Consider the following 57671-nt stretch of genomic DNA (forward strand, 5'->3'; position numbering starts at 1 on the left):
TCAATTAAGAGATTTTCTTTTTAATATTCATTACTAAAAAACTCACAATCTATCCTTTTTTTGTATATTCCTGGGTCATTTACAACAAAAAGGAGAAAAATAATGAAATGACATTCTATTTACTGATGCTATGAAATAGAAAAATGCGCAATATATCGTAAACATATGTACGCGCAAAAAAAAACACAAAAAATGACTCCTATTCATTATTTTTTACGTACACGATGTCCTTCACAAATATATGATAGAAATTTTCATCTTTACATTGCATCGTAAAAATAGGTGATTCTTCATCGAAATACGCAATCGTACCTTTAACTTTTTGAATAGAATTTTGAAGTTTAGCTGCTACAAGTACAGTTTGTTCTTGTTCATATGCTGTTCTTAATTGTTGAATGATCTCCTTCATTCGCTTTCGCTTTTCAGGAAACATAACCATCCCAACAAATTTCCTTCCTTTCTCATCTTTCCAAAAATAATCCCAATGCGGAAGTATTCCTTGCTTAAACTCTCCCATATAAACTTCCCTCCTTATCTTTATCTCACCCTTTTTGGCAGTTATCGCATACCTATCTTCTTTAGGTAGACAATAACTTTCAAAAAAAGAATTTACTTGTTTTAATTAGCAAACAAATACATTAACGTTTAAGTAGCAGGTAATTGACTTACGAACGAGGCAGTTCCATATATGTATAGATAATTTCTCCCCCGCCCTGTGCGTTACCGCGAAAATGTTTAAAATCTTGGCGTTCTACTAAAACTTCACGAAACGTATAAAAGACTTCTTTTGTTACAACATATTCTTCTATTTCTTTATTTTTAAGTTGATCTAAGATCATATTTACTTGTTGTTTATCCATGCTAATCACCTCTCTGTAGTATTTTTATCCCGCATTAACGGGCACAGTAAGACCCCCACCTCAAGATTTAGAGAGAAGCGAGGAAGATACTGCCCGTAAAAGCCCGATTGGTTCAACTAGCCTCAGTGGGGCTGAAAAAACCCACTGATGGAAGTTTCACTTTATCTCACGACTACTTCTGAATATATCTTTCTAATATAGCAAATCATTTCTTATCATGCTAACTCTTATGATACAATAAAACGGACAACCAGGAGGGATAACATGATTCGGAAAGCAAAACAAACAGATACTAAAGCAATATCTCCTTTATTGTACAACGCACTGCATGAAGTTGCTGAAAAATTAACAGGTGGTACAACTGAAACCGAAGTTCTAGAAGGTTTAGAGTATTGGTTTACAAAAAAACAAAATCGACTCAGTTATGAAAATTGTTTCGTTGAAGAGCGTAATGGAAATGCAGTTGGTGTTATTGTAACCTACCACGGAAGTGAAGCAACAAAGCTAGATGCCCCAATTGTAAAACGATTACGAAAAGTGAAACAAGATTCTTCTATTATATTAGAAAAAGAAGCCGAAGAAGATGAATATTATATTGATACCTTGTCTGTTTCATCTACACATGGCGGAAAAGGTATCGGTTCAAATTTAATCCTTGCAGCTGAAACACACGCTCAAGAAAAAGGGCATAAAAAAATTTCATTGTTAGTAAACTTAGAAAATAAGCCTGCATTTTCTCTCTATAAAAAGCTTGGTTATAAACAAGATAACACAATTATGCTCGTAGGCGAACCATATGCTCATTTAATTAAGCGTGTATAACACAAAGGCACAATCATTATTTTATGATTGTGCCTTTGTATTATACACGAAGCATTACGCCTATTTTGCTTTATCGGAAAATGGGCAAGAAACATCCTTCCACTTTTACGGGCAGACCTCGTATTCCAAAATATATCAAATCATCTATGAAAGAAATTGTTTTCACGAATCAAGTGTGTAAACTCCAAGATAAATACATTCGTTTTCCAAAAACAAGCATAAAATTAAATATTGGTAAACTGTTTGGGCGGATTGGCAATCTGAAAGAGGTACGTGTTTCTCCTGTTTATGGGAAGTTTAAAGTGGAAATTGTGACAGAACAGTCCGAACTAGCACCTGGGCATGTTGACAACAATCGTTATATGAGTATTGACTTAGGGATCAATAACATTGCAACTATCACAACGAATACAGGGGCTACTCATGTGTTAGTAAAGGGCAATGTCATCAAAAGCATCAATCAATACTACAACAAGCAAAAGGCACATTTGCTTGGGATTCTTCGTCATGGAAAAGAACCAAAAGAAGGACCACACACATCCAAGCGTTTAGAGAGGCTTCATGAGAAACGGTTTCTCATGATAAAAGATTTCTTTCACAAAATCAGTTATCATATTGTTCATGTCGCAATTCAACATGAGATCTCTATGATTGTGATTGGGAAAAATACATCATAGAAGCAAAACAGTGAGATGGGGAAACGACAGAATCAATCCTTTTGCCATATTCCACATAATCTACTCATTGAAATGATCACATATAAGGCGAATCGACAGGGTATTACTGTACAAGTCGTGGAAGAATCGTATACAAGCAAGGCATCCTTTCTAGACAATGATGATATCCCCACTTACGGTGAGGAAGACATCCCTGTATTCAGTGGAAAACGTATCAAACGTGGCTTGTATCGTACGAAAGAGAATAAACTACTGAACGCAGATGTGAATGGTTCCTATAACATCTTAAAAAAGCAGTTCCAAAGGCATTTGCCGATGGAATAGAGGGGTTGTGCCATCAAGCAGCTGTGTCAACTCCACTCGTGTTAAGCATCTCTTGAAGGTGATACACGAGAAACCCCCACTTCAAGATCCGAAGGAGATAAGTGGCGGGAGTTTTCATGTATACGTTACAAATACATTTCCTTCTCTTACTTCGTGAAAAGTATAAATTGTACACCCCCACGGTTTCGTCTGAAACAGCAGCGGTCCATGCCATCCTCGAGCACGCAGCTCCTTACCAATCATCGTATTAAAATAACTATGTCCAATAAGAGCAACTCGCTGATATACATTTGCATATCCGATCAATACATCCGCTGCTTGCTTCGCTCTTTTTTGTACTTCTAAGTATGATTCAACATCCTTCGAATAACCGACCATCCAAAATGCGCGACCTAAAAACATCCATACATTCGGTTTATATTTCATCCATCTTGGTACAGGTAAAATAGAAGGAATAGCAGCTTCGCGAAAAAGTGGATTCTGAATAAAAGTAATATTGTTAGTCAACATTGTTGCTGATTGAACAGCGCTTTTTTGATCACTTGCCACTATAAACTTGGAGGCTTCAATCACTTCGAGCGTTTTACTTGGAATGTCTGTGTCTCTCATAATATCTTCATCTTCATATCTTTGCAGCCATTCTTGAAATTCTCGTACTGTAATCGCTTTTTTGTGAACACTAGAGCGTCCATGACTTATGAAAGAAATTTGCATCTTTCTCACTCTCCGTTCAACATGCTTCACATTATATTATTACAAATCCATACAGGTCTCATTCAGTGCTCCCATCTTCATGACTAGAAAAAGAAGATACACTATCAACTCCCTCATAGTATATGTATGTTTCATGTTCTCGAATCATTTTTAATTTCGTATATGCAAACAGAAATAAAAGAATAGCTATCAAGCTCCCCACAATCTCAAGTGCCATTTTATCGCCCCCCCGTTTCATTATACTCCCATATACTCATGTTACAATTATGAATATGAGTTTCTTACATACATGTTACAATTATGAATATGAGTTTCCTACTATGAATTTCTTGTGAAAAATTAGTATTTTTTTCAAAAAATTTTCATGGAAACATTTACAAAAGATGAAATATCGTTCAAAATAAAGAAAAATACAAAAAGAACGAATCTTGTTCTCTTTTTCGTAAAAATGTAACAAGGAGAGTTGCTTATGAAAATCGCAGAAGCTGGAGATATCATTGAATTCAAAGACGGTTTACAAGGGCGCGTTCAAAAAGTAAATAAAAACTCTGTTATTGTAGATATAACAATTATGGATAATTTTAGAGAGTTAGATATGGAACCGCTTACTGTTGTCAATCATAAAAACTATACAATTATTACGCAACATGCATAGAATACTAGAAAAAAGAGGCAGCCTACAAAGCTGCCTCTTCTTTCTTTAGCGATTATCTACTGTTTCTGGATATAGATCATGATTCATTAAACGATATTCAGCCATTTTTTCATATTTTGTACCAGGACGTCCGTAGTTACAATATGGATCAATAGAAATACCACCACGGGGTGTAAATTTACCCCATACTTCAATGTAGCGAGGGTCCATTAGTTTAATTAAGTCATTCATAATTACATTCATACAATCTTCATGAAAATCTCCATGATTGCGGAAACTAAATAAATATAACTTTAACGATTTACTCTCCACCATTTTTTGCTCTGGAATGTAGCTAATGTAAATTGTCGCAAAATCTGGTTGTCCCGTTTTCGGGCATAAGCTTGTAAACTCCGGACAATTAAATTTTACAAAATAATCACGGTTCGGGTGATTATTATCAAACGTTTCTAAAATTTCCGGGCTATATTCAAATAAATATTTTGTATTTTGATTTCCCAGTAATGTTACATCTTTCAAATCTTCATCTTGTCTTCCAGCCATCTTAAAATCTCCCTTCATTCATACAGTAATTATACACCGCGTTTATTGCCCCACACTAAAGCGTGAAGTTGCGGCAATACTTTCGCGTCATTCATTTCCTTACATTGTACTGCTTTATCAATGAGCCATTCATATTTTGTAAGCAGACGTTGAATTAACGATGCATCGTCTGTCGTCTGCGTATCATCATTTCCAACTTGTAAGAAGAACGGAACGTGCGGATAACGTTCATGCACCTCTTTTGCATATACAAAATCTTGATCGTCAAATACAACCACTTTTAAACTAAATTCCTTTCCTTCTAGCTTATCAATGATTGAATCCAACATAACAAAATCCGTTGTCATCTTTGAACTCGGTGGCTTTGGTGAAATTGTTACCTCATCTATATGAAGTAACCAATCTTGCCATTTACTTCCTTGCGTTTCAATTGCTGTACGAATCCCTTTCTTTTTTAGTAAAGAAATCAATTCTCCTAAATGTTTCAACAACGCTGGATTCCCACCTGAAATCGTTACATGCGAGAAATTTTCACCACCAATTTGCACCAGCTCAGAAAAAATTTCTTCTGGCGACATTTGACGAATTTGCTCTTTCGCAGAACCGTCCCATGTAAACGCAGAATCACACCATGCACAGCTATAATCACAACCTGCCGTGCGAACAAACATTGTTTTTTGTCCAACAACCATTCCTTCTCCTTGAATTGTCGGCCCGAAAATCTCTAACACAGGAATGTTACTCACCCATCATCCACTCCCGTCTTACTTCTGCATAACTTGTTGGTGTTTCAAATAAGCGCACAAACTCAACACGCGCTCCTTTATATTCACTTTGTCGATCACCTTTTGTTAGCGCCTCTTCCATTTTCTCAAAAATCCATACAACCATATTTTCAGCAGTTGTATTCATTGCTGGAAGTGTTTCATTTAAGTAACGATGATCTAAATATATTTCAATTTCATTTTTCCAAATTTCTTTTATATCACCAAAATCAATCGCTAGGCCAATTTCATTGACATAACCACTAATTCCGAAAATTACTTTATACGTATGTCCATGAAGGTTTTTACATTTCCCTTCATAACAGTGTAGATGATGTGCAGCATCAAACGTAAATTCTTTACTAACCATAACGCGCTTATTATGATACTTTAGTTGCTTACGATCAATGTCTTGATCGATTTTTTGTAGATTTTCAACAATGCGAAATCCAAAGAAGTCTTGTGTCATTATGCTTTCGCTCCTTTACGCTCTTGTACATATTTATCAAGTCCTGCTTTACGAAGCTGACACGCTGGACATTCACCGCAACCATCACCAATAATCCCGTTATAACACGTTAACGTTTTTTCACGGACAAACTCAAATGCCCCAAGTTCATCTGCCAATTTCCACGTTTCTGCTTTATCAATCCACATAAGCGGTGTATGAATAACGAATGGATAATCCATTGATAAATTCAATGTAACATTTAACGATTTCACAAACACATCACGGCAATCTGGATACCCGCTAAAATCTGTTTCACACACGCCTGTTACGATATGACGCGCTCCTACTTGTTTAGCTAACACAGCTGCAAACGATAAGAACAATAAGTTACGTCCATCCACAAATGTCGACGGCAGCTCACCATCTTCATGTGTAATTTCCATATCTGTACGCGTTAACGCATTAGGAGCAAGCTGATTTAACAAGCTCATATCAAGTACGGTATGCTTCACACCTAGTTCTTTTGCGATTTCAGCCGCACAGTCAATTTCAAGTTTATGGCGCTGATTATAATTAAACGTCACTGTTTCTACTTCTTCAAACTGTTCAAGCGCCCAAAATAAACATGTTGTACTATCTTGACCGCCACTAAAAACAACAACTGCTTTTTCCTTCTTCATTTCACTCATTCTCCTCTTTTTTCGATTACAAGAAGAAAGAGCGTTCTTGAACTGTCATACTAAAAAACAAAACAATATATAAAGAATATTGTTCTCTCCTTAGTTTTTTATAGAGGGAGTTCGCGAACCTCTCCCATGCTATGCATGGACTGTCTTCTTCAATTTGCATCTTTCATTGTAACATAGCGTGTGTATGAGTGGGAAACGTCTGTTTTTTCTATTTTTTCTAAAAATAACATTTCATTTTCTTTCATATTAATAGTATGATAATTTTAGATGTCGCATCTTTCACTTCTCACAACAAGGAGGTTTTATAGCTGAAGGTTTTTATTATGTACCTCTTCTTAAATATATTGTTTATTCTAGTTACAATGTTAATTTATCATTTATTTTGGAGCGAAAAAGGAAATCACTCTCCGAAGCTCAATTCATTTGTGTTTGTCCTCTCTTGCAGCATTACCACTATTCTCTGTATGTCATTTGCTGCAAAAGTTGACTTTGGATTTCAATTCGACTTCCGGCATATCGTGCTAATTGTCGGAACATTATCTGGTGGCCCAGTAGCAGGTGGTATAATTTTTAGTGTTATGAATCTTTATCGTTTTTTTATTGGCGGGAGCGGTGCCCTGCCTTCTTTCATAGCATCTATCGCTTTGTACATTTCTCTTATTGCAACATACAAAACATATATAAAAGGAAAAATAAGACCAAAAATGTATTTAGCTTTTTTTACTGCCTGATTTTTGGCATAGTTTGGATTCCTTATTTTCTATCTATGGCTCCAAATCCAACGAACTATATACCTTATATCATTACATACGAATTATGCGCAATCATAGGAACTATTTTAATTTTATACTTAATGGACGTATTACAATCGCAAGTTCGTCTTGCAAAAGAACTTGTAAATGCTGAGAAATTTCAATTGATTGGTGAGATGGCTGCTTCAATCTCACATGAAATCCGAAACCCTCTTACATCAACGAGAGGATTTCTTCAATTGCTACAATCAAAAAACTATTCAGAACAAGACAAACTGTTGTACTTAGACATCGCTATACACGGTATTGATCAAGCCAACCATGTATTAACAGACTATTTAACATTCGCAAAACCAAGTATTGAAAAAATACAAACGTTACAGTTAGAAGAAGAATTACTTCATGCTCTTATGCTCATGACACCATTAGCGAACCTTTCTAACGTTCGTATTCATTATACGAAACAAAGTAAAATATTTTACATAACGGGAGAAAAACAAAAGCTTAATCAATGTCTTTTAAACATTGTAAAAAATTGCATTGAAGCGATGCCAAACGGCGGAGACCTTACATTTACCTTAACACCCGCTCATAAACACATCCAATTACATATTCAAGATACCGGAATTGGTATGAACAACGAACAAGTAAAACGCCTCGGTTCTCCTTTTTACTCTACAAAAGAAAAGGGTACAGGTCTTGGAATGATGGTTGTGTTTAGCGTTATAAAAGCAATGAACGGAAAAATTGATATCTCTAGCAAGAAAAATGTTGGAACATCTTTCCTTCTTACATTTCCTTTAACAGAAAAACCGTGATGCAACTGCATCACGGTTTTTTCGTTTCATCCACAAGCTCTGCAAAAGTCTTCACTTTCCCATGTGGCTGCTGATGTTCTTTTCGCGCTTTCCATTGTCGTTCTTGCTCCTTCTTTTTATTTCCCATTATCTCAACTCCTTTTAAGATGTCCTTATATATGTTCCAACATATAAAGTAGGAATATACATACGTGAAGTGATAGAAAATTCATGGCAATTGAAACAACAGTGGTGCATGTCGCCTGCAAGTACTCTGAATCATTCATAAAAAAACTTCCATCAGCTATTGAATCTACTGATGGAAGTTTCACTTTATCTTTGCAAAATTGAATGTTTCGCTTCTTTTAACTGTGTAAGATGACGTTGTTCATGTAAATCTAAAAATTGTACCCATTGATATAAATTAAGCTCATCAAATATAGGGTGTTTGAGCGATTTTTCAAATAGTTCTTTTTCATTAACAATACTATGAAGAACATGCAAAAGCTTTTCTCTTGAACTTTGCAGCAATTGAATCATTTGTGCTTTTTTCATTAACGTTTCTGTTGGTTGCATTTGCTGAGGGGCTTCTCTCTTTCTTGTTCGATCGAGTGTAACTTGAAGGTCTTGTAGTGGAACAACTTTTCTTTCGTTTTTATGAAGTGCATATACAATTGCGGATGTAACAGATTGTTCACTAAGGTGAAGGTGATGTAAAACTTGCATAATGCTCCATTTATCACGGCGCGGTTTCGTATTAATTTCTGTATCTGTTAACATTTCGATTTCTGATAAAAGCATCTGTCTTGTAGACGACATTCCTCGTAATAACGTCTCCATGTTCATATTTGCATAAGATTGCACCATATTTCTCCCTCCTATTTGGTTAAAAAGAGGCGCTTCTTCTAAAGAAACACCTCTTTTTAAATTATTCTAAATTTTCTTTTATTATCTCATTTTTCCAAACATGTGTCGATTGCAAATTCATAAAAAACAGTGTATATTTTTTACAATTTTGTGTCATCTACTCCATCTAACCACGCATGAATTTCATCGATAACACCCTTCACACATCCATCAGCAAATGGAGAAGTTAAATTTGCCGTTTCAACTAATTGTAAGAATGATTTACTTCCGCCTTGACGGCAAAGATGAACATAATCTCCCCATGCTTCTTGACGATTCTCTCTAGAGCGTTTCCAAAATTGAAGCGCACAAATTTGCGCTAACGTATAATCAATATAATAAAATGGCGAATTATAAATATGCGCTTGACGTTGCCAAAAGCCTCCGCGCTCTAAATAATCATTTTCTTCATAGTCACGGTGCGGTAAGTACTTTCTTTCAATCTCACGCCAAGCTACTTTACGCTCAGCTGGTGATGCTTCTGGATGTTCATATACAAAATGCTGGAATTCATCAACAGATACACCATATGGTAAAAATAGTAAAGCCGAACTTAAGTGTGAGAAGTAATATTTCTCCGTATCTTCTTCAAAGAATAATTTCATCCACGGCCATGTGAAAAACTCCATGCTCATCGAATGAATTTCACATGCCTCATATGTCGGCCAATTATACTCTGGAATTTCATAATGGCGGCTTTCATATACTTGGAAAGCATGTCCTGCTTCGTGCGTTAACACATCAATGTCACCAGACGTTCCGTTAAAATTTGAGAAAATAAAAGGTGCTTTATAGTTTTCAATATATGTACAATAGCCTCCGCCAGCTTTTCCTTTTTTCGCTACAAGATCAAGTAAATTATTTTCTAACATAAAGTTAAAAAATTCATTTGTTTCTTCTGATAGTTCTCTATACATTGTTTTGCCGTGGTTCACAATCCAATCCGCATCACCTTTTGGTACAGCGTTACCAGATGCGTATTCAAAATTCTCATCATAATACGCAAGTTTCTCTACCCCAATGCGCGCCTGTTGCCTTTGTCTAAGTTCTGTTGCAACAGGAACAATGTAATCAAGCACTTGCTTACGGAAATTTGCAACCATCTCTGCATTATAGTCAGTACGATACATTCTTGCATATCCAAGCTCTACAAAATTGTTAAAGCCCAGTTTCTTCGCAATTGCCGTTCTTACTTTTACAAGTTCATCATAAATACGGTCTAACTCTTCCTCATGCCCTGCTAAAAAACCATAATATGCCTCACTTGCTTGTTTACGCATATTACGATCTGTGTGCTCCATAAACGGAACAAGTTGTGATAATGTTCGCTCTTCTCCTTCAAACAAAATTTTAGCTGCCGCTAATAACTGTGTATATTGAGAAGATAATTTATTTTCTAACTGTAAATCTGCTACCACGTCATCAGAATATGTCTTCATTTCAGCCTCTGCAAGTGCAAAAAGCTGCGTACCATAATATTCTTCTAATTGTTTTCGAAATGGGGATTGTGTTAATGCCTCGTAATACTTTGTCACATACCCTTTCACAATTGGAGAATACTCATCAAAGAAATCTTGTTCTTCTTTATAGAATTCATCTGTCGTATCTATACTGTGACGAATATAACATACGTTATACATAGTGCTGAAATCATTGCGAATTGCATTAATATGTGCAATCACTACCTTTTGTTCTGCCGCTGTTTTTGCATTCTTGAATTGCTGCAAAGTTTCGGTAAATCTTTCTTTCACTTCGTCCATATTTGGACGTTTGTATTCATAACTCTCAAATGACATACAAATAGCTCCTTTCTCTTCTTAAAAGCATTCTCGTACTATTATTCCATATATTTTGCAAATCACCTTTATTCATCAGCAAAATTCATCCTACACGCATTTTAAAATTCATACATTTTAATTTCAAACTTGAGATACATTGAAAATTCCATAATACTGTCCATTAAGTAAGAAATAATGTTCAACTAACCATCAGCGGAGGGCTTACTGTCCGCAAAATAAAAAAACTTTGAACTGTGCATTCAAAGCTTACAAAAACTTTTATTATTCCTCATATTTCCCTATCTTCTTTAACAACGTTAATAGTTGATCTTTCTCATCCTTTTTTAACATATGAAATGATTCATGTATGACTTTTTCATGATTCGGAAAAATATTGGAAATCAATTGTATCCCTGATTCTGTTAAATGAGCATAAATTACACGCCGATCATTTGGACAAGGCTTTCGCTCTACAAGTCCTTTTTTCTCTAATTTATCAACAACATACGTAATACTACCGCTTGCAATTAAAATTCTTTCTCCAATTTGTTGCAACGGTTGATCTCCCTTATGATATAACAGTTCTAGCACTGCAAACTCTGTTGGATTTAGCCCGTTACTTTGAATAGATTTATTGGCAATATCCATAACCGAACGGTGTACGCGCGATAAAGCGATAAATACTTTCAATGATTTGGAAATATCTTCTTTTTCATACTGAGACGTCATAGCTCTTCAATCCTTTACTAAATTTCTTTTCAAATAATGATATTATATCGAATTTCAAAAACACCGTCTGGTTTAAATACATTACAGTAAAAAATAATAAAAAGAATATAAAAACACTGCATATTAAAGAATGTTTATATATAATGAAAATAAAAAAAGGAGTTAGCAATTTTGAACGTAAAACTACGCACCACTTTTTTATATATTTTATTTGTTATATTGCCAACCCTTTGTATTAGCGCTCTCTTTTTTTATATCACAAATATACAATGCAGCGCGAAAATGAACAGGCAGCTCATACAGTCGTATTTTTATATAGAGACCATTTAGATCGTTATCTAGGAGAAGCAACATCTGCATTAGAAATGCTTGCCATGGTTATTAGCGCAAATGCGAACGATAATAATCAAATACAACAAGTCCTACAGAATGCAGATGAAAGAGACCCTCGCTTTTCTGGTCTGTATTATGCGAATACAGATTTTAAAATTACAGTAGCATCATCCAGTTTAAAAACAAATATTGATATCGCCGATCGTTCTTATGCACAAGAAACTTTGAAAAATAAACAGACAACGGTTTCACCTGCACTTACTGATCGTGTTTCTGGACATCAAGTCATTGTGATTGCTACTCCTGTTCTCTATAAGAACAAAGATGTTTCTGGACTCCTCGTAGCAAGTTTACGATTTGACTATATTGCAGCATCTTTAAATGCAATCAAACCAAAATACCATTTTGAAGTACTTGATAAGCAGGGAATTTCATTTTTACAAGATGATGATCACAAATTTGCTCAAAAAAACACAAAAAAAATTACTGTTCCATTAACAAGATTACCGTGGAGCGTCTCTATTTATCCGTTACCTATTCAACAAACCGTTCTATATCGGAACGTCTTTACGGAATTTTTAATAACATTATTTCTTATGAATATTTTATTTTTAGTTATAAAGTATATGCTTCTGAAAAGACAAACAAAATTGGAAAGAAAACAAAATGAAGTACAAAAACTGGAATTAGTTGGCTCTTTTGCTGCAAGTACAGCTCACGAAATCCGCAATCCTCTTACAGGCATTAAAGGACTTGTTGCTCTTTTAAAAGAAAAACATACAAATGAACAAGACCAGTTTTATTTCTCAGTTATTGAACAAGAAATTGAGAGGATTAATGAAATTGCCAGTGAATTCCTTATCCTTGGAAAACCAACCGCTATTATTGAAAAAACATATGATTTAAGAGACATTGTAAAAGAAGTTTCGTTAATTATTCAATCTGAGGCAAATTTACATAATGTTCAAATTTCCATACATATGCCAGAAAATCCAATTCTTATTCGTTGCTCAAATGATCATATCAAACAAGTTATTTTAAATATTACAAAAAATGCTTTTGAGGCAATGTCATTAGGTGATACATTGACAATTACAGCCGAAGCAAGTGGAAATATAGCTCAATTACGTATTATAGACACAGGGAAAGGAATTCCAGAACACATCCAAAAACATATTTTCCATCCATTTTTTACAAACAAAGATACAGGAACAGGACTAGGACTTGTCGTATGTAAAAGAATCGTTGAAATGTATAATGGTCAAATTACGATTAAAAGTAAAGAACATACAGGAACAACTGTATGCATTATACTCCCGCTCCATTCACCGTAATCATCCCTTTTTTATACGGGGATGATTATTTCATAAATGCTGTAATAAACATTCTCCAAAACACATTCGATTTCACATTATATGACGTTTTTAAAAATGGCGTTTTTAACATTAAAAGCCATTTCGATACTTTACTCTCTTTGTAACGTTGATATTTCATAATAAGCATGTCCAATTCCTGACTTACTTGAATTGTCTCTATGCTATTAAGTCCATTTGTAAGCCCTAAATGAATCATTTCTTCTCGCTTCACATTAATATCGCACAAAAGCTTGTCCATTGTAGATTTCCGTTTTGCTACAAACATACGTATCCTCCTCGATATTCTTCCGTAATCTGTATTCCCTTCTTATTTAAAATGGAATTTTTTGTTTCTCCGCCCATCAAATGCGAACATTCAGAAAATTAAACATTTTATCCCTGTTATTTACAAATCTTTATCCTCACCTTGAGAATTATTACAAATTATTCTATCTTTGTAAATACATTCGCAATAATAGACATTTTTTTTGTTTTATTTTAGCTAAAATCTCTCTTAATTATAGTTTTTCCTCTTTTTTACAATTACATTTTCGACATTTTGTGCGATTAAATTACTTCAAAACGCAAACGATAACCGTAGATTATCATTTTATCTCGCATTAACAAACAATCACCCCATCTCAAGATTATGAGGAATTAAAGAATATAGATGGGTCTACCATCTACTAATGGTAGTTTCATCCTATTCATTTAAACCGAAAATGGACAATCTCTCGTCTATTGATGGGTGTTTTGTATTATTAAGAAGGGAGAATCTTACATGCGAAAATATGTTGTTATCTTTTTACTTACGGCACTACTGCCAATCATAACTTTTTCTGTACCGACCTACGCTCATACAAATAAAGTAGCGATTGTCATTGATGACTTTGGAAATAATATGAAGGGAACAGAAAAAATGTTAGCTCTTCCTATCCCGTTAACCGTTGCAGTTATGCCATTTCTTCCATCTACAAAACAAGATGCAACGTCAGCTCATCAAAAAGGACACGAAATTATTATCCATATGCCAATGGAGCCTGTAAAAGGAAAAAAGAGTGGCTTGGTCCAAAAGCTATTACAACAGACTTAAGTGATGATGAAATTAGAAGTCGTGTCAAACAAGCAATTGAAGAAGTTCCATTTGCAATTGGAATGAATAATCATATGGGGTCAAAAGCAACTGCTGATGAAAGGGTCATGCGTATTATACTATCAGTTTGTAAAGAACATGGTCTCTTTTATTTAGATAGTAAGACAAGTCCGAACAGCGTTGTAAAAAAATTGCTGAAGAAATTGGTGTACCAACTGTAGAAAACAAACTATTTTTTGATGATGTATATACTTCTGCTCACGTAACAAAACAAGCAAATTCTCTATTGAAAAAAGTGGAAAAAGAACCTATTATGATAGCTATTGGTCATGTTGGACCACCAGGTGAAATTACCTCTTCCGTCATCCGATCTTATATTCCAAAAATTCAAGAAAAGGCTGATTTCATCTTCTTATCTGATCTTGTATCACCAGCACCACCTGTTTCTTCACAAAAATAGAGAGAGGCTTCTGCCTCTCTCTATTTCTAAATACGGTCTACATGACTAACTCGAAAACCTTTTTTTCTAATCTCGCCACTAATGTTTCTAGCTCTTTTTCATCCAAATCCTCTGTAAGATTAACAATAACACGCCTTATATATTGATCACCATTATCTAACGTAAATAAACCACCGATATTATAAGACTTTAATAATGTGCCAAGCTCTTTAATGATTCCTTTAGATTCATGCGTCGCTAACGTTAATATATACCCACCCGTATTCATTCCAAATGAGTCTTCGATCACATCAAAAATATTAGAATGTGTTAAAATACCAACAAACTCATGGTAATCATTTAGTACAGCTAGAAATGGCAGTCTACGAATTGTATAAAAAGCTCGAAAGAACGAATCACGTTCAAAAATAAATGCTTGCTCATTTTCCATTAGCTCAGAAATACTTTCTTTTCTTCCCTCTTTCTCCCTACATTTATTCTCTAGCATATCTACTTTATAAACAATACCCTTGAAAGTCTTACTATCTTCTGTTAAAACAGGAATCGCTCTATATCCGCTACAATCCATTATCTCTAACGCCCGCTCCGCATCTTCACTCTCAGAGCAAGTCACAACTTGTTGCTTCGGAAGAAAATGATATTTAACTCGCAAAATACGTTCCTCCCCACATGACGACATGTAATCTATATATAATAAGGAGAGCCGTATTTTATGAGTAAAACTTCATTTATAAAAACGCTTTCATTTTTAAAGTTACTTTGTACCTTATCCCACTGCTCTTTAGGCATTTCTACCTAAAGAGGACTTTCAATTAAATAACTGAGCTTTTTGTTCCTTTAATCATTAACAGTTTCACATGATAATTCATTAAATACTCTAATCCTTCTAACCATTTTTTCGTTTCTTCTGGCGTTGTTCCCCATACAATTAATCCGTAATTATGAACAAGCACAGCTCCTCCACCCTCGGTAAAGCAAGGCACACTCTCTTCTAGCAAATTTGCAAATTTACTTTCATTTTCTACAATTGGAATTGTAATACCCGTAATACCTTCCTTACCAAAAACACGTTCTACATTTCTTTGTTCAAATGTTACTTCTCCTTCTTTTCCATATAACTCAGACATTAAATGGCTATCAACTGTTTGTACTTGTAAAATGCATTCTGCCTGACTTTTCTTATAAATATCTGCGTGCATAAATGATTCAGAAGCTGGTTTCTCATCGATTGCAAATACTGGTTCACACGTACTATTGACTACAATAAAATCATCTTCCACAAATAGTCCTTTATCTTTTCCTTCTATATTAACTAAAAACGTAAGCGGATCTTTAGACGTACGCATTGATAAGCTAATTTTTGTCCCATAAAACCAATCACGAAGAGCTAATTCCATCTTAATATCCCGTAGTTCTTTCCATTTCTTTAAAAATAATAACATATTGTCACCCCCGTATTGTTATCTTCTGTTTCTATGTAAAAGGCAATATTTTTTGATAATTCACAAAATTTAATTGAATTATCACATGAGAAACCCTTTTTGTCAATACGCTTTTGCCATGTTCCATAAACTTTATCAAAATGAAAAGAGCCCTTTATAAGGCTCTTTTGTTCATTATAATTTGCAACATTGCATTCTTCTCTTGTTCATTAATAATGCGTAGTTTTTGTAGTATATGTGCATATATAATTACCTTCTCACGCATTCTTTTACTCACCTCTTCCCCTTCTTTCCTCTAACCAACTTTTTTCTGTTGGTAAATTATATGACAATCTAGGGAAAATGTGTCCTTTTTTTATGCAAAAACAACATCTTGCGAATGTTGTTTTTTTCCATATATATGCCTATACTAAACAATGTAATTCTAAATTAAAGTTGAGGGAAAAAATATGAACGTTGTTATTAGTACGTTAAACGCAAAGTACATTCACACAAATCTAGCAATTCGTTATATTAAAGCATATGCCCAGCCTGAATTTGATTTAGAAATGGCTGAATATACGATTAACGATCCTGTCATGAATATTGTTACTGATTTGCATAGGCGTAAACCTGATGTAATAGGATTTAGCTGTTATATTTGGAACATCGAAGAAACAATTAAAGTCATTCAAATGCTCAAGAAGATTAATCCAAACCTTATCATTTTTGTCGGTGGTCCAGAAGTTACATATGATGTGACATATTGGCTAAAACGTGTTCCTGAAATCGATTTTATTATTATTGGTGAAGGAGAAATTGCTGTAAAAAATCTTCTATTTGAAATACAAGGTGCACAGCAATTTGAAAATCTTGACGGTATCGGATTTATAAAAGTTGATGGTACCCATGTAATAAAACCGCAACGTGAGAAACTAAACTTAAAAGAATTACCATCCCCTTATCGTTTCCCGGAAGATATTCCACATTTAGGTAAACGTATTACCTATATTGAGACAAGTCGCGGTTGTCCGTTTAGTTGTCAATTTTGTTTATCTTCTATTGAAGTTGGCGTTCGTTACTTTGATCGCGAACGTATTAAAGAGGATATTCGCTATTTAATGAAGAATGGTGCCCGTATTATTAAATTCGTCGATCGCACTTTTAACATTAGCCGCAGCTATGCCATGGAGATGTTTCAATTTTTAATTGATGAACACGTACCTGGAACAGTGTTTCAATTTGAAATTACAGCCGATATTATGAGGCCTGAGGTCATCGAATTTTTAAATACACATGCTCCTCCTGGTTTGTTCCGATTTGAAATTGGTGTACAATCTACAAATGAGCAAACAAACGACCTTGTAAAACGACGTCAAAATTTCGAAAAATTAACGAGAACAGTTACAATGGTTCGTGATGGACAAAAAATCGCACAACATTTAGACTTGATTGCCGGATTGCCTGAAGAAGACTATCAATCCTTCAGAAAAACATTTAATGATGTCTTTGCTTTAAGACCAGAAGAATTACAACTTGGCTTTTTAAAACTGCTGCGTGGTACGGGCCTTCGAATTCGGGCAAATGATCATCAATATATATACATGGATCATGCACCCTATGAAATGCTCGGAAATAATGTACTATCCTTTGATGATATTCTTCAAATTAAACAAGTTGAAGATGTATTAGAAAAATATTGGAATGCTCATCGTATGGATCATACCGTGCCATACGTCATATCTCATACATTTGATACACCTTTTGATTTCTTCCAAGAGTTTGGAACTTATTGGGATACACAAGGATGGAGCCGAATTGGACACCAACTAGAAAATTTATTCCAACGTCTGTATCAATTTTTACAATCAAGAAAAACTGCACAACTTCATACGATTAAAGCCTTATTGACAATTGATTATTTACAAAATCATAAATATCGTCCTCGTAAATCATGGATAACGGAACAAAGGAAAAAGGAGGAAGTAGATTCCTACTACAAAATGATTATGGAACGGCCTAACATACTAGGAAACGAATTCGCTGCTCTTCAATTGACAGAAAAAGATTTGTATAAACACACAATTGTAGAGAGTATACCATTTGACTACCACCATTACATGAAACATGGTGAAATGATTTCCAAACCGTCCATCCTTGTTGCCCACTACAATCCAAAAACGACACAATGTGAATTATATGCAGCAAATATAAGCTGATTAAAAAGATTACATGATTTTACAATTAACAGAGGCTTTCATTCATACCGAAAGCCCCTGTTATTCTAACTAATAGTCCAGCGAATCCCCGCTTTCTTTATTTCTTCTTCAAAGCTATGTGGCATGCTTTTATCACAAATAACATGATGTATATCTGAAAATCCAGAAATACGATAATTTCCTTTTATACCAAGCTTCGTATGATCACATAAAATAAATGTTTCTTCTGCCTGTCGAATCATGGATTCTGATAACTTCGCTTTCTCCAATTCAAAGCTTGAAACTCCGAAATCAGGCAAAAGTCCATCAATTGAAATGAATGCTTTGTCAAAGTGAAATTGCTGAATGAGTTGCTGAGAAATAGAACCTGATACCCGGCAGTGCTTTGGAGCCACTTTTCCACCAATAAACATCACTTGACCATCAATCATTTTCTTATTAATAAAAGAAATTAATTGCATTGCAACAGGAAACGAGCTTGTAATAACAGTCAAATTTTTTCGGTAAATGAGATATGGTACCATTTGAAGTGGCGTACTACCATCATCAATAACAATCACATCACCATCTTCTACAAAAGTTGCTGCTTTATAGCCGATACGCTTTTTTCTTCTAAACATAACATTTCTCTTTCCAGCATTGGAGGGTCCACTTTAGTCCCTGGCAATCCGACTGCTCCCCCATATACTTTCTTCAATTTCTTCTCGCGATCCAGATCTCCTAAATACCTACGAATTGTCTCTGTTGATACCGAAAATTCTTTTGCAAGCTCTGATACCTTTACTTTTCCTTTTAACTCTACTTTCTCAATAATAATCCGCTTACGCTCTTCTCCAACAACAGACATGACTTCACCTCCAGTTATACAAAGTCATTTTTCTCTTCTATCAATACTACTTCCTCATGCATGTAAATTCTTCGTTTTTCCATCAAAAATGATTTTTGAATTTTGGAATACCGCTTCTAGAGTTACAACATTTTTCTACTTCTCCGTTCGTAATAAGCTCTATTTTTCATCTTTCGCTTTTATCCCGCTATTCGCGGGCAGTAAGACCCCACCCTCAAGATGCAGAGAGAAGCAAAGAAGATAAATGGAGGATAACAGCTGGCATGCGCCCGATTGGTGAGAGCTTTCCATCAGGACACCACTGATGGAAGTTTCACTTTATTGCCACTGTTTTTTCTTTCTTTGGGCTGCATCCTATAAAGTGAAACTTCCATCCCTATTGTTAAAACTCCCCTTCATGCTTTGCCCTCTCCTTTGTTTTCATATGTATAATTTCAATATAAACGTAAAGTGTAAAACCCACATTAAACAAAGATTAATCTTTTGTTTAATGTGGGTTTTTGTGTAATACGTTGGTACTTCTACGTTTTCTCCCTCTTTTTCGCCTACAACATAACAATAAATTTACAAACAATTAAAAAACCTCACAAAAAAGAGACGTTTATAAAAAACGCCTCAGTTTTTCTTTCCTTTTTTTGAGTTACGATTTGCATATTTTGCAACATCTTCATTTTCGTACTCTACTGCAAATTCCGCATCCGGCAAGCTTTCTTTTGGAGTTTGATTGTTCTTTGCAGCTGCATTACGACTCACCTTTCGTTTTACCATACGAAACACTCCTTAATTCTTTATATAAAATCAATGCTTATAGTACTAATATGGACATTAAAACTTCACTCTATAGATGGTAACTGTTAACAAGTTGCGAATATGCAATGTGAGGAAATGCTATAAAATAGGAAGGTCCATATGCCTTTCCACTTTTATAAACAAGGGGCGGTACATGTGAAGAGAAACCAACCGATCGACTCTCCGATTCTTGATGAAACAATTCCGCATCAAATGAATTTTCCTTCTTTTAAAGGAACTGGCATCACGATGCAACCACCATTCACCAATGAGTATGGCGTAATTATTGGTGACAGCCAATATAATTCAGAAAATAGTCCCCTGAACAATTGGAGTGATGATATTGATCCTGCTATTATGGCCGGAGACCAATGGATACATCCAACAAATGATATCGGCTGGATTGCTGAAGAAAATCAAGACTTACTGCAAAAAAACAATACGGATTCAGAAGAAACTTTTATGCATCCGCAGTTTGGTATTAACGATTAATGTAGAAAAGCGATTCTATGTTATAAAATAGAATCGCTTTTTATCCAACAATAATCCGTTCTTTTGGATACTTATATCGAGGTGGTCTCTCTTTGCCCCCAATTACAAATATGAACGTTAAAATACCAATTCGCCCGATAAACATGAGCACAATTAATACGAGTTTTCCAACTGTTGTGAGTTCTGCTGTAATTCCGGTCGATAAACCAACTGTTCCAAATGCTGAACATACTTCTACAAACAGATCCATTAATGGAAATGGTTCCGTTATACATAACACAAATAGTGCTGCGGCACATAGCAAAGCGCCCATCAATGCAACAACAAATGCTTTTATAATATCTTCTTCGTGTAATTGTCTCCCAAATACCCGTACACTTCTACCACCTTTTGCAAAGGTATACAATACGAGGATACAAACTGCAAAAGTTGTTGTACGAATACCACCACCGACAGAGCTTGGAGAAGCGCCAATAAACATTAATATACTCATAAAGAACAGTGTTGGGGGCGAAAATTCTTGAATATCCATCGTTGCTAAGCCGCCACTTCTTGTTGTAACAGATTGAAACAATGTATAAAACAACATTTCATGCCATGATTTCCCACGTAAAAAATGATTCCACTCTAACAAAAAAATAACGATTGTTCCAACAACCACTAAAGTAAAGAACGTTGTCGTTGTGAGTTTTGTAAATAATGAAAACCGAAATAATTCATGTTTCTTTTTACCTATATATTGTCTCACTTCAATCAATACTGGAAAACCAATTGCCCCTAAAATAATAAGAAGCATATGAATAATTTGTACGATATAATCGTTTTGGTACGGTACAAGCGATTGTCCCGTCAAATCAAATCCGCCATTCGTTGTAGCACTAACAGCTGCAAAAAAGCCATGAAAATATGCTTCCTTCCAATTAGGGAAGTAACGTAAAAATCTTGTTCCTAATAACAGTGCACCAATTACTTCAATTGAAATGATTAATATTAAAATAGAGCGCATTAAATGAACAAGTCCCGCTAAATTTCTTTGATTTTGATCTGCCATAATTAAACGTCGCTGCTGTAAACCTATTTTCTTTCCTGTAATCATCCAAACAAACGTACCAAGCGCCATAATGCCCAGTCCACCTAATTGTAAAACAAGCGCTAAAATAACAATACCTGCTGTAGTAAATGTATCTGGAATCGATACAACAGATAAACCTGTTACACTTACTGCACTAACAGATGTAAATAAAGCATCAATAAATGTCCACTCGACTCCTGGTTTTATAACAAATGGCATGCTTAATAATATAACAGACACAATAACAGCAAGACCATAAAATAAAACGATGAGCTGTACCGGTCTTAAATGTTGTAACCATTTCCTAATACCTTTCATTCCATCACTTCTTTAACTTTTTTACGACGAAATATTTCGAAATCCGAACTACTGCCATGTGCAAATAATTCCTGAAATATTTTTGCAAATACCATACTATAGACGGTGCCATTCCCGCCATAACTTAATGCATAATAGAGGTTTGCAATCGATTCATCCTCTTTCAGAATGGGCATTCCATCATGTGTTCCGCCAAATATTGCTGCCCAATAATATTCTGCTTGTACGTGTTTCAACTGTGGAAATAATTTTGATGTTATTTGAACAAGAAGATTTCTTTTATGTAGTAGGTGTGTGTCACCATATTTTTGTAACATACTCGGTTCATCTAAGCCACCGATTATAATTCGATTCTTATACGTGCGGCAATATAAATACGGACGCGCAGTTTCCCAAATTAACGACTGCTCGTACCATCCTTCAAAATTTGGTTGTTCATTTGTGACAATTGCATAGGAAGTTTCCAAAATTGCATTTGCTTCTTTTTTATCTGTTGCGTTTCGTATCCTGTAGCTATAATAACAGCTTTAGATATAATTTTTTTCCATTTTTAGTATAACAGATTGTGTCTTTATGAACAGATTTAATATGAATAATCTCTGTATCTTCAAAAATAGCCGTTCCATTCTCTTTTGCTTTATGAATAAGAGCATGTGCTAACACATACGGATTCACTTCTGCATCCCCTCTTGTGTATAAAGCAGCTGGTTTTGTAAATGAGTAACGTTTCGCTATATCTTCTTCTGTAAAAAACTCAACAGGAAAATCATAATATCTTAAGGTTTCATATTCTTTTCTTAGAAATGAAACATCATCTTTATTACTTGCATAATATAAACTTCCTCTACGAATAAATTCAGGATCTATATCGAGTTTTGTTACTACTTGCTCCATAGTATCGAGCGCATCATAACATAATCGATATGCTCGAACTCCTTTTTCTTCACCAAATGTATGCACAAACGAAGTTAATGATTTATCTTGAGTGTATTGTAACAACCCTGTATTCGCAAGCGTACTTCCGCTTGCAACTTTCCCTTTATCTACAACTGCCACTTGTAGTCCAATTGCCGATAACATATATGCAAGTTGAGCACCCGCTTGACCACTTCCAATAATAAGCACATCACATATCATATCATTTTCCAACTTTTCATAACAAGGTATAGAAATCCCTTCATCCCAAAACAATTTTCCAAGTAGCAGTTCCATCAAATCTCTCCTAAAATAAATTTATCTTTCTTTATTCCATTATTTTTCGTTATTTTCCATAAAAAAATCCAGCTAGTTTTCACTAGCTGGATTATACTATCATGCTTTAGAAGTGGTATTTTCCACTTCTCTCAATGCAAAATCACCCGTACTCAACTAACTATTAGTGGGAAAAATCACCCACTAATAGAAGTTTCGTTTTACTTTGAACGCTCTTCAAGCCAATTACCAATTGTCGGATATGTTTGTTTCACTGCCGTTCCTCCGTATACAATTGACATGTGCCCTGTCGGAATACACACATATTGCTTATCTACACTAGAAATATGATCTAACAATGCTTCCACTTGACATGGAAGTGCAATATGATCACGTTGAGCAGAGATATTCAATACATTTGCTTTAATATTTTCTAATTTCACTTGTTGGCCGCGAATGATAAGTTCCCCTTTTACTAACTTATTCTTTTGGTAGAACTCACGAATCCATTGACGATATGATTCTCCTGGAAACGGAATTCCATCCGCAACCCATTTTTGAACTAATCTCCAACTTTCTACAAACCGTTCGTTTTCTGAGCGATCAAGGAGCGCTACGTACGGACCTACAAAATTCGAAAGTGGTTTCAACATTTTATTTCCAAAGTCAATCATTTCTGGAGGGATATTTCCAAGTGTATCAACTGCTTTATCTAAATTAAAATATTTTTCATCTAATAATGGTCCATATAAACCTGTATCAGAAAAGTCAAATGGGCTCGTCATGAAAATTAAATTACGAATTGGCATATGCGGATGAAGCGCAGCGTAAATAGAAGTTAAGGTTCCACCCATGCAATAACCAAGAAGAGAAATTTCTTCCGCATTTGCTGTACGCAATACTTTTTTCACAGCTTTTGCAATGTAATCAAGAACAAAATCATCAAATTTCAAATGACTATCTTCTAAACCAAATGTTCCCCAATCCAACATATACACATCAAAGCCACGGTCTACTAAGTATTCCACTAAACTGTTCCCTGGCGTTAAATCCATAATATACGGCTTATTAATAAGAGCATAAATTAACAAAATAGGAACAGAATGTGTTTTTTCTTGTTTTGGAATGTAACGATATAACTTCGTTTTGTTTTTCGTCCAAATAACCTCTTTCGGTGTTAAGCCTACTTGCGGCTCTGGTTCACGAAGTAGCACTTCACTTGCTCGTCTAAAGCGTTTATATGCTCTTTGATATTCCTCTGGATATAGCTCTAATTGTTTTTCCCATTCCGTTCTTAATGTTGTCATTTTCACAACTCCTTTATTTTCATTTCATTTCTTTTAGAAAGAAAGAAGTGCATACCTATCATAGACATGCACTTCTTTGTTGTTAGATTACATATATAAACCGCCGTTAATATTTAATTGCTGTCCTGTAATGTACGCACCATCACGGCATAAATATACAACACCTTTTGCAATTTCATCTGCTTGACCGAAACGTTTCTTCGGAATTTTCGCTACGATTTGCTCACGAACGTTTTCCGGAACTTCTGCTACCATTTCCGTATCGATAAACCCTGGGCAAATTGCATTTACTGTTACATTCGTTCTTGCATACTCTAACGCTAAAGATTTTGTAAACCCAATCATACCAGCTTTTGCAGCTGAATAGTTCGTCTGTCCAAATCCACCAGCTTGTCCAATAATAGAAGAAATACTAATAATTCGTCCTTCTTCAGCTTCTGTTATGTATGGAAGTGCAGCACTTGTTGTATTGAATACGCTGCTTAAATTCACATCGATAACGCGATCCCAATCTTCACGGTTTAACTTTTTAAATGTACGATCTCTCGTAATACCAGCATTGTTAACTAAAATGTCTACTTTTCCAAAATGCTGTACTGTTTCTTCTACAAGACGCTTTGCATCCTCTAATTTAGAAACATCCGCTTGACAAGCATATACATCATGTCCTTCTTTCGCTAGCTCATTCACAAGGTTCTCAGCAGCATCTTTACTGCTATTGTAATTAATCACTACTTTTGCACCTTCTGCTGCTAGTGCTACTGTAATTGCTTTTCCAATCCCCTTTGCTCCACCTGTTACGATTGCTACTTTTCCATGTAATTGAGCCATTTTTGCTCCCCCTTTGTTATAATTCGCGGCCACATGATGGATGAGCTTTGCCTAGATGAACACCGCAATGCATACATACATACATACATACATTTATAAATGATATACCGCCCTAGAAAGAGGTGCTCCCCGCCTCTTTCAGAACGAATATATATTTAACGAAATTATTTTTTATTATCGTTTTTAGCTTGTACCGCTGGTACTGCTGGTACTGCTGGTACTGCTGGTACTTGTAACTTTGCTAATACTTCATTTTGTTTTTCAAGCAGTTCAAAAATTTTATCTAATTTATTTTCTAATGTACGAATATCTTGTTTCACTTTTGTGACATCACGCTTTATTGTAGGAGATTGTCCGAGAGACTCTACCTTTTCTTCCAAAAACTCTTCGATATTGTCAACTTTGTTTTCTAAATTAATAACAAGAGAAGCAACTCTGGCAATATCTTCTTGCGTTGGGATATTCACTTTCTCTAAATATCCCTTTGTTGCATCATTCATCATCTTTTGATAAAACAAATTCAAATCTAGAACGCTTCCCATCCATGCAGAATACTCTTCTGTCTTGACTGTTTCATTAAGCGTTTTTCCCCAAAACTTTTCTGTCTGTTCGTAAACTTCTTTCCAAGCTTGTAGTGGATCGAGTTTTTGTTCAATCACTTCTCCTACACTCCTTTATTTAGTTATTGGAACAATTCAATCTATTCACTATTTTCTAATATTCCGACTAAAAGTTCAAGTGTGTATTTATTTTTTATTTTCCAAAAATACATTGACAAAAAATACAGATAGGTGTAAATTGCACATATAAGAAAAAATTCCATCTAACTGATTCATGAGGTGATGCACAATCATGCTACAAAATGAACCAGAAAAAAAGAAAGTTTGGACACAACCCAAACAAAACAACCAAACTCCATGCCAAAAAACTTCTTAGTTCCATTCTTACTTCTCTGTCTTAAAGACTGGAGTCTTCACGGTTACAAACTCATTCAGATGCTAATGGATATTGGCTTTTCTTCTATTGATCAAGGTAATGTATATAGGACTTTACGCAAACTAGAAAAAGAAAACCTCATATCTTCTACTTGGGATACAAGTGAAGGAGGTCCAGCAAAACGAATTTATTCTTTAACGGAATATGGAGAGGAATATTTAACATCTTGCGCTACGTCATTTGAGCAATATCAAAAAATGCTTCGTACGTTTTTTAACCTGTACACAAGTGCATTCTTTCCATTTTCCAATGTTCCAACAAAGGATGAGAAATCTTCATCCTCTTTTGGTGACACAGCAGATTAATCTGCGTTCACAATATGTAAAAAATTTATTTAATTTATTTGGAGGTCAAGTCATGGAAACGAAACCACACGAACTTGTTGATGCATTCTGGAAAAACTGGTCACACTCTCTTTCCCTTTTTTCTTCAGCGGGAAAACAAATGGAACAACTTACATTAGAAACATTGAAACATCAGCAGGAAGCTTTGCATAAATTAACAGAAAGTACAGAAGAAATCGAAAAAGAAATCCAGCAATTTTCAGCACAAGCAAACACGCAATATACTGAATATGTAAAGCAATTTGCTGGTAACTCCTTTAATGAACAAATTGACGGATGGCAAGAAAAATGGAATGAACTTTCTAGTCATATGCAACAACTTACTGTTTCTCCAACAAAAGCATCTTTGTCTTTACTTTCACAAACAAGCGGACAATTCGAAGAAGCAGTGAAACAACTGATTAGCCAACAACAACAACAACGTCAAGAGGTTCAAAAACAAATGGAAAGTTTTTTAGAAGAATTCAAATCCATGCAACTAGACCTCGTAAAAAAGTTCGAGGAAAACTCAAACAATCTATTCACTTCCATGAAATAAGAAAAATGTGGCAACTTACTGCAAAAAATACTCGTCTCTTTCTTTCTCCCCTTACATCGGGATGGCTCACATTTTTCAACATGGAAAAGAAGGAGGAAGAAATGAATCTTTTTCAAGAAGCAGAATCTGTCCATGAGCTTTATTATGATGAGATTCACATTGGTGATCAAGCTTCTTTAACAAAAACGATTACAGACGAAGATATTGTTACTTTTGCAAAACTTACTGGTGACGTAAATCCAATTCATTTGCTTGATTCTTTTGCAAAAACAACGATGTTTAAAGAACGTATTGCTCACGGTATGCTCGTATCTAGCTTTATTTCAACAATACTCGGAACAAAGCTTCCAGGGAAAAATACCATTTATTTATCTCAAAATATGGCATTCCGTGCTCCTGTAAAAATTGGGGATACGTTACGTGTTGTGGCTGAAGTAATTGAAAAACGCGATGACAAAAGAATTATTACGTTACAAACAAATGTATATAATCAATACGATAAAGTTGTTGTTGAAGGTACAGCAACTGTCCTGAAAAAGAGTAGCGCTGCTACTCTTTTTCATTTTATCCAAGAACTGTTAGTATGACCGATTACTTCCGCGTATGAGTGAACATAGAACACATACAATAACATTATCAGCTATCATAAGCTGAAAATAAAAAAAGGGGTATATCTAACATGGCAAAAACAAATAAACTACTTGTCCCTGGCGCTGAACAAGCACTAGAGCAATTCAAGTATGAGATTGCTCAAGAATTTGGCGTGAGTTTAGGTTCTAACACAGCTTCTCGCTCTAACGGATCTGTTGGCGGTGAAGTAACAAAACGTCTCGTTTCACTTGCACAACAACAATTACGCGGATAATTAATCACATAAATAATGGATTTGAGGCAGATATTCTCTGCCTCTTTTCTTTTGCCTGTAGAAAGTATGTAAAGTTCAACTTCCATCAGTGGAGGTTTTTTCATCCCCCCTGATGGTTAGTTGAACCAATCCCGCATAAACGTTAAATATCTGAGCAAAAATTTTTTAACTGGTTGACAAACATTAACAGTTCTTATATATTATACATAACAGCATATTTCCAAAGGGGAGTAGCGTCAGAGAAAATATTCTCTGAAACAAAGTCGTCATTACGTGGAACTATGTTCCTCCGGCTTTGTTGGCATATTTTATTACATATGTCTAGCAAGACCTTTGCCTATCAACGGCAGAGGTCTTTTTTGTGTTCTTTTTGAAATTTCTCTGCCATTGGTAGAGCTTATTTTGGGGAAGCTAAACAATGGGGAATTTTCTTCTTTTGTTTAGCACATATACAAACGAGAGGAGAATGTAAATGGATCTATCTTTATTATTGGAGTATGGTTGGGTATTACTTATTTTAGTCGTTTTGGAGGGAATTTTAGCAGCAGATAACGCACTCGTCCTTGCTATTATGGTAAAACATTTACCTGAAGAAAGACGTAAAAAGGCCTTATTTTATGGGCTTGCAGGAGCCTTTGTATTTCGCTTTGGATCGCTGTTTATGATTTCATTTCTTGTCGATGTATGGCAAGTACAAGCGATTGGTGCCATCTATTTAATGTTTATTGCTGGTAACCATCTTGTAAAAACTTATGTAAAAAAGAATGCAGCGCACGAAGAAACAGAGAAAAAAGAGACAGAGAAAAAACAAGAAAACTTTTGGTGGACTGTATTTAAAGTAGAGGTTGCTGATATTGCTTTTGCTATTGACTCTATTTTAGCGGCTGTTGCATTAGCTGTGACATTACCGAAAACAAATCTTGGTACGATCGGTAGCCTCGATACAGCACAGTTTTTCGTTATTTTCGCAGGTGGTATGATTGGATTAATCATTATGCGCTTTGCCGCATCTGCTTTCGTAAACTTACTGAAACGTAAACCTGGGTTGGAAACTGCTGCATTCACGATTGTAGGTTGGGTTGGTGTGAAATTAGCAGTTCATACATTGGCTCACCCTGCATTAGGTGTGATTCCACATGAATTCCCAGAATCAGCTACTTGGAAAATTATATTTTGGACTGTATTGCTTGGAATTGGTGTATGTGGCTGGTTCTTATCAAAAGAAACAACGCCAAATGTACAACAAGATTCGAAAAAATATAACGAAAAAGCGCTGTAATTTCAGCGCTTTTTCTTTTTTCTTTGAAAATGACCGAACTTTCTTAATCATTGAAAACACACTATATTATATAACATAAATGTTAACGCTTTCATTAAAATCATGTCCTTTTTGTGAAATATTGCACAAACTTATTGAAAGTATGAACAAATACGTGTACTTTATTCATATCAAGAGTATTTATAAATGATGTATTAAAGGAGCGTAATGACTTATGCTAGAACAGGGAGTAGCTTACCTTGTGCAGCTTGCAAAGAAGAAAAAACAAATGCTAGATAACAATCCAATGCAATATTTTCTTCGTGCTGCACTTGCTGGTATCTATATTGGTTTTGTTATTGTACTATGTTTTAAATTAGGGAATTTCTTTCATGATGCACATTCACCCGCAACTTATTTAGCATCTTCTATGTTTTTTGGAATCGCACTCATTTTAATTCTTTATGGCGGTGCTGAATTATTTACAGGAAATACAATGTATTTCACAGTTGCAACTTTGCGAAAAGAGACAACGATTGGTGATACATTACGTAACTGGGGTGCTTGTTATGCAGGTAACTTAGTAGGGGCAATATTTTTTGCAGCACTCTTCTATGCGACTGGTATTTTTGAAACGATTAGTCACAATCACTTATTAAATGAAGTTGTCGGAGGAAAGATGGGCGCATCAACAATGCATCTATTTTTTAAAGGTATTTTATGTAACTGGCTCGTTTGTCTTGCATGTTTCCTTCCTTCTCAAGTAAAGGGAGATACAGCAAAAATACTTACGATAATGCTTATTGTCTTTACATTTTTCTTATCTGGATATGAACATAGCATCGCAAATCTATCACTATTTACAATTGCTTTAGTATCACCACACCCTGATACAATTTCTTTTGCGGGTGCAATTCATAACTTAATTCCAGTTACAATTGGGAATATTATTGGCGGATCGGTGTTTGTCGGCATGGTATATCATTATTTGACTATAACAAAAAGTAACCCAGAATCTACAGAAAACGGAATCATTTCCACACAAACTGAAGAAATCATTCCATTACAGGCGCATGTAAAATAAAACTTTAATCAGTGGAGGGTCTTCATTCCCCACTGATTATTAGCTGAACTACTCAGGCACATACCAGCAGTTATCCCCTACTACCTTCTTTACTTTCGCTGAATTTTGAGGTGGGGGTATTACTGATGAACATCAAAAATATGCATTCCAATCAACTTGGAATGCATATTTTTTAATAACTCCCGACGCATTTTATTATAATAGACGCAGAAATTTCTCCTGATTCTTTTCCTTTTTGTATTCGATTTAACATATAATGTTGTCCAATCGTATCATTCGTATGTAAATGAATTTTCTCTACATGTAAGCCTTCCTTACAAAATATATCTATGAAATACAATCCGTTTTTTTGCCGCAATCCCATATTATAATCGAGCGATAACGTATGTACCCTATTATTTCGAACAAACTCCAGCGCCTGCTCGACTGTGGTAGCTAGCATAAAGCCAGCTGGACACGGCCTTTGATCATCCATATATACGTTCATCTAATCCCTCCTCTACATACACATACTATATGAACATACTGTTCCAAGCGCAATAAATGGTGCAAAAGGAAGCGGTTCTTTATAAGTCATGCGCCGAATAATAACAAAAGTAGTAAGAAAGCAAAGACCAAATAATGAAGAGAAACAAAGTGACAGTAGTATTGCTTTTGTTCCAACTACAAATCCAAGTAAAATGAACAATTTGACATCTCCACCGCCAATACCTGCTGGATGAATTACTTGAATAATATATAAGAGCACAAACATAACCGCTGCTCCCAGTAACCCATCCCACCATGGGGAAAGCGGTATAAAAAAACGTTCTATTACAAATAGCCCTGCAAAAAAAATAAAATACGATTTGGAATTACCATATAGAGAAGATCTGTGATGGTAACAATGAAAAGAAGTGATAATAGAGTCCAAACAATAATAAGCTGCTCACTAGGACCGATAAAAAACGCTGTAAAGAAAAACGATATACCTGCAATACCCTCAAATAGCGGATGAAAAGGTGAGATTTTTATATCACAATGTGTGCACCGTCCTTTTTGTATACAAAATGATACAATAGGAATCAACTCTTTTACTTGTAATACATAATGACAATGCGAACAGTGTGAGCGCGGTTTTATAATGGAATAACCGAGTGGAATACGATAGGCAACGACTTGATAAAAAGAACCTAGTATCAAGCCAGTGAAAAAAGCATATGCATAAAATAGCATTTCGCCATCTCCTTTCGCACCTAATATAGCAAAAAAGTTTAACATGTTGTATTTTCAAAAACTTATCTTTATCTATAAAAAAACAGACCTTTACTAGGCCTGTTTTTCCATTTATACAACAAAATAAAACGCTTTTAATGGTCCATGTACACCAACGACAAGGTTCATTTCAATGTCAGCAGAGTTACTTGGTCCTGTAATAAAGTTAATACAAGAAGCTGGTGCTTCTCCATTTTCTACACGTGTATTTAAATCATGTACCGCTTGTGTAATACGCGGTACTAATGTTTCACGTGGAATAATAGCTACGTAAATAGTTGGTAAGAAGTGTAGTGAACGTCCTCTTCCTTTATGACTTTGCACTACAATTGTACCAGATTCCGCTAACGTATAATCACTAAACGAAATTCCGATATTTGCTTTTTCCGCTAGCTTCATGTTTTCATCTTTCTTCTCGGGATCCCAAGTATTCACTTCTACGTTTTCGCCTGGAAGTTCCGCTCCAAACAGTTGTTGTAATCCATACTCTTCAAAACGATCATCTTGAGATAACATAATTGGCCCGCCGCCATTTTCTGTGATAACTTTCTTGATCGCTGCACTTAATTCATCTCTATTCGTTTCAATGACAGTCGTATGAATGTTGTTACATTGTTTCTTAAATACTTCTAATAGTTCTTCTTGTGCGTAATCGTTTAACGTCTCTAAATTCACATTATTTTTCCATTTAGGGCGCTGTACACCTTCTGTTTTACGCTCACGTCCAAGTTGTTTTGCGACATTCTCTAAAAATGAATCACGATTTTGAATCGTTCCTGCCATTAGTTATTCCCGCCTTTCTTATGCTCTTTATACCAATCACGGAATCTTTCTTTGCTTGGAGCTGGGAATTCGCGAATCTCCGTCCAATTTTTAAGCGGTCCCACACCCTTAGAAACGCGGTTTCCAGATGTGAATGGGCTCATTGCAGCCGGCGCCATTTTAGATCCCATTTTGTATAAAGCAGCAGAAGAAGCGCCCATACTAAACATCTTCATCGCAAGCTTTTCTGCAAGCGGTGCACGTCCTTCTTTTTCCACAATTACTTGACGATGTTTTAATAACAAGTCATGTAATGGAATTTTTACCGGACAAGCTTCTGTACATGCTCCGCATAAACTAGACGCATATGGAAGTTCTTTATAATCATCATATCCACCTAAAAGCGGTGTTAATACCGCACCAATTGGACCTGAATAAATTGATCCGTAAGAGTGACCACCAACATGACGATATACAGGACATACATTCACACATGCCGCACAGCGAATACATTGCAACACTTGACGGAATTCAGAACCTAATATTTCAGAACGACCATTATCTACAACAACTAAATGGAACTCTTCAGGTCCATCTACTTCGTCTTCTTGAATTGGTCCTGCTACTGTTACATAACTTGTTAGCTTTTGACCAACAGCACTACGGCAAAGTAAACCAACAAGAACATCAAGCTCTTCCATTGTTGGAACCATACGTTCCATACCCATTACTGCAATTTGCGTTTTCGGGATAGACATCACAAGGTCTGCGTTACCTTCATTTGTTACTAAACAAAGAGAACCTGTGTTAGCAACTGCAAAGTTACATCCTGTTACGCCAATCTCTGCATCCATAAATTTTTCACGAAGAATTTTACGAACGAATTTCGTCATTTCATATGGATCATCAGAGTTTTCATATCCTAATTTTTCTTTAAACACACCTTGAATTTGCGTTCTATTTTTATGAAGTGCTGGTGCAACAATGTGAGATGGTGGATCATTGTCTACTTGTAAAATGTATTCCCCTAAGTCACTCTCAACGACCTCACAGCCGATTTCTTGAAGTACATGGTTCATACCGATTTCTTCTGTTACCATTGATTTTGATTTAACTACTTTTTTCGCTTGTTTCTTTTCAGCTACTTGTTTAATATACTCAGCTGCTTCTTCCTTCGTTTTCGCAAAGAAAACATGGCCGCCTCGTTTTGATACATTTTCACTCAGCTGCATTAAATAATAATCTAAATTTTCTAGCGTATGCTGACGAATTTGTTCACCAAGGTCACGCCACTCTTCCCAGTTTCCTAATTCATCAGCTGCCTCTAAACGTTTTGTGTATAGACGCGTTTGTGCAGACGATACTGCTCCGCGCATAAATGAATCTTGAAGATTTTCGCCAACACGATCATTAAATTTTTTATCACTAGTTTTCATAGACATAGCTTACTTCCCCCTCCATCAGCGGCTATTCAATACTTCAGCAATATGCATCACTTTTACATTTTTTCCTAAACGCTCGATACGCCCGCCAATGTTTAACAAACACCCACAGTCTGCTCCAATTAAATAATCTGCTCCAGTTTCCATGACACTGTCGACTTTTTCATCTACCATTTGCTCAGAAATTGGTGTCATTTTAACTGAGAACGTTCCCCCAAAACCGCAACAATTTTGTACATTTGGTAGTTCTTTCACTTCTAGACCTTTCACATTTGATAGTAAAATGCCTGGAGCTTCTTTTACTCCTAGTAAACGTGTCATATGACAAGATTTATGAACCGTTGCTACGCCATCCAAGCGAGCACCAACGTCAGTAACTTTTAACACATCAACAATAAATTGTGTCAGTTCGTATGTTTTTTCAGCTACTTTTTTCGCACGTGGTCCCCATTCTGGATCATCTTTAAATACGTGTGGATACTCGTGAAACATTGTCGCACAAGAACCAGAAGGTGTAACGATATACTCAGCGTTTTCAAATGTGCTAATCATATGCTTCATTGCTTCTTTTGCTGCTTCTACGTGGCCGCTATTGTAAGCTGGTTGTCCACAACAAACTTGCGCTTCTGGAAATTCAATTTCACAACCTAATCGCTCTAAAATTTCAACCGTTGCTTTGCCGACATTTGTTTCAAACATATCGACTAAGCATGTAACAAATAATGTAACTTTCATATTATAGTTCCCCCTCATTTCAACTCAGCCAACAATCGTATGGTCATCAGATGACTTAGTAAAAAGAAAGAAGCGAAACATAAATTATTCATGTTTTATTCTTTCTTCTATTCAGAAAACGCTTACTTATTCTTTCTCTATTTTATCAAAAAAATAAAATTTTGAAAGTACAATATTACGAATTTGTTTTCTCGATGCCTGTGACCATACATTCCACATTCGTTAGGTGATCTTGCATCGCTTGCTGCGCTGCTTCAATATCATTCTCTAACACTGCTTCATAAATTTTTCGATGCTCTTCTAGAAGTCGTTCTGCTGTTGTTTGTTCACCATATAAAATAATTCGTCTTGTTTCACCAATTGCTTCAGCGATCATTTCAGAAACATGGTTCATCAATTCTAACAAAATATTGTTGTGTGAAGCTTCTGCAATTGCCATATGGAAATGAAAATCTGCTTTTTCACCACCATTTTCATCTCCTACGCTTTTTTGCATCTCATCTAACCAATGCTGCATATTGTGTAAATTTTCTTCTGTACGTTTTACTGCCGCCGCACGAGCTGCTCCTACTTCAAGCACTTTCCGTACTTCCAATAAATTCACAATATCCTCTTGTTTCATTAATAGAGTTGTATTTAATGACGCTGTTAAAGAAGATGGATCGAAATTCTTCACATACGTGCCTTCCCCTTGTTTCATCTCAATTAAGCCCATTGCTCGCAAGGCACTTAACGCTTCGCGCACAGCAGATCTGCCAACTTGAAACTGCTCTGCCAATTGATGAACAGGAAGAAGTTTGTCACCAGGCTTTAGTGTACCATTTTTAATCATTGCTAAAATGGCTTCCGATACTTCTTCGTAAATTTTTTCGGCTTAATAGATTTGTATTCCAGTTGTATCACCCCAGTATCATCCAAACAACAATGACAACAATTTATCCCGCGCTAACGGGCAGTAGGACTCCCACCTCAAGATTCTGAGAAGTCAAAGAAGATAGGCGAGAGATAACTGCTAGCATGCGCCAGATTCGTTCAATTAACCATCGGCAGGAAGATAAACCGTCTCCCCACTGCTGCAAGTTTCACTTTATATAGAAAATAGCATCCATATCTATTTTAGAACTAAATACATAGAAGTACAAACATTTTGTTCATAAAATGGACAAAAAATTATTCCGAAGAGATAATTGGTAAATAAATCGAAATTTTCGTTCCTCTGCCTTCTTCACTTTCAATATGCCACGTTCCGCCGTGAATGTGCACAATTTGTTTTACAATCGCAAGTCCTAGTCCCGTTCCACCATTATGGCGGCTTCTTGCTTTATCGACTCGGTAAAAACGTTCACCCAGTTTTTCAAGATGTTCCGGACCAATACCAATCCCGGTATCTATGATTTGCAATTTACCTTGCCCTGCCTGTTGTTCTAATTGCACATAAATAGCACCTTTTTCACCTGTATAGCGAATAGCATTATCTAATACATTATGAAGCACTTGTTGCATCCTATCTTCATCAATATTGACAATAATATCTGGATCAAAAGTTGTATGCAGTACAATTTGTTTTTCAATCACTTGTAATTCATACGTCTCTAGTACATCTTCAATTAACTGCGCAAATACAATAGGCTGCTTTTTAAGAGGAAAACGCTCTCCTTCAAGCTGTGCTAAATCCAGCAAGTCATGAACAAGCCGTTGCATACGCCCAGCTTCTTTATGAACAAGCTGGGTGAATTTTAATTGCTGCTCTCCTTTTGCTACTCCATCGATAATCGCTTCACTATATCCTTTAATATAACTAAGCGGAGTTCGAAGCTCATGTGACACATTTGCTAAAAATTCTTTTCGCTGCACATCCTCTTCTTCTAATGAACTTGCCATCTTATTGAACGCTTTGCCAAGTTTTCCAATTTCATCTTCTGATGAAATCGTAATCCGCTGCGAAAAATCTCCTTTTGCCATATGATGTGCGACCCGTTCCATTTGTGAAAGCGGCTTTGTAATTGTAATGACAATCTTTCGTCCAATCCATATAGTTAGCACAATCATTACAAGGGCAAGAGGAGCTAAAATGAGTCCCATTTCATAAATTAAATCTTTAATGCTCTTTAAAGGAAGATAAGAATATACAATACCGACTAGCTTTTTATTGTCTAACACAGGAATAACGACACCCATAATGTTACGATGAAAATGTTCTTCATACCCAATCTTCGTAATCGTATTTCCTTCTAGTAATGTTTGTCGGTCATTCTCACTAATAATTGAATTGTAATGAACATCAAATGGAAGACATGCACTTAAATCACGCGGATTGCTAACAAACAGTACATCTGCGCTCGCAATTTTATCGAATGATTTTACCTTTTCTTCAAATACATCTACGGGCTCATCTGCTCTATATTGCGCTACAAGACGATTTCCCTCTGCTTTTAATGTCTCTTCAATATTTTGAACATATAATTTCTCATACGAATACAGCGAGACAAAATATAAAAACGAAACTGTTACACACACAGCACATGCAACTGTAAGCCATAACTTTTGTACCATCGTAAGCATCTTACACCTCAAATTTATAGCCTACGCCCCAAACAGTTTGAATACAATTCCCCTGTTCTTTAAGCTTTAAGCGCATTGTTTTCACATGTGTATCAACTGTTCGAGTGCTGCCAGCGTAATCATAGCCCCAAACTTTTTCAAGCAATTGCTCTCGGCTAAATACTTGGCCATTATGTTGACAAAGAAAATAAAGTAAATCAAATTCTTTAACAGTTAATGAAATACTCTCATTTTCTATTTCAACGCGGCGACTTTTTTCATTAATTACAATCGGTCCAAATTCCATCTCTTCTTGCTCTTCATATTTCGTATATCTCCTTAATACCGCTTCCATACGTGCAATTAACTCTCCTGGGCTAAATGGTTTCACAATATAATCATCTGCCCCCGTCCGCAGTCCATTTACACGATTCCACTCTTCCCCTTTTGCTGTCAAAAAGATAATTGGAATATCTGATGTTTTTCGGATTTCTTTACATACCGCAATCCCATCCATTTCTGGCATCATGATATCTAAAATAACAAAATCAAAGTCTTCTGTTTCCAGTATGTGCAGTGCCTGTTTTCCATTCTGGGCTTCTTTCCACTCATAACCAAAGTTGTCTAAATACATACCAACAAGCTGCCTCATATCACTTTCATCATCAACAAGTAATACTTTATACTTACTCATTTCTTCTCCCCTACTCTTTGCACAAATTGAAATGGCCCTTTACCAACCGAAATCGTCTGTTTTATTTTCATTTCGTTTAAATCTACAACGTACACTTCATCACTATCATAGCTCGCAACATACCCTTCATTGCCAATTTGCCAAAATGCAAATGGATTCGACCCTACTTCAAGAGAATCTACTTCTTTATACGTTTTTCCATCGAACTTTCTCAGCGTGCTAGATCCGTGGCTAAGTACATAAATAAATTGTTGATCTGTAGACAAGTTAATTGGCATAAATGGTGCATCTAACGATTGAAGCATTTCGCCATCTTCAAGAGAATACTCAAGTACTTTTTCATTTACTTGTTTACCGTCACCGTGTCCACCAATAAAGATGTCCTTTCCATCTTCGCTAAGAACCGCACCAGTTGAAGCCGGCGGAATCATAAAAGAGTTCACAACCTTTTTTTGTTTCACATCAATGCTAGACAATTTCGTATCATAAAAATTCAGGACATATAACATATCATTATGTTGCACCATAGTAAGCGGACCCTTTCCAACCGAAACACTCCCTGTTTCTTTTCCATTGGTTGTAAAAATACGAATTTTTTGCTGATTTTGATCCGCTAGGAACAATTCTTTTCCATTTTCAGATAATAAGATGTTTGCTATTCCTTTTCCTGTATTCCATTTCTCAAGCTGCTTTCCATCTTTTAAAGAATACACATATATATAATCTAGTTGCTTACCATACACAAGCAAACGATTCCCGTCTGGTAACAACGTTGTTCCCATAATAGGTTCATTTAAATGCCACGTTGTAATTGTTTTTTTCGTATCAGTATCAATAAAGCTAATACTTCCTTCTTTTATATTTGTCGTAATGAGAAGATCCCTTTTTGGATCAATAGACTGATAAGCCCCTCCCTTACACCCTGTAAGTAATAGTACGATACAAAGTGAAATAAACCACTTTTTCAAAAGATTACCTCCATTATGGACAGTTTCGATATACTTGTAAAATAGCAAATAATTGTGAGGAAAGTGTGAAATCTTTTTTCTTTATCATAATCACTATATAATGGTAAAACAAATATAAAAATAGTGGGTGTTAAAAGTATGCTATTTCCCGATCTAGCAAATAAAATTGTCCGTGAAGTACGAAGACTCATTACCGAAAATATTATCATTATTGACATAAACGGAACAATTATCGCAAGTACAGACCAGGAAAGGCTTGGAAGCTTTCACGAAGGAGCTCTTCGCTGTGCGGAGCAAAAAAGGACGGTAATTATTACAAATGAAGATGAACAGAGCCTATGCGGCGTAAAAGCAGGCATCAACCTCCCTCTCCTCTTTCACGATGAAGTGATTGGTGTAATTGGAATTACAGGAGATCCTGAAAATATTTCACAGTACGGAGAAATATTACGGAAAATGACTGAGCTATTAATTCACGAAAACTATTTTGTAGAACAATTAGAGCTTGAACAGCGCTCATACGAAGCATTCGTATTTGATTGGCTCCAAGGTACTGATTGGTCCTCTAGCTTCTTAGACCGCGCAAAAACCCTTGGAATTGATTTACAAAAAAAGAAACAACTCATTTTACTTTCATATAATCAAGATGATTCGATGCTCCAGCGGAAAATTTGGCAACATATACGCAACCTTTTACCAAAACAAGACTTGTTTGTACGCTGGGGCAACGACCGCTTTATTTTATTTCAGTCGTTTAAAACAAAAAAAGAAATATTTCAATTTTTAAAGCGATTAAAATATGAATGTGAAACATTATTTCCTATTATATTAAGCATCGGTATTGGACAAGTAGTTGCGCCAAATGAGATGCACCACTCTTATGAACAAGCACTCCGAGCACTTACTGTTTCTCAAAAAACGACAGACATTGTTTTTAATGAAGATTTGCGCTTAGAAATGTGTCTTCAGGATATTACTCCCCGTACGCGTGAAGCATTTTTACAACGCACCATTCATAAACTTCATACAGAAACTGAATTGATTGAAACATTGCGTTTATTTATCGAAAACAATCAATCGTATAAACAAACAGCGGAAATACTTCATATTCATATTAATACATTGCATTACCGCTTAAAAAAATTGAAGAACACACCGAATTAGATCCAAAGCAAATAAAGGATTTAGTCATTTTATATTTCGCCCTACTCTTATTAGATAATCATCCAAAAAAGAAGGGAAAACAGGATAATATTTGTTTATTCACACATAGCGGGAGCCCCCGCTTTTTTTATCATAAAAATAGAAAAACACTGTGACAAAGTTTGTATTCGAAAAAACTTTGCATAACAGTTTGAGGGGGATTTTCAGTATGTTAAAACAACAAATTGTTGATGCACTCGTATCCATTGTTGGTAAGGAGAATGTAGATACGTCTAACATGGGACGTTTAACGTATAGTTACGATGCGACTCCAAACTTTCAGGCAATGCCAGATGCCGTTGTCGCACCTCGTAATACGCAAGAAGTCGCAGAAGTTTTAAAAATATGTAACGAGCATAAGATTCCTGTATACGTACGCGGTTCTGGAACGAATCTTTGCGCAGGAACTTGTCCGCTAGAAGGTGGAATCGTCCTTATTTTCCGCCATATGAATCGCATTTTAGAAATTGATGAAGAAAATTTAACAATTACAGTGCAAGCTGGTGTCATTACATTAGATATTATTAAAGCTGCTGAGGAAAAAGGATTATTTTATCCACCAGATCCAAGCTCGATGAAAATTTCAACAATCGGTGGAAACATTAATGAAAATTCTGGTGGTTTACGCGGTTTAAAATACGGGGTAACGCGCGATTATGTTATGGGACTTGAAACAGTTCTACCAAATGGTGATATTATTCGCACAGGTGGAAAATTAGCAAAAGATGTCGCTGGCTATGATTTAACACGTTTATTTATTGGATCTGAAGGAACACTTGGCGTTGTAACAGAAGCAATTCTAAAGCTTGTTCCAATGCCAGAAACGAAAAAAACAATGCTAGCTTTATATCAAGATATTAATGAAGCTGCACGTGCTGTTTCTGCGATTATTGCAAACAAAATTATTCCCGCAACATTAGAATTTTTAGATCAACCGACCATTGAAGTCGTAGAAGAATTTGCTCAAATCGGCTTACCAACAGATGTAAAAGCCGTTCTGCTCATTGAACAAGATGGTTCTCCAGAAGTAGTAAACCGTGATATTGAAAAGATGGCAAACATTTGCCGTTCTCTTCATGCTGTTGATGTTCGCGTTGCAAAAGATGAAACAGAAGCAGATGCGCTTCGTACAGCACGCCGCAGTGCGCTATCTGCATTAGCACGATTAAAACCAACAACAATTTTAGAAGATGCAACAGTACCTCGTTCGCAAATTGCACCGATGGTCGAAGCAATTAATGAAATTGCAAAAAAATATAACATTCCCATTTGTACATTTGGTCATGCTGGTGACGGTAACCTCCACCCTACTTGTATGACAGATGCTCGTAATGAAGAAGAAATGCACCGTGCGGAACAAGCCTTTGCGGAGATCTTCGCAAAAGCGATTGAACTTGGCGGCACCATTACAGGTGAACATGGTGTTGGTGCGATGAAGGCCCTTACTTAGAGCTAAAGCTTGGTAAAGAAGGCATTGCTGCGATGAAAGCTATTAAGCAAGCATTTGATCCAAACAATATTATGAATCCTGGTAAAATGTTTGCAAAAGACTCTCGTAAAAGAGTGGTGGCTCAGCAATGACTACATTAAATACAAAGCAAATTCAAAAAGAATTTAAAGAACGTTTAAATGAAGATGAACTGCTGAACTGTATGCGCTGCGGCTTTTGTTTACCAACATGTCCAACCTACATTCAATCTGGGTTTCAAGAATCACACTCTCCGCGCGGACGCATTGCGTTAATGAAAGCAGTAGTTGATGGCTTAATTGAACCAGATGAAGACATAGAAAACACGCTAAATGTTTGTCTTGGCTGCCGCGCTTGTGAACCCGTTTGTCCATCGGGCGTTAATTATGGACATTTATTAGAAGAAGCACGTGATATTATAAATCAAAACAAAACATTCTCTATCCCAGTCAAAGCTGTTCGTAAAATTGTCTTTGAAGGGTTATTCCCTCATCAAAATCGTATGCGGACATTAACAGGACTGATTGGGTTTTATCAGCGTTCCGGCTTACAAACATTCACACATAAAACAGGGATTATGAAGTTATTCCCTCAAACATTAGCAATAATGGATCTCGTTCTTCCAAAAGTACCAAAAATGAAAGAAATGAAAAATCGGCCTGAATTTTTATCAGCAAAAGCAGTAACGAAAAAACGTGTTGCTTTCTTTACTGGCTGTTTAATGGATACAATGTTCTTAGAAACAAATAATGCAACGATGAAACTATTGCAAATTGCAGGTTGTGATGTTGTCATTCCAAAAGATCAAAATTGCTGCGGGGCCCTGCACGGCCATGCTGGTGAAAAGAGCGGTGCAAAAGAGCTTGCGAAGAAAAACATTCAAGCATTTGAAGACTTAAAAATTGATTATATTATTACAAACGCTGGTGGCTGCGGAGCCTATTTAGTTGATTACGACTATTTATTAAAAGATGATCCAGAATGGGCAGACCGTGCAAAACAATTTGTTGCGAACATTAAAGATATTTCTTCTATATTAGTAGAATTAGATTTTCATAAACGCACCGACTTACGTCTACCACCACAAGTCATTACGTATCAAGATTCTTGTCATTTACGAAACGTGATGCGTACATCTTCTGAACCTCGCAAGCTATTACAAGCGATTCAAGGTGTAACTTATAAAGAAATGGAAGATGCTGATCGTTGCTGTGGTTCAGCTGGTATTTATAATATTGTACATTCTGAACTATCAATGGAGTTTTTAGACTACAAAATGGAACGAGTTCATGAAACCGAAGCAACAACAATTGTAACAGCAAATCCTGGCTGTTTGTTGCAAATGAAACTTGGTATTGAACGTGAGGGTCTTTCCCACAAAATGCAAGGAGTTCATATTGTAGACTTATTACTTGAAGCAGTAACACAAAAAGAACGATAATTTTAAATGAAAGACGGACGTACCTTTCTCTATTAAAGATACGCCCGTCTTTTTTATCGTCTACAACATTAAAAGTATGTTACTGTATCGTAAAAAAGAACGACAAAAAGATTACAGTTATGTAAAAAAACATCCATAATATTCCTCGGTACTCCTCTATAAATGCTGATGTTATCCCTTTTCTCCTCCTCTTCATCGGAAGTTATATCCAATTTATCTTTTATTTCTCCTCAGAAAAAATACTGTCTATTCCTTATACCATCTAGTATTTCGGCATTTGTTCTTTCTCTAAAATCTAGGATAAAAAAGGAAATCTCATAACCTATGAATTTTTTTCCAACCTTTTTTCGACAAAATCTGTGCTACGATAAATTTGTCAGTCAAACAGGCCGACAAAAATAAAATCTGTGTGATAACAGTTTCATAAACTTTTACATAGGGGGACAATTATAATGAAAAAACGTGTTTTACTATCTGTAGCAGCAGCAACTGCTCTTACATTTGGATTAGGGACAAATGGTGCGAAAGCAGAAACAGTGCAGCCATCACCAATTAAAGTTCAAAATATTTCGCAATCTCCATTTTTCATGCAACATATGCAACATATGAATCAACAAGACTTCCAATCTTTCTTAACATCTCTTTTAAACTCATATGCAAAATGGAATCCAGGTGCTTTCCAACCAGGTAACTGTGTAATTCCTGGACAACCAACTAACATAACGATTACAACTCCTTGGGGAGATGTTGTAATTACAAATCCAATTAATGAAACAAATACACCTGCTGATAAACCAGCTGATAAGCCTGCTGATAAACCAGCTGATAAGCCTGCTGATAAGCCTGCTGATAAACCAGCTGATAAGCCTGCTGATAAACCAGCTGATAAGCCTGCTGATAAACCAGCTGATAAACCAGCTGATAAGCCTGCTGATAACAACCAAGCAACTAAACCAGCTGATAAACCAGCTGATAAGCCTGCTAATAAGCCTGCTGATAAACCAGCTGAGGACTCAAAAGGTTCATTAAGCGCATTTGAGCAAAAAGTTGTTGATTTAACAAATGCTGAACGTGCAAAACAAGGTTTACCAGCATTAAAAGTAGACACTGAGTTAAGCAAAATGGCACGTATTAAATCAGAAGATATGCAAAAAAATCATTACTTCGACCACACTAGCCCAACATACGGTTCTCCGTTTGATATGATGAAACAGTTTGGTATTTCATACAGATCTGCTGGTGAAAATATTGCACAGGGACAACAAACTCCAGAAGAAGTTGTACAAGCTTGGATGAATAGTGCAGGTCACCGTGCAAATATTTTAAATAGCGGATACACGCACATCGGTGTTGGTTACGTAGAAAACGGAAACTACTGGACACAAGAATTTATTTCAAAGTAAGCATAAAATGAAACTTTAATCAGTGGGGGTTCTCCCCACTGATTATTTGTTCAACCAATTAGCAGTTTATCTCCTATCTAACTTCTTTGCTTTCTGCTGAATTTGGAGTTTTAGGATTACTGCCTGCAAATAGCGGAATAAATAGAGTCTTCTAAAAAGGCTCTATTTATTTTGTATACATATAAGAATGTAATATATGAGAAAAGTCATGAGGAAGAGGTATATCTACGTCAATTTGACGTTTTGTAATCGGATGTAACATTGAAATGTGAGCAGCATGCAATGCTTGGCGAGAAAGTAGCTTTGTCTTACCTCCATACAATACATCGCCGACCAGTGGATGACCGAGATAACTCATATGAACACGTATTTGATGTGTTCTTCCCGTTTCTAATTGAACTTTAACGAGTGTTACATTGCTCTCTTTTGAATATTGCACGACCTCATAATGCGTTACAGCACGGTCACCTTTTGGAGAAACACGGCGCCTCGATGCATGGTGACGATCTCGTCCAATTGGAGCATCGATTGTGCCCCGCTTCTTTTGTACTTTCCCTTCAACAAGTGCCATATATGTTCTCTTAATTTTGCGTTCCATCAATAATCGATCCATAATCACACCAGCTAATGCATGCTTTGCAAAGACGACTCCGCCTGTTGTATCCTTATCTAGCCGGTGAATGTGACGTACCTTTGTTTCAATTCCTTGCATTTGCAAATGAAATGCTACATAGTTTGCTAATGTCCCTGTCCCGCCTTTACTTGCAGGATGCGTATCTACTTGTATTGGCTTGTTAACAATCAATACATGATCATCTTCATATATGACTTCTATATCATAAAACTCTGGTTCCACGTCATACTCCTCTTGCATGAACATATGAACTTGCAATTTATCTCCTTCTTGCAGTTGTTCACTCCAGCGTTTTCCTTCTCCATTAACAAGAATGCTTTTTTCCATACGATAGTGATGTAATAATTTTTTCGGAACTTGCCATTCTTCTTTCAAAATAGAATCAATCGTTCGTCCCTCCCATACAGAAGGAACCATAATCTCACACCATTCTCCCATTTTCTTTACTTTCATATAATCACCTTATTTCTATTAATCCTCTTATTGTAACGGAAAATCCCTACTAACGCATAGTTAAAAAGACAGTTCAACAATTATTGAACTGTCCGTAAAAGCACGATTGCTTCAATTAGCATCAGAACTCTACTGATGCTAATTGAACTTTATGCACGAAGTTTTTTTATCTCCTGCAACATTTCTTCGGCTTTTCTTTCATATGATAAGTCCTTAAAAAATTCAGCTAGTTTCTTGTAATCATTATAAGCATCTAATAATTGATCTATCGTTTCATGATTACATTTTTTCCGCGGTGTTTTCATTTTAACAGGATAACGATACTCACCTATATCATGAATTTTATAATACTCCTCCTCTACTTGAATAACTTTCACAAGCTCATCTTCTTCCGCATCTAGCGTGTACCCATCAAACTCTCGCAGTAGTTCATAAATAATATGTGTCCATTCATCCTTTGGATAAAAACCTTTTTCTAACCGATAGCCGACAATGCGATACATATGCCCATCATTTTCTGCAAATTGTACAGTATCATTCAATTTAAATTTAAAATAACGAAACATTGTCTTCACCCACTCTTATATGTAATTTCCTTATCTCATACTATTCGCTAAAAGGGTGGGAGGCTATTCATATAAATAGCTCTCACCATATAAGATGAGAGCTATTTTTCAATGCATTTCTTTCTGTTTCTTCTTCCTAAATGGGAGCCACCAGTTCCACTCACCAAACATTTTCATTAAACTCGGTACAAGGATTAATCGAATAATTGTTGCATCAAGAAATATCGCTAGCGCAACGCCAAGTCCCATTTGTTTCACTGGCAAAATATCAGTAAAAGCAAATGCACCTGTAACAACAATCATAATTAATGCGGCTGATGTAATAATTCGGCTCGTTGACACTAATCCCTCTAATGTTGCATAATCATTATCTCTTGTCTCCTCGTATAATTCATGAATACGTGAAATAAGAAATACTTCATAGTCCATACTTAATCCAAATACTAACCCGAAAATAAAGATCGGTAATACAAATAATACTGAGCTCTGTTCTAATCCAAAATGGCCTCCTTCAAAGAGCCAAATGACAATTCCAATTGTCGCACTTAAACTAAGCACATTCATCACAATTGCTTTAATCGGTATAAGCAACGAACGAAATGCTAGCAATAAAATCAGAAATGTTGAAGCGAAAATAACAGACATACCAACAACAACTTTATTTTTAATCTCATCTTCTAGTTCTTGTTGAAATGTTGTCATTCCACCTAAATAATACGTTATGCCTTCCGTTTTATAGTTTTCTTTAAAATCTCGCACCCATTGCTTTGCCTTTTCTGTTCTTGGCTTTGTATCTAAAACAATTTCAATTGTTGTCTTATTATCTTTCACATACGCCTCTAATACTGGCTCTACTTGCGCACGATTTGGCGATTGCAGCATTGCTGACAGTTGTTCTGCAGACATATTTCCAAGCTGCTCATATAGACTCTTTACTTCATATACATTTTTATCATTCTTTAACTTCTGCACAACCTTTTGCAACGCTTGTAAATTTTCTTTTTCTGTTACATTTCCTTTTGTCTCAACAACAAGTGTTACATCTGCATGAGTTTTTACCATTTTATTAAACGCGTCTTCATAACGTTCATAGGCAATGCGCGCTTCGCTTTTCTCAGGTAATGATTCTACACCAGGGAACTGTAAATCTGCACTGCGTAGCGGTAATAAACAAATAATAATAAATGTAAATACAGCAACTGTCATCACAATCGGATACTTCATTACAAACTGTGCAAATTTACGCCACATTGGTGCTGTACGGTGAACATGTTGGTTCTTTCCTATTAAACGTTTCCCCATTAATGCTAACAATGCTGGGAGCATCGTTAAAGAAAATAAAATACTCATTACTACAACAATCATCCCACTAATTGCGACAGATTGAATATAATCAATTTTGAAAAAGAACAAACCAGATAAACCGACAAATACGCATAAACCTGAGAAAATAATTGCACGACCAGCCGTTTGATATGTAACTATAATTGCTTCTTTAACAGAACGATGTGCAAGCTCTTCTCGAAAACGATTCACAAATAAAAGAGCAAAATCAATGGATAAAGCAAGCCCAATCATCGGCGCCACGTTTAGTACAAAAATAGAAAGTTCCTTTTGTTCTCCGACAAAATATAAAATCCCCATCGTACTAATAACACTTAGTGCTCCGTTTAAAATAGGCAAAATAGATGCAAACAAGCTACCAAAAGAAAGCAATAATACAAGAAAAGCAATCGGCAAACCAATCATCTCGGCTACTTTCAAATCATTTTGTGTTCTTGTATTTATTTCATCATTAATGACTGGATATCCAGTTGGAGACACTTTTACTTCCCCGTTACTTTCTTTTTGAATCTCCTTTGCAAAGGCTAATGTTTTTTCTTTCCGCTCTTTACTTGTTTTCCCGGAAAATAAAATCGTTGCATAAGCAATATCATCCTGTAACATTGCTTTGTTTTCTATAGGATGATGAAAAGAATCGTATGTTTCTTCTTTTTGAATTTTCTTTACAATCTCATCAATTCTCTCTGTAAATCTTTGCTGAGACACACCTTGTTCTTTTTGAAAGACAAGCAGGAGCGTATCTTGTGACTGTTTAAAGTCTTTCTCTAATATCCCTTTTGTCGTTTGATAATCGCCTTCCGTTTGAAATCCATCCCCGCCTAATACCCCTGGAAGCTTCGGTGCAAATATGCCAAGTGTCACAGCTAGCAATACTAATAGAGCAATCGTTGTATAGCGAAATCGATATAAGAACGCTCCAACCTTTCCCCATGCATCTACTTTATGTACAGTTGTTTTCACCAAATATCACCTATCCCTCTTCTCCATTCTATGTCTTAGTGTATCATATCCATTCTCCAGCTCGTAAAGTGAAACTTCCATCAGTAGGGGCTTTTTCATCCCCCACTTAGTTTCTTCGATTCTCTCTCAATCTTGAGGTGGGGGTCTTACTGCCCGCGAATAGCGGGATAAAAAAAGCTACCCTTTTAACCAAAAGGATAGCCTTATTTTATCGTTCCTGATTCGTTTGAAAACGAGCTGAAAATAAGCGATGTAAGTAAATCATGATAATAAGTAATATACCACCCATACAATAACCAGCTAAAACATCAGTCGGATAATGTACAGATAAAATGATGCGACTTAGTCCAATTAAGACAATGAATACAATTGCCAATATCGTTACAAAACATTTCTCTACTGCACTTTTTACGTTTGCTGCGATGATATAGGCAAGAAATCCATACGTAACAATCGCTAACATCGCATGTCCACTCGGAAAGCTATATCCAAGTGCATCTAGCGCCTCATTTATATTCGGACGATCTCTTTTTACAATGGATTTGATGAGCTTATTAATAAGATTCGCACTAATAATAGAAAGAGGATATATTACCATCGCTACGTAATAACGCTTCTTCCAAAAAAGAAAAGACTTACTACTAGCACACTTACAATTCCAATTTCAGAACCGAGTTTTGTAAAATAACGAAAAAATGAAAGCGATGCTTCTGTTTGAAATCCCTTTACCATCGTTCTCACATATTCATCAACTATCGTTACTCCGCCTGAACGTACTTTCCATACAATGATACTAAATAATCCAAGCAAAAGTATGATGCACATCATCTCATACATATGTAATTTCTTTTTCAACCTTCAGTTCCCCCTACTATGGAAAAACGCGATTTCCGCTAAGAAATCGCGTTTTTTTATTACTTCCCTTTGCCTGTCTTTAGTTCTGTCCAGTAACGATCATAATCTTTTAATTTCCCATCCACATCGACAAGCCATTCTGTACGACTTAACTCTTCTGGTGTTAAGAAAATCATATGATTCTCTTGATATTCTTTACTATGAAGAGAACGAGCTTTTTCATTCGGGTTACTATATCCAATGGATTCATAGTTTTTCACACTGACTTTTGGATCCATTAAGTAGTTAATAAACTTCTCTGCAAGCTCTTTATGTTTTGCACCTTTTGGAATTGCTAATGTATCTGCCCAAATTGTCCCGCCCTCTTTTGGAACTACGTAACCAACATCTTTATTCTCTTTTGCAATAAACGCTGCATCTCCAGACCATACTGTACCAATCCATGCTTCTTCTGTAATGAAATTTTGCTTAATATTATCTGTATCAAACGCTAATACATTTGGTAATAATTTTTGAATATCCGTGAAAGCTGTTTTTAATTCAGCATCATTTTGCGTACTATTTGAAAATCCATTTTTCTTAAGTCCCATACCAAGCACTTCGCGAGAATCATTTAATAACTCTACGTGACCTTTATATTTTTCATCCCAAAGATCATTCCAACTTGTTGGCGTTTCTTTCACATATTTCTTATTATAAGCAATCCCTGTCACGCCCCATGTATAAACAATAGAATACTTATTTTCCGGATCAAACGGAGGCGTTTTAAAGTTCGAAACAAGATTTTCTACATTCGGAATGTTCTTTTTATCTAACGGCTCTAACAAATTCATGTTTACCATTGTTTTTACCATATAATCAGACGGTTGAATTAAATCATACTGCGCACCGCCTGCTTGTAATTTCGCAAGCATTTCTTCATTACTTGCATACTTATCATAGTTCACTTTAACGTTATACTTTTTTCAAAGTCTTTAATAACTTGTTCATCAAAGTTATCAGCCCAGCTGTAAATATTTAATTCCTCTTTCTTTTCACCGCATCCTGCTAACACTCCAGCGGTAATTCCGAAAGTAAGTACTGTACTTGCAGCTACTTTCATCCATTTCATTTGCATTCCCTCCTGAATTTGAGCTTAATAGATGCAACCTGTATTCGTTCATCTATTATAATGGCAAATGGCCTCCTGAATTTTCTTCTCCATCCGCACCTTTTTTACGGAACATTTCAGAAGCAATCATTAATCCGACAATCACAACAATCAAGATTGTAGAAAGCGCATTGATTTCTGGCGTTACACCATGTTTTACCATACTGTAAATATACAGCGGTAATGTTGTTGATCCTGGTCCTGATACGAAGAAGCTAATAACGAAATCATCAATAGATAATGTAAATGTCAATAATGCCGCTGAAATAATGCCTGGTGTGAGCCCTGGTAGCGTCACATAACGAAACGTTTGCCACGGAGTCGCACCTAAATCATTCGCCGCTTCTTCTAAATCACGTCCCATACCTGAAAGTCGTGCCGATAAAATAATAACAACAAATGAAACACTAAATGTAATATGAGCAATAATAATTGTCATTTTCCCAAGTTCAATCCCAAGCTGACTAAACAAAATTAGAAGTGATAATCCCATTAAAATATCTGGAATTAAAATTGGTAAATATACAAGTCCGTTAATTGCACCTTCAAAACGATATTTATAACGATGCAGAGCAACTGCAAACAAAACACCAAGCAGCGTGGAAACAATTGTCGTAACCACAGCAATTGTTAAACTGTTTACAAACGCATCCAGTACATCCTGTTTTTGAAATAAATCTGTATACCAATGAAATGTAAAGCCTTGCCACTCCGCATTAATACGCGAGTCATTAAACGAATACACCATGAGTACCATCATTGGTAAATAAAGAAACAATAAAATCAACCAAGAATAGGTGACTAAAAACTTTTTCATATTCGTTTATTCCCCTCCGTTTCCATAGTTATATACTTTCGTAGCACGATAATATAAATAAATTAACAGAACGGAGAATAACACAACAATGATAGATAATGCTGATCCAAACGGCCAATCACGTGCACCTAAAAACTGATTTTGAATAACATTTCCGATTAATGCAACTTTCGAACCACCCATGATATCTGATACAACAAACATACCAATAGATGACACAAATACTAAAATCGAACCCGTCGCTATCCCTGACATCGTCATTGGAATTGTTACATGCCAAAACGCTTTAAGCGGTGTGGCTCCTAGATCGTATGCAGCTTCTAATTTTCTCTTATCAAGCTGTGCAATTGCTGCATATACAGGTAAAATCATAAACGGTAATAGTGAATATACCATTCCTAAAATAACAGATGGCGTATTATATAATAAATTTAAAGGTTCACTAATAACACCTAACTTCATCAATACTGTATTGACAAGTCCTTGTGAACGTAAAATAATAATCCAAGCATACGAACGTATTAAAAAGTTAATCCAAAACGGAATTGTTGCAAGAAGTAGTAAAATAGATTGCCATTTACGATCCACAATTGTTATCGTATAGGCAAATGGATATCCAATCAATAAACAAAGTACTGTTGTAATAACCGCAATTTTCACTGTTTCCCATAACGTCTCCATATAGAGCGAATCAAACACACGTCTCATATTCTCTAACGTAAAGCTCATCTCAACTGTCCCATATGTCCCGCGCTGCATAAATGCAAAAGCTAATACAAACAAGAGAGGGACTAAGAAGAAGGCACACAACCAAATAGCTGTAGGTAATGCAAGTAATTTTCCTTTTTTCAATTTAAGGTCACCTCATCCGCTTGCTCCCAGCCTACATATACATTATCACCAATGTTCCACTGCATTACTTCCTCTGCACTTTGATATGCCATCCATAGTTCTGCCGTCTTCTCATCGCGAACATATAATTTCTCCATATTTCCAACAAATTCAATATCTTCAATATGACCAAGGTGGTATCCAGGGGCAGCTTGCTCTTCCACTGAACGTACTTTCACATTTTCTGGACGTACTGCCACATAAGTTTCCCCTGTTTGAATAATATTATTTTCCCCAATAAACTTTGCAACGAACAGCGTTTTTGGTTTATGATAAATTTCTTTTGGTGTTCCGATTTGCTCAATGTGACCTTTGTTCATAACTACGATGCGATCGCTCATGCTCATCGCTTCTTCTTGATCATGCGTCACATAAATGAACGTAATACCAAGATTACGTTGTAAGTTTTTCAATTCACGTTGCAAATCTTTTCTAAGCTTAAAGTCTAGCGCTCCTAGTGGCTCATCTAATAACAACACACGTGGATTATTTACAATTGCACGTGCAATCGCCACACGCTGCTGTTGCCCACCAGAAAGTTTAGCCGGCTTACGATTACGGAATTCTGTTAACTGTGTTAAACGCATCGCTTCCTCAGCACGCTCTTTTTGTTCTGCTTCAGCAACCTTTTGCATCTTCAGTCCAAAACGAATATTTTTCTCAACGGTCATATGCGGGAATAGCGCATAATGCTGGAATACTAAATTCATATGACGTTTATAAGGAGGCAAGTCATTAATCTTTTCTTCATCAAGTGCAATCGTACCTTTTGTTGGTGTCTCAAAACCAGCAATCATACGAAGTAACGTTGTTTTCCCACAACCACTCGGACCAAGAATTGTTACAAACTCCCCTTCTTTAATATCTAAAGAAAGCGGTGGAATAATAACTTGGTCCCCAAAATATTTTTCTACTGCTTCGACCTTAATAATATTTTTCATTTCCTCATCCTATCTATCTCATATTTTTTATATCAATCTAAACAAAAAATCATGTTTTATACCACGCTAACAGACAGTAAAAATTTGAATAGTTACAGAAGTTTCACTCTATGTAGTATGTTTTATTCCGCTATTCATGTGCCATAAGCCTCCACCTCAAAATTCCGAGGAATCAAAAAAACAGATGGGGAGAACCCCTATCGATAAAAATTTCACTTTATATGATACATACCTTGAATAGAAAAACCCCTTCAATATATGAAGGGGTTTTATCATACAGCTACGCTAACTGATAAATACCATCACTATTTTAACAATTTTCGGATGAATTTTAAAGCACTTTTTGTAGAAGAATAGCGGATTTTCATGTCAAACACTGTCGATTGAGATAAAATACTTTTATAATGTGAAAAGGTTTGAAAGCTATACTCTCCGTGATAACTACCCAACCCGCTTGGACCAACACCACCAAATGGTAAATATGGAGTCGCTAAATGATACACAACATCATTAATACAACCACCGCCATAAGAAATGGATTGCGTCACTTGCTGTTGTATATCTCGTTCCTCTGCAAAAACATATAATGCTAATGGCTTCGGATGCCGTTGAACAATTGCAATAACATCTTCTATATGTTCATATTCTAACAGTGGTAAGATTGGCCCAAAAATCTCATCTTCCATTACTGTATGATTCCACGTCACACCTGTAAGCACTGTAGGTTCAACAAGTAGTTTATCGTTATCATAATTACCGCCTATTACAGCCTCTCCATCTTCTAAAAATGAACACAATCTTTCAAAATGACGCTGACTCACAATACGAACATATTTTTCATTTTGCAAAGGCCGCTCTCCGTATTGTTCACGCACAGCCTTTCTCATTTCTTCAATAAACTGTTCTTTAACAGAGGAATGAACATATACATAATCAGGGGCAACACACGTTTGTCCTGCATTTAAAAATTTCCCCCATACAATCCGTCGCGCTGCAACATCAAGCTTTGCATCTTTATGGACAATACAAGGGCTTTTGCCACCAAGCTCAAGTGTAAGAGGTGTTAAGTGTTTTGCAGCTGCCTCCATAACAATTTTCCCAACTCCGACACTCCCAGTAAAGAAAATATAATCAAACGGCTCCTTTAATAAAGCTGTACTCGTCTCAACACCACCCTCCACCACAGCGACAAGCTCTGATGGGAATAGTTCCGTTAACATTTTCGCAATAATCTTAGAGACATTCGGCGTTAACTCTGAAGGTTTTAATACAACTGTGTTTCCGGCTGCCAACGCTCCAATTAACGGGGCAAGCGCAAGTTGAAACGGATAATTCCACGGGGCAATCACCAATGTTACACCATAGGGCTCAGGAATAATTTTTCCTTTCGATCCAATATGAGTCATTGCTGTTTTAGCACTCCTCGGTTTACTCCACTTCGAAAGATTCTTTGTCATAAACGAAATTTCTTTTAGCGTATACCCAATCTCTGTTGTATACGATTCATGCTCTGATTTATTTAAATCAAGCTTTAGCGCTTGAAAAATTTCAGACTCATAACGCTGAATACTTGCATATAGCGCTTGTAGCTGTTTCTTTCTCTCATTGATTGCTCTTGTTTTCCCGCTATAAAAGTGCGTTTTTTGTCGTTCTATAATTGATGCAATCTCCATAAATATTCACCTCTCTATTTCATCATACACCAGAATAGATTCTTGTTTCTTCCTATTAAAATAAAACTTCTATGAGTGATTTTTGCATTCTCGACTAATGAAAAGCTCGCATCAATCAAGCGCATGCTAGTAGTTATCCCCCACCTAGCTTCTTTGCTTCTCTCTGAATCTTACTGCCCACGAATAGCGGGATAAAACGATATGTAGAATTTAATTATATATTACTTTACAAATGACTTGAAACATATTTGCCCATGAAAAAAGCTGTTGAAAGGAATCCCCTTCAACAGCTTCTCCATTATTTGCGGTATACGCGAATTGCACCTGCAGAATTATCGTCTGCTTGTCCAACTACTTCAAACTTCAGTCCAAGCTGCGGCACTTTACGTCCTGCATCTGGAAGTAAAGTGTTCATATACGCTTTAGAATCATCAAACTTCGTTACGCCTGGTAACCCTTTGTAATCAAATGTTCCGCGTGTTGGAGATACAACTTTCCAAGCCGGAGTTTGATTAAATGAGAACGCAGCATCTGCAATTTGGTATCGTGTGCTATTCGCAACACTTGGTTTACCGTTTAATGTTCCAACAATTGCTTCTGGATGAGAGTCAACTACGCCAAGGAATCCTTCACCTGGGTGAACACCGACCCAGTTATCTGTAAAGCTAGAGTCTGCATACCATACAACAAGACCTGTATTGTACACTGGACCGCGGCCATATTGTAATGCCTCATCCGCACCAGCATAGTTTCTCCACTCTAAATAGTAGTTATTTTGCTTTTTATCAAAACCGTTTGATACAACGAAGCCATTTAACTTAAATTGCGGTGTACCTTCTGCATCATCAGAGAACACAACTTTGCCATCTACAGTTAATGTAGCATTATCAAGAGTAAAGCCGTTTGGAGCTAAACCGCCATCTGTAATATATTCGAATACTAATTTGACTTTTTTACCTTTAAATTGGCTTAAGTCATATGACTTATCTACCCAGTTACCGTCAGTTGTGTCCATGCCGCCTTTAACATGTTCGTCACCTATTCTGTCAACTAACGTTTTTGTTCCATCTTCCGCTACTGCATGTACTTCAAGGAAATCATAATCTGCTTCAACTTCATACAATGATTTGTAATCAAATTTCGCATTTGTTGCATTTGTTAAATCAAATACTGGCGTTTCTAATGTTGTATGAAGATCATCGCCTTTTGTACTATAGTAGTATTTTTGACCAAATGCAGGCTGAATACCTTTTACATCTTTATCTGGTAAATTTACACGAATCAAGCCAGGACGAGCTGATTTCGTTACACTTTGGTCTAAGTATGTTGCAAAACCAATCCCTTTATTTAACTTATCATAATCTACTTCAACGATATTTGCCCAGTTACCACCAATGTTCTTTTGGAAGAACTCTTTGTTTTGCGGAGAGAAGCTTGTTGGTGCTGTACCCGCAATGTTACCAGCCCAGCTGCCGCCACTCATAATAGACCAAGATTGAATCGGCTCACCTGCACCAGTATATTGTGTATCATACTCATCCGGAAGACCTAAATCATGACCATATTCATGTGCGAATACACCAACTGCTCCGTCTTCCGGCTCAATTGTGTAATCAAATGCTGCCATCTTACCGCCCCAATATGGAACCTTTGCTTGTGTACCTTCAACTGGATATGGTTTTGGTCCAATCGTCCAGCGATGAGACCAGATTGCATTGTCACCTAGTTTACCGCCACCAGCTTCTTGTCCTACACCAGCATGAAGTACCATTAAATGGTCAACAAGTCCATCTGGTTCATTTTTATTGCCGTCACCATCAATATCATATTGATCAAACTCATCGTAGTCAGCTAAGTTTACACCACTATCCACTGCCGCTTTTAATGCATCTTTTACAAGATCACGCGGCCCTAGAGGAGCTTTATTATCGTGCCCACTACCAGCATCATCACCATAATCAGCAGCTTTCCCTGGAACGGTTAACCAATTTGTTACTGTTCCGTCTACTGTATAGCTGCCGCCTGATTGCTCTTCATAGTAATTCTTAAATGTTTCAATTTTTGAACCATCGAATAATGTAAACGGCTCATCACCAAATAACATTTTTTCATAGTGTTCTTTATTAAAGTCGTTTGAGTACATATAACCAGGTTCTTGATCAATGTTGTTATGCTTAAAGTCAGCATATTCTACAAGTAATACAAGAACTTTATCTTTGCGAACAGGTCCGTTATATTCTTTTTGTTTTGCTGAAGTAGTTGGTACTTTACCGTTTAGTCCCGATTTACCAACAGCTTGTCCAGCTACCGGACCGCCGACATGTTCATTTGCCTTTTCTTTTGTGTCAGACTTTGCATCTTTAACTCTTTTCATAAAATCAGAAGCTTCTTTCGTAACACTATCCCCCGCTGCTGGTTCTTTTCCAGGTTTTTCACCTTTTTTCTTTTCTACATATTTTTCAACAGCTTTTAACGTGTCTTCTTTCGACGCAGAGTCGCTAATGACACCACGTTTTTTCAACGCTTCTGCTAGGCGCTCCTCTGGAACTAAATGATCGTCGATTGGACTAGAAGTTGCTTCATTAGACGGCGTTGCCGCATAAACAGATTGGCTTCCAAACCCAAATGTGCAACTAAGCACAGCTGTCGCCGCAAGCGTAGACAGCACCTTAAAAGGTTTTTTCTTCATCCCTATTTCCTCCCTAAACTCAAATATGTACCAATATTTTGATAATATTAAAAATTCAATCTTTTTACAATATATTGTCTTAATTTGTAATATTCTTGAAAAAATCCTCTATTTTATATAAATATATATGCAGATTTATTTATATTTTCGGAAAATATTGATAAATTACAATAAACATATTAAAATTCTATATAGAATCACAAAATTCAGTTATATTTTTACAAAACTTAAAATTATGACCAAATTTTACATCTTTCGACATAATTATAATTTTTAAGATTTTAGTAGTGTTAATTACAATTTTTATATCCATATCTTCATATAAAGATTAACCATTAAGGGGAGATCATGCTTGCAAACAAATAAAAAGGAAATACTAGATCAAGAGTGGATCGATTTACTGCTGGAAGCTTTAGATATGAATATTAACACTCAAGAAATTAAAAATTTTTTAAAACTGGCGAATCAAGAATCACATAACTAATCATCATTGTTCTTTTTAAAGAAAAATGT

At 36.0% G+C, this 57671-nt stretch carries 48 protein-coding genes, 13 pseudogenes and 2 riboswitches; of the genes and pseudogenes, 19 read left to right on the forward strand and 42 right to left on the reverse strand.

Translation table 11 applies throughout. The features are described from left to right. Positions 1 to 199 precede the first annotated feature (199 nt). Entirely contained in the window at positions 200 to 517 is a 318-nt protein-coding gene (locus ACEWFJ_RS17965) for a hypothetical protein (RefSeq protein WP_473689407.1), read from the reverse strand. Positions 518 to 665: 148 nt separating this feature from the next. Continuing rightward, complete coding sequence (locus ACEWFJ_RS17970; RefSeq protein WP_473689408.1) at positions 666 to 860, reverse strand: abortive phage infection protein; 195 nt, start codon at positions 858 to 860, stop codon at positions 666 to 668. A 264-nt stretch (positions 861 to 1124) separates the two neighbouring features. Here ACEWFJ_RS17970 and ACEWFJ_RS17975 point away from each other — a divergent pair, with 264 nt between their 5' ends. Then, complete coding sequence (locus ACEWFJ_RS17975; protein WP_473689409.1) at positions 1125 to 1682, forward strand: GNAT family N-acetyltransferase; 558 nt, start codon at positions 1125 to 1127, stop codon at positions 1680 to 1682. Positions 1683 to 1768: 86 nt separating this feature from the next. Further along, positions 1769 to 2739 (forward strand): annotated as a pseudogene (locus ACEWFJ_RS17980) (RNA-guided endonuclease InsQ/TnpB family protein); the annotation flags it as partial. Positions 2740 to 2797: 58 nt separating this feature from the next. On the opposite strand, the gene ACEWFJ_RS17985 reads toward ACEWFJ_RS17980, so the two are convergent. Further along, positions 2798 to 3397: a histidine phosphatase family protein gene (locus ACEWFJ_RS17985; RefSeq protein WP_473689410.1), complete on the reverse strand. Its 600-nt coding sequence runs from the start codon at positions 3395 to 3397 to the stop codon at positions 2798 to 2800. Between the two features lie 58 nt (positions 3398 to 3455). Continuing rightward, positions 3456 to 3614 carry a hypothetical protein gene (locus tag ACEWFJ_RS17990; RefSeq protein ID WP_098309562.1) on the reverse strand — a complete coding sequence of 53 codons (159 nt, stop codon included), beginning with the start codon at positions 3612 to 3614 and terminating at the stop codon, positions 3456 to 3458. A gap of 252 nt (positions 3615 to 3866) precedes the next feature. Here ACEWFJ_RS17990 and ACEWFJ_RS17995 point away from each other — a divergent pair, with 252 nt between their 5' ends. Then, positions 3867 to 4052 (forward strand): YkvS family protein, encoded by a 186-nt coding sequence (locus tag ACEWFJ_RS17995; protein WP_098309563.1) that lies wholly within the window; start codon positions 3867 to 3869, stop codon positions 4050 to 4052. 45 nt (positions 4053 to 4097) lie between these two features. Here ACEWFJ_RS17995 and queF read toward each other — a convergent pair whose 3' ends face one another. Genes queF through queC form a run of 4 tightly spaced genes read right to left on the reverse strand, consistent with a single transcriptional unit; the run spans position 4098 to position 6490 of the window. Beyond that, positions 4098 to 4595, reverse strand: coding sequence for a preQ(1) synthase (gene queF / locus ACEWFJ_RS18000; protein WP_098309564.1), 498 nt, complete (start codon positions 4593 to 4595; stop codon positions 4098 to 4100). A 29-nt stretch (positions 4596 to 4624) separates the two neighbouring features. Further along, on the reverse strand, positions 4625 to 5341 hold the full coding sequence (gene queE / locus ACEWFJ_RS18005) for a 7-carboxy-7-deazaguanine synthase QueE (RefSeq protein WP_473689411.1): 717 nt from the start codon (positions 5339 to 5341) through the stop codon (positions 4625 to 4627). Further along, positions 5334 to 5828: a 6-carboxytetrahydropterin synthase QueD gene (gene queD / locus ACEWFJ_RS18010; RefSeq protein WP_429717473.1), complete on the reverse strand. Its 495-nt coding sequence runs from the start codon at positions 5826 to 5828 to the stop codon at positions 5334 to 5336. Before queD ends, queE begins: the two co-directional genes overlap by 8 nt. Continuing rightward, positions 5828 to 6490, reverse strand: coding sequence for a 7-cyano-7-deazaguanine synthase QueC (queC, locus tag ACEWFJ_RS18015; RefSeq protein WP_098309567.1), 663 nt, complete (start codon positions 6488 to 6490; stop codon positions 5828 to 5830). The genes queD and queC overlap by 1 nt, the downstream gene beginning before the upstream one ends. A 93-nt stretch (positions 6491 to 6583) precedes the next feature. After that, a riboswitch (PreQ1 riboswitch) is annotated at positions 6584 to 6627 on the reverse strand. Between the two features lie 234 nt (positions 6628 to 6861). On the opposite strand from queC, the pseudogene ACEWFJ_RS18020 reads away from it, so the two are divergent. Beyond that, positions 6862 to 8069, forward strand: a pseudogene (locus ACEWFJ_RS18020) (ATP-binding protein). A gap of 10 nt (positions 8070 to 8079) precedes the next feature. Here the strand turns inward: ACEWFJ_RS18020 and ACEWFJ_RS18025 are convergent. The 4 genes from ACEWFJ_RS18025 to ACEWFJ_RS18040 form a co-directional block, all read right to left on the reverse strand. Beyond that, positions 8080 to 8196: a DUF6254 family protein gene (locus tag ACEWFJ_RS18025; protein WP_098309568.1), complete on the reverse strand. Its 117-nt coding sequence runs from the start codon at positions 8194 to 8196 to the stop codon at positions 8080 to 8082. A gap of 185 nt (positions 8197 to 8381) precedes the next feature. Continuing rightward, a complete protein-coding gene (locus tag ACEWFJ_RS18030) occupies positions 8382 to 8915 on the reverse strand; it encodes a DinB family protein (RefSeq protein ID WP_098309569.1) in 534 nt (177 codons plus the stop codon). 140 nt (positions 8916 to 9055) lie between these two features. Beyond that, positions 9056 to 10750 carry a M3 family oligoendopeptidase gene (locus ACEWFJ_RS18035; protein ID WP_473689412.1) on the reverse strand — a complete coding sequence of 565 codons (1695 nt, stop codon included), beginning with the start codon at positions 10748 to 10750 and terminating at the stop codon, positions 9056 to 9058. A 264-nt stretch (positions 10751 to 11014) separates the two neighbouring features. Continuing rightward, entirely contained in the window at positions 11015 to 11461 is a 447-nt protein-coding gene (locus tag ACEWFJ_RS18040) for a MarR family winged helix-turn-helix transcriptional regulator (protein WP_473689413.1), read from the reverse strand. 171 nt (positions 11462 to 11632) lie between these two features. Here ACEWFJ_RS18040 and ACEWFJ_RS18045 point away from each other — a divergent pair. After that, positions 11633 to 13128: pseudogene (locus ACEWFJ_RS18045) on the forward strand (ATP-binding protein). 25 nt (positions 13129 to 13153) lie between these two features. Here the strand turns inward: ACEWFJ_RS18045 and ACEWFJ_RS18050 are convergent. Further along, positions 13154 to 13435, reverse strand: coding sequence for a Spo0E family sporulation regulatory protein-aspartic acid phosphatase (locus ACEWFJ_RS18050; RefSeq protein WP_473689414.1), 282 nt, complete (start codon positions 13433 to 13435; stop codon positions 13154 to 13156). Positions 13436 to 13930: 495 nt separating this feature from the next. Here ACEWFJ_RS18050 and ACEWFJ_RS18055 point away from each other — a divergent pair. After that, positions 13931 to 14702: pseudogene (locus ACEWFJ_RS18055) on the forward strand (divergent polysaccharide deacetylase family protein). 26 nt (positions 14703 to 14728) lie between these two features. Here ACEWFJ_RS18055 and cbpA read toward each other — a convergent pair. From cbpA to ACEWFJ_RS18070, 3 genes and pseudogenes are all read right to left on the reverse strand, one after another. After that, positions 14729 to 15354, reverse strand: a pseudogene (cbpA, locus tag ACEWFJ_RS18060) (cyclic di-AMP binding protein CbpA). Between the two features lie 160 nt (positions 15355 to 15514). After that, positions 15515 to 16144: a class II aldolase/adducin family protein gene (locus ACEWFJ_RS18065; protein WP_098309576.1), complete on the reverse strand. Its 630-nt coding sequence runs from the start codon at positions 16142 to 16144 to the stop codon at positions 15515 to 15517. A gap of 154 nt (positions 16145 to 16298) precedes the next feature. After that, a complete protein-coding gene (locus tag ACEWFJ_RS18070) occupies positions 16299 to 16421 on the reverse strand; it encodes a hypothetical protein (protein WP_473689415.1) in 123 nt (40 codons plus the stop codon). 172 nt (positions 16422 to 16593) lie between these two features. Here ACEWFJ_RS18070 and ACEWFJ_RS18075 point away from each other — a divergent pair, with 172 nt between their 5' ends. Next, on the forward strand, positions 16594 to 18342 hold the full coding sequence (locus ACEWFJ_RS18075) for a B12-binding domain-containing radical SAM protein (RefSeq protein WP_473689416.1): 1749 nt from the start codon (positions 16594 to 16596) through the stop codon (positions 18340 to 18342). 65 nt (positions 18343 to 18407) lie between these two features. Here ACEWFJ_RS18075 and ACEWFJ_RS18080 read toward each other — a convergent pair. Together ACEWFJ_RS18080 and ACEWFJ_RS18085 are read right to left on the reverse strand one after the other, a co-directional pair. Next, positions 18408 to 19189: pseudogene (locus tag ACEWFJ_RS18080) on the reverse strand (DeoR/GlpR family DNA-binding transcription regulator). A gap of 615 nt (positions 19190 to 19804) precedes the next feature. After that, positions 19805 to 19957 carry a hypothetical protein gene (locus ACEWFJ_RS18085; RefSeq protein WP_176524721.1) on the reverse strand — a complete coding sequence of 51 codons (153 nt, stop codon included), beginning with the start codon at positions 19955 to 19957 and terminating at the stop codon, positions 19805 to 19807. A gap of 141 nt (positions 19958 to 20098) precedes the next feature. On the opposite strand from ACEWFJ_RS18085, the gene ACEWFJ_RS18090 reads away from it, so the two are divergent. Beyond that, positions 20099 to 20470 carry a DUF3905 domain-containing protein gene (locus ACEWFJ_RS18090; protein WP_473689417.1) on the forward strand — a complete coding sequence of 124 codons (372 nt, stop codon included), beginning with the start codon at positions 20099 to 20101 and terminating at the stop codon, positions 20468 to 20470. Positions 20471 to 20510: 40 nt separating this feature from the next. On the opposite strand, the gene ACEWFJ_RS18095 is transcribed toward ACEWFJ_RS18090, so the two are convergent. From ACEWFJ_RS18095 to phaR, 5 genes and pseudogenes are all read right to left on the reverse strand, one after another. Beyond that, complete coding sequence (locus tag ACEWFJ_RS18095) at positions 20511 to 21860, reverse strand: TrkH family potassium uptake protein (protein WP_473689418.1); 1350 nt, start codon at positions 21858 to 21860, stop codon at positions 20511 to 20513. Next, a pseudogene (locus ACEWFJ_RS18100) lies at positions 21857 to 23072 on the reverse strand (NAD(P)/FAD-dependent oxidoreductase). The gene ACEWFJ_RS18095 and the pseudogene ACEWFJ_RS18100 overlap by 4 nt, the downstream one beginning before the upstream one ends. Positions 23073 to 23272: 200 nt before the next feature. After that, positions 23273 to 24358 carry a class III poly(R)-hydroxyalkanoic acid synthase subunit PhaC gene (phaC, locus tag ACEWFJ_RS18105; protein WP_473689419.1) on the reverse strand — a complete coding sequence of 362 codons (1086 nt, stop codon included), beginning with the start codon at positions 24356 to 24358 and terminating at the stop codon, positions 23273 to 23275. An 87-nt stretch (positions 24359 to 24445) separates the two neighbouring features. Beyond that, on the reverse strand, positions 24446 to 25189 hold the full coding sequence (phbB, locus tag ACEWFJ_RS18110) for an acetoacetyl-CoA reductase (protein WP_098310903.1): 744 nt from the start codon (positions 25187 to 25189) through the stop codon (positions 24446 to 24448). Between the two features lie 164 nt (positions 25190 to 25353). Further along, positions 25354 to 25848, reverse strand: a complete 495-nt coding sequence (phaR, locus tag ACEWFJ_RS18115) for a polyhydroxyalkanoic acid synthase subunit PhaR (RefSeq protein ID WP_473689420.1) — start codon at positions 25846 to 25848, stop codon at positions 25354 to 25356. 193 nt (positions 25849 to 26041) lie between these two features. On the opposite strand from phaR, the pseudogene phaQ reads away from it, so the two are divergent. The 6 genes and pseudogenes from phaQ (at position 26042) to ACEWFJ_RS18145 (ending at position 30274) form a co-directional block, all read left to right on the forward strand. Then, positions 26042 to 26490: pseudogene (gene phaQ / locus ACEWFJ_RS18120) on the forward strand (poly-beta-hydroxybutyrate-responsive repressor). 52 nt (positions 26491 to 26542) lie between these two features. Next, complete coding sequence (gene phaP / locus ACEWFJ_RS18125; RefSeq protein ID WP_473689421.1) at positions 26543 to 27067, forward strand: polyhydroxyalkanoic acid inclusion protein PhaP; 525 nt, start codon at positions 26543 to 26545, stop codon at positions 27065 to 27067. A 101-nt stretch (positions 27068 to 27168) separates the two neighbouring features. After that, positions 27169 to 27654 carry a MaoC family dehydratase gene (locus ACEWFJ_RS18130; RefSeq protein WP_473689422.1) on the forward strand — a complete coding sequence of 162 codons (486 nt, stop codon included), beginning with the start codon at positions 27169 to 27171 and terminating at the stop codon, positions 27652 to 27654. Between the two features lie 92 nt (positions 27655 to 27746). Then, on the forward strand, positions 27747 to 27932 hold the full coding sequence (locus ACEWFJ_RS18135) for an alpha/beta-type small acid-soluble spore protein (protein ID WP_033675371.1): 186 nt from the start codon (positions 27747 to 27749) through the stop codon (positions 27930 to 27932). A 213-nt stretch (positions 27933 to 28145) separates the two neighbouring features. Further along, positions 28146 to 28318: riboswitch (yybP-ykoY riboswitch) on the forward strand. 86 nt (positions 28319 to 28404) lie between these two features. Next, positions 28405 to 29211, forward strand: coding sequence for a TerC family protein (locus tag ACEWFJ_RS18140; protein WP_473689423.1), 807 nt, complete (start codon positions 28405 to 28407; stop codon positions 29209 to 29211). A gap of 214 nt (positions 29212 to 29425) precedes the next feature. Beyond that, a complete protein-coding gene (locus ACEWFJ_RS18145) occupies positions 29426 to 30274 on the forward strand; it encodes a formate/nitrite transporter family protein (RefSeq protein WP_473689424.1) in 849 nt (282 codons plus the stop codon). A 172-nt stretch (positions 30275 to 30446) separates the two neighbouring features. Here ACEWFJ_RS18145 and ACEWFJ_RS18150 read toward each other — a convergent pair whose 3' ends face one another. The 9 genes and pseudogenes from ACEWFJ_RS18150 to ACEWFJ_RS18190 form a co-directional block, all read right to left on the reverse strand. Beyond that, positions 30447 to 30761: a cyclic-phosphate processing receiver domain-containing protein gene (locus tag ACEWFJ_RS18150; RefSeq protein ID WP_473689425.1), complete on the reverse strand. Its 315-nt coding sequence runs from the start codon at positions 30759 to 30761 to the stop codon at positions 30447 to 30449. Between the two features lie 12 nt (positions 30762 to 30773). Next, positions 30774 to 31489 (reverse strand): annotated as a pseudogene (locus tag ACEWFJ_RS18155) (prepilin peptidase). A 111-nt stretch (positions 31490 to 31600) separates the two neighbouring features. Beyond that, positions 31601 to 32311, reverse strand: a complete 711-nt coding sequence (locus ACEWFJ_RS18160; protein ID WP_473689426.1) for a LutC/YkgG family protein — start codon at positions 32309 to 32311, stop codon at positions 31601 to 31603. Next, positions 32311 to 33732, reverse strand: a complete 1422-nt coding sequence (locus tag ACEWFJ_RS18165; protein ID WP_098310913.1) for a LutB/LldF family L-lactate oxidation iron-sulfur protein — start codon at positions 33730 to 33732, stop codon at positions 32311 to 32313. Before ACEWFJ_RS18165 ends, ACEWFJ_RS18160 begins: the two co-directional genes overlap by 1 nt. An 18-nt stretch (positions 33733 to 33750) precedes the next feature. Continuing rightward, positions 33751 to 34467, reverse strand: a complete 717-nt coding sequence (locus tag ACEWFJ_RS18170) for a (Fe-S)-binding protein (RefSeq protein ID WP_098310914.1) — start codon at positions 34465 to 34467, stop codon at positions 33751 to 33753. A 175-nt stretch (positions 34468 to 34642) separates the two neighbouring features. Beyond that, on the reverse strand, positions 34643 to 35299 hold the full coding sequence (locus ACEWFJ_RS18175) for a FadR/GntR family transcriptional regulator (protein ID WP_473689427.1): 657 nt from the start codon (positions 35297 to 35299) through the stop codon (positions 34643 to 34645). A 338-nt stretch (positions 35300 to 35637) separates the two neighbouring features. After that, entirely contained in the window at positions 35638 to 37029 is a 1392-nt protein-coding gene (locus ACEWFJ_RS18180) for a sensor histidine kinase (RefSeq protein WP_473689428.1), read from the reverse strand. Position 37030: 1 nt separating this feature from the next. Beyond that, the gene (locus ACEWFJ_RS18185) at positions 37031 to 37702 is read right to left on the reverse strand and encodes a response regulator transcription factor (protein ID WP_429709121.1); all 672 of its coding nucleotides are present in this window, start codon (positions 37700 to 37702) and stop codon (positions 37031 to 37033) included. Next, on the reverse strand, positions 37699 to 38670 hold the full coding sequence (locus ACEWFJ_RS18190) for a YncE family protein (protein WP_473689429.1): 972 nt from the start codon (positions 38668 to 38670) through the stop codon (positions 37699 to 37701). Before ACEWFJ_RS18190 ends, ACEWFJ_RS18185 begins: the two co-directional genes overlap by 4 nt. Positions 38671 to 38808: 138 nt before the next feature. Here ACEWFJ_RS18190 and ACEWFJ_RS18195 point away from each other — a divergent pair. From ACEWFJ_RS18195 to ACEWFJ_RS18210, 4 genes and pseudogenes are all read left to right on the forward strand, one after another. Then, positions 38809 to 39989, forward strand: a pseudogene (locus tag ACEWFJ_RS18195) (CdaR family transcriptional regulator). 53 nt (positions 39990 to 40042) lie between these two features. Then, a pseudogene (gene glcD / locus ACEWFJ_RS18200) lies at positions 40043 to 41454 on the forward strand (glycolate oxidase subunit GlcD). Then, a complete protein-coding gene (locus tag ACEWFJ_RS18205; protein ID WP_473689430.1) occupies positions 41451 to 42782 on the forward strand; it encodes a (Fe-S)-binding protein in 1332 nt (443 codons plus the stop codon). The pseudogene glcD and the gene ACEWFJ_RS18205 overlap by 4 nt, the downstream one beginning before the upstream one ends. Positions 42783 to 43369: 587 nt before the next feature. After that, entirely contained in the window at positions 43370 to 44185 is an 816-nt protein-coding gene (locus ACEWFJ_RS18210) for a CAP domain-containing protein (RefSeq protein WP_473692582.1), read from the forward strand. Positions 44186 to 44351: 166 nt separating this feature from the next. On the opposite strand, the gene ACEWFJ_RS18215 is transcribed toward ACEWFJ_RS18210, so the two are convergent. The 10 genes and pseudogenes from ACEWFJ_RS18215 to ACEWFJ_RS18260 all read right to left on the reverse strand — a co-directional run bounded on the left by ACEWFJ_RS18215 (position 44352) and on the right by ACEWFJ_RS18260 (position 57158). Further along, positions 44352 to 45272, reverse strand: coding sequence for an RluA family pseudouridine synthase (locus tag ACEWFJ_RS18215; RefSeq protein WP_473689431.1), 921 nt, complete (start codon positions 45270 to 45272; stop codon positions 44352 to 44354). 149 nt (positions 45273 to 45421) lie between these two features. After that, positions 45422 to 45838 carry a histidinol dehydrogenase gene (locus ACEWFJ_RS18220; protein WP_098310924.1) on the reverse strand — a complete coding sequence of 139 codons (417 nt, stop codon included), beginning with the start codon at positions 45836 to 45838 and terminating at the stop codon, positions 45422 to 45424. Positions 45839 to 45946: 108 nt separating this feature from the next. Then, complete coding sequence (locus ACEWFJ_RS18225) at positions 45947 to 48142, reverse strand: MMPL family transporter (protein ID WP_473689432.1); 2196 nt, start codon at positions 48140 to 48142, stop codon at positions 45947 to 45949. Positions 48143 to 48350: 208 nt separating this feature from the next. After that, positions 48351 to 48997, reverse strand: a pseudogene (locus tag ACEWFJ_RS18230) (phosphatase PAP2 family protein). Positions 48998 to 49056: 59 nt separating this feature from the next. Then, a pseudogene (locus ACEWFJ_RS18235) lies at positions 49057 to 50108 on the reverse strand (polyamine ABC transporter substrate-binding protein). Between the two features lie 55 nt (positions 50109 to 50163). After that, positions 50164 to 50964: an ABC transporter permease gene (locus tag ACEWFJ_RS18240; RefSeq protein ID WP_473689433.1), complete on the reverse strand. Its 801-nt coding sequence runs from the start codon at positions 50962 to 50964 to the stop codon at positions 50164 to 50166. Positions 50965 to 50970: 6 nt separating this feature from the next. Beyond that, entirely contained in the window at positions 50971 to 51816 is an 846-nt protein-coding gene (locus ACEWFJ_RS18245; protein WP_473689434.1) for an ABC transporter permease, read from the reverse strand. Next, the gene (locus tag ACEWFJ_RS18250; protein WP_473689435.1) at positions 51813 to 52796 is read right to left on the reverse strand and encodes an ABC transporter ATP-binding protein; all 984 of its coding nucleotides are present in this window, start codon (positions 52794 to 52796) and stop codon (positions 51813 to 51815) included. The genes ACEWFJ_RS18245 and ACEWFJ_RS18250 overlap by 4 nt, the downstream gene beginning before the upstream one ends. A 305-nt stretch (positions 52797 to 53101) precedes the next feature. Next, on the reverse strand, positions 53102 to 54469 hold the full coding sequence (locus ACEWFJ_RS18255; protein ID WP_473689436.1) for an aldehyde dehydrogenase: 1368 nt from the start codon (positions 54467 to 54469) through the stop codon (positions 53102 to 53104). Between the two features lie 298 nt (positions 54470 to 54767). Continuing rightward, on the reverse strand, positions 54768 to 57158 hold the full coding sequence (locus ACEWFJ_RS18260; RefSeq protein WP_473689437.1) for an immune inhibitor A domain-containing protein: 2391 nt from the start codon (positions 57156 to 57158) through the stop codon (positions 54768 to 54770). A 352-nt stretch (positions 57159 to 57510) separates the two neighbouring features. On the opposite strand from ACEWFJ_RS18260, the gene ACEWFJ_RS18265 reads away from it, so the two are divergent. Beyond that, positions 57511 to 57642 carry an anti-repressor SinI family protein gene (locus tag ACEWFJ_RS18265; RefSeq protein ID WP_253629016.1) on the forward strand — a complete coding sequence of 44 codons (132 nt, stop codon included), beginning with the start codon at positions 57511 to 57513 and terminating at the stop codon, positions 57640 to 57642. The last annotated feature ends 29 nt before the right edge of the window (positions 57643 to 57671 follow it).

Source organism: Bacillus sp. EA-CB0995 (assembly GCF_055814245.1).

Bases quoted from the DNA above. Each gene is read 5' to 3' on its own strand.
- ACEWFJ_RS18175 (WP_473689427.1), bottom strand. From the start codon at position 35,299: ATGATTAAAAATGGTACACTAAAGCCTGGTGACAAACTTCTTCCTGTT.
- phaP (WP_473689421.1), top strand. From the start codon at position 26,543: ATGGAAACGAAACCACACGAACTTGTTGATGCATTCTGGAAAAACTGG.
- ACEWFJ_RS18160 (WP_473689426.1), bottom strand. From the start codon at position 32,311: ATGGCAGGAACGATTCAAAATCGTGATTCATTTTTAGAGAATGTCGCA.
- ACEWFJ_RS17990 (WP_098309562.1), bottom strand. From the start codon at position 3,614: ATGGCACTTGAGATTGTGGGGAGCTTGATAGCTATTCTTTTATTTCTG.
- ACEWFJ_RS18220 (WP_098310924.1), bottom strand. From the start codon at position 45,838: ATGTTTCGTTATTTTAAATTTAAATTGAATGATACTGTACAATTTGCA.
- ACEWFJ_RS18095 (WP_473689418.1), bottom strand. From the start codon at position 21,860: ATGAAAGGTATTAGGAAATGGTTACAACATTTAAGACCGGTACAGCTC.
- ACEWFJ_RS18145 (WP_473689424.1), top strand. From the start codon at position 29,426: ATGCTAGAACAGGGAGTAGCTTACCTTGTGCAGCTTGCAAAGAAGAAA.
- ACEWFJ_RS18040 (WP_473689413.1), bottom strand. From the start codon at position 11,461: ATGACGTCTCAGTATGAAAAAGAAGATATTTCCAAATCATTGAAAGTA.
- ACEWFJ_RS18025 (WP_098309568.1), bottom strand. From the start codon at position 8,196: ATGGGAAATAAAAAGAAGGAGCAAGAACGACAATGGAAAGCGCGAAAA.
- ACEWFJ_RS18180 (WP_473689428.1), bottom strand. From the start codon at position 37,029: ATGCTTACGATGGTACAAAAGTTATGGCTTACAGTTGCATGTGCTGTG.
- ACEWFJ_RS18065 (WP_098309576.1), bottom strand. From the start codon at position 16,144: ATGTTATTATTTTTAAAGAAATGGAAAGAACTACGGGATATTAAGATG.
- ACEWFJ_RS18255 (WP_473689436.1), bottom strand. From the start codon at position 54,469: ATGGAGATTGCATCAATTATAGAACGACAAAAAACGCACTTTTATAGC.
- queC (WP_098309567.1), bottom strand. From the start codon at position 6,490: ATGAAGAAGGAAAAAGCAGTTGTTGTTTTTAGTGGCGGTCAAGATAGT.
- ACEWFJ_RS17975 (WP_473689409.1), top strand. From the start codon at position 1,125: ATGATTCGGAAAGCAAAACAAACAGATACTAAAGCAATATCTCCTTTA.
- ACEWFJ_RS18035 (WP_473689412.1), bottom strand. From the start codon at position 10,750: ATGTCATTTGAGAGTTATGAATACAAACGTCCAAATATGGACGAAGTG.
- queD (WP_429717473.1), bottom strand. From the start codon at position 5,828: ATGACACAAGACTTCTTTGGATTTCGCATTGTTGAAAATCTACAAAAA.
- ACEWFJ_RS18030 (WP_098309569.1), bottom strand. From the start codon at position 8,915: ATGGTGCAATCTTATGCAAATATGAACATGGAGACGTTATTACGAGGA.
- phaC (WP_473689419.1), bottom strand. From the start codon at position 24,358: ATGACAACATTAAGAACGGAATGGGAAAAACAATTAGAGCTATATCCA.
- ACEWFJ_RS18260 (WP_473689437.1), bottom strand. From the start codon at position 57,158: ATGAAGAAAAAACCTTTTAAGGTGCTGTCTACGCTTGCGGCGACAGCT.
- ACEWFJ_RS18130 (WP_473689422.1), top strand. From the start codon at position 27,169: ATGAATCTTTTTCAAGAAGCAGAATCTGTCCATGAGCTTTATTATGAT.
- ACEWFJ_RS18050 (WP_473689414.1), bottom strand. From the start codon at position 13,435: ATGTTTGTAGCAAAACGGAAATCTACAATGGACAAGCTTTTGTGCGAT.
- ACEWFJ_RS18185 (WP_429709121.1), bottom strand. From the start codon at position 37,702: ATGAGTAAGTATAAAGTATTACTTGTTGATGATGAAAGTGATATGAGG.
- ACEWFJ_RS17995 (WP_098309563.1), top strand. From the start codon at position 3,867: ATGAAAATCGCAGAAGCTGGAGATATCATTGAATTCAAAGACGGTTTA.
- ACEWFJ_RS18170 (WP_098310914.1), bottom strand. From the start codon at position 34,467: ATGAAAGTTACATTATTTGTTACATGCTTAGTCGATATGTTTGAAACA.
- ACEWFJ_RS17970 (WP_473689408.1), bottom strand. From the start codon at position 860: ATGGATAAACAACAAGTAAATATGATCTTAGATCAACTTAAAAATAAA.
- ACEWFJ_RS18140 (WP_473689423.1), top strand. From the start codon at position 28,405: ATGGATCTATCTTTATTATTGGAGTATGGTTGGGTATTACTTATTTTA.
- ACEWFJ_RS18165 (WP_098310913.1), bottom strand. From the start codon at position 33,732: ATGTCTATGAAAACTAGTGATAAAAAATTTAATGATCGTGTTGGCGAA.
- ACEWFJ_RS18090 (WP_473689417.1), top strand. From the start codon at position 20,099: ATGCCTTTCCACTTTTATAAACAAGGGGCGGTACATGTGAAGAGAAAC.
- ACEWFJ_RS17985 (WP_473689410.1), bottom strand. From the start codon at position 3,397: ATGCAAATTTCTTTCATAAGTCATGGACGCTCTAGTGTTCACAAAAAA.
- ACEWFJ_RS18205 (WP_473689430.1), top strand. From the start codon at position 41,451: ATGACTACATTAAATACAAAGCAAATTCAAAAAGAATTTAAAGAACGT.
- ACEWFJ_RS18135 (WP_033675371.1), top strand. From the start codon at position 27,747: ATGGCAAAAACAAATAAACTACTTGTCCCTGGCGCTGAACAAGCACTA.
- ACEWFJ_RS18075 (WP_473689416.1), top strand. From the start codon at position 16,594: ATGAACGTTGTTATTAGTACGTTAAACGCAAAGTACATTCACACAAAT.
- ACEWFJ_RS17965 (WP_473689407.1), bottom strand. From the start codon at position 517: ATGGGAGAGTTTAAGCAAGGAATACTTCCGCATTGGGATTATTTTTGG.
- ACEWFJ_RS18210 (WP_473692582.1), top strand. From the start codon at position 43,370: ATGCAACATATGCAACATATGAATCAACAAGACTTCCAATCTTTCTTA.
- phbB (WP_098310903.1), bottom strand. From the start codon at position 25,189: ATGGCTCAATTACATGGAAAAGTAGCAATCGTAACAGGTGGAGCAAAG.
- ACEWFJ_RS18215 (WP_473689431.1), bottom strand. From the start codon at position 45,272: ATGAAAGTAAAGAAAATGGGAGAATGGTGTGAGATTATGGTTCCTTCT.
- ACEWFJ_RS18085 (WP_176524721.1), bottom strand. From the start codon at position 19,957: ATGGTAAAACGAAAGGTGAGTCGTAATGCAGCTGCAAAGAACAATCAA.
- ACEWFJ_RS18250 (WP_473689435.1), bottom strand. From the start codon at position 52,796: ATGAAAAATATTATTAAGGTCGAAGCAGTAGAAAAATATTTTGGGGAC.
- queF (WP_098309564.1), bottom strand. From the start codon at position 4,595: ATGGCTGGAAGACAAGATGAAGATTTGAAAGATGTAACATTACTGGGA.
- ACEWFJ_RS18240 (WP_473689433.1), bottom strand. From the start codon at position 50,964: ATGAAAAAGTTTTTAGTCACCTATTCTTGGTTGATTTTATTGTTTCTT.
- ACEWFJ_RS18150 (WP_473689425.1), bottom strand. From the start codon at position 30,761: ATGAACGTATATATGGATGATCAAAGGCCGTGTCCAGCTGGCTTTATG.